Origin of the sequence: Aeromonas sp. S11(2024), assembly GCF_041402345.1 — a bacterium.
Lineage (GTDB): Bacteria > Pseudomonadota > Gammaproteobacteria > Enterobacterales > Aeromonadaceae > Aeromonas > Aeromonas veronii.
The window spans coordinates 1-57671 of the sequence record NZ_JBGLRC010000022.1 but is presented as its reverse complement, the minus strand read 5'-3'; the positions used below and the strand labels follow the sequence as shown (position 1 = coordinate 57671).

General features: G+C 59.1%; 53 protein-coding genes, 1 tRNA gene and 1 riboswitch (1 of these 55 running past the window's edge). Of the genes, 25 read left to right on the top strand and 29 right to left on the bottom strand.

All coding sequences use genetic code 11. The features are described 5' to 3' along the window. On the top strand, nt 1-457 hold the final stretch of the coding sequence (locus tag ACB040_RS16050; RefSeq protein ID WP_338773135.1) for an ABC transporter substrate-binding protein. It extends 782 nt beyond the left edge of the window; 457 of the gene's 1239 nt are visible here — the last part of the coding sequence; its start codon lies off the left edge, out of view; it ends in the stop codon at nt 455-457. A 75-nt stretch (nt 458-532) separates the two neighbouring features. Here ACB040_RS16050 and ACB040_RS16045 read toward each other — a convergent pair whose 3' ends face one another. Then, nucleotides 533-724, bottom strand: a complete 192-nt coding sequence (locus ACB040_RS16045) for a hypothetical protein (protein WP_005339471.1) — start codon at nt 722-724, stop codon at nt 533-535. A 169-nt stretch (nt 725-893) separates the two neighbouring features. Between ACB040_RS16045 and tusA the strand changes: the two genes are divergently transcribed. After that, nucleotides 894-1139, top strand: coding sequence for a sulfurtransferase TusA (gene tusA / locus ACB040_RS16040; RefSeq protein ID WP_274161380.1), 246 nt, complete (start codon nt 894-896; stop codon nt 1137-1139). A gap of 21 nt (nt 1140-1160) precedes the next feature. Beyond that, on the top strand, nt 1161-1508 hold the full coding sequence (locus tag ACB040_RS16035) for a RidA family protein (RefSeq protein WP_252413403.1): 348 nt from the start codon (nt 1161-1163) through the stop codon (nt 1506-1508). Nucleotides 1509-1652: 144 nt separating this feature from the next. On the opposite strand, the gene ACB040_RS16030 is transcribed toward ACB040_RS16035, so the two are convergent. Further along, the gene (locus ACB040_RS16030) at nt 1653-2309 is read right to left on the bottom strand and encodes an OmpA family lipoprotein (RefSeq protein WP_005339468.1); all 657 of its coding nucleotides are present in this window, start codon (nt 2307-2309) and stop codon (nt 1653-1655) included. Nucleotides 2310-2438: 129 nt separating this feature from the next. Next, nucleotides 2439-3011, bottom strand: coding sequence for a DNA-3-methyladenine glycosylase I (locus tag ACB040_RS16025; RefSeq protein WP_338773138.1), 573 nt, complete (start codon nt 3009-3011; stop codon nt 2439-2441). A 222-nt stretch (nt 3012-3233) separates the two neighbouring features. Here ACB040_RS16025 and glyQ point away from each other — a divergent pair, with 222 nt between their 5' ends. Then, nucleotides 3234-4157, top strand: a complete 924-nt coding sequence (gene glyQ, locus ACB040_RS16020; RefSeq protein WP_005339464.1) for a glycine--tRNA ligase subunit alpha — start codon at nt 3234-3236, stop codon at nt 4155-4157. A gap of 9 nt (nt 4158-4166) precedes the next feature. Continuing rightward, nucleotides 4167-6236, top strand: coding sequence for a glycine--tRNA ligase subunit beta (gene glyS / locus ACB040_RS16015; protein WP_021229264.1), 2070 nt, complete (start codon nt 4167-4169; stop codon nt 6234-6236). Nucleotides 6237-6368: 132 nt separating this feature from the next. On the opposite strand, the gene ACB040_RS16010 is transcribed toward glyS, so the two are convergent. Next, nucleotides 6369-6941 (bottom strand): hypothetical protein, encoded by a 573-nt coding sequence (locus tag ACB040_RS16010; RefSeq protein ID WP_371155529.1) that lies wholly within the window; start codon nt 6939-6941, stop codon nt 6369-6371. 266 nt (nt 6942-7207) lie between these two features. On the opposite strand from ACB040_RS16010, the gene ACB040_RS16005 reads away from it, so the two are divergent. Beyond that, nucleotides 7208-7738 (top strand): hypothetical protein, encoded by a 531-nt coding sequence (locus ACB040_RS16005; protein WP_371155531.1) that lies wholly within the window; start codon nt 7208-7210, stop codon nt 7736-7738. 362 nt (nt 7739-8100) lie between these two features. After that, entirely contained in the window at nt 8101-8865 is a 765-nt protein-coding gene (locus tag ACB040_RS16000; protein ID WP_371155533.1) for an EAL domain-containing protein, read from the top strand. Between the two features lie 119 nt (nt 8866-8984). Here ACB040_RS16000 and ACB040_RS15995 read toward each other — a convergent pair whose 3' ends face one another. Both ACB040_RS15995 and ACB040_RS15990 read right to left on the bottom strand, forming a co-directional pair. Further along, nucleotides 8985-10523: an ADP-ribosyltransferase gene (locus ACB040_RS15995; protein WP_371155535.1), complete on the bottom strand. Its 1539-nt coding sequence runs from the start codon at nt 10521-10523 to the stop codon at nt 8985-8987. A 230-nt stretch (nt 10524-10753) separates the two neighbouring features. Continuing rightward, nucleotides 10754-12115: an ADP-ribosyltransferase gene (locus tag ACB040_RS15990; RefSeq protein ID WP_371155537.1), complete on the bottom strand. Its 1362-nt coding sequence runs from the start codon at nt 12113-12115 to the stop codon at nt 10754-10756. A 198-nt stretch (nt 12116-12313) separates the two neighbouring features. On the opposite strand from ACB040_RS15990, the gene ACB040_RS15985 reads away from it, so the two are divergent. Beyond that, the gene (locus ACB040_RS15985) at nt 12314-12691 is read left to right on the top strand and encodes a CesT family type III secretion system chaperone (protein WP_338773143.1); all 378 of its coding nucleotides are present in this window, start codon (nt 12314-12316) and stop codon (nt 12689-12691) included. A 126-nt stretch (nt 12692-12817) separates the two neighbouring features. After that, complete coding sequence (locus ACB040_RS15980; RefSeq protein ID WP_101530631.1) at nt 12818-13312, top strand: DM13 domain-containing protein; 495 nt, start codon at nt 12818-12820, stop codon at nt 13310-13312. Between the two features lie 74 nt (nt 13313-13386). On the opposite strand, the gene ACB040_RS15975 is transcribed toward ACB040_RS15980, so the two are convergent. Further along, complete coding sequence (locus ACB040_RS15975) at nt 13387-15651, bottom strand: methyl-accepting chemotaxis protein (RefSeq protein WP_338773146.1); 2265 nt, start codon at nt 15649-15651, stop codon at nt 13387-13389. A gap of 375 nt (nt 15652-16026) precedes the next feature. On the opposite strand from ACB040_RS15975, the gene ACB040_RS15970 reads away from it, so the two are divergent. From ACB040_RS15970 to ACB040_RS15960, 3 genes are read left to right on the top strand one after another with little or no spacing between them, the layout of a single operon-like run. Beyond that, nucleotides 16027-16698: a CsgG/HfaB family protein gene (locus tag ACB040_RS15970; RefSeq protein ID WP_371155540.1), complete on the top strand. Its 672-nt coding sequence runs from the start codon at nt 16027-16029 to the stop codon at nt 16696-16698. A 10-nt stretch (nt 16699-16708) separates the two neighbouring features. Next, entirely contained in the window at nt 16709-17062 is a 354-nt protein-coding gene (locus ACB040_RS15965; RefSeq protein WP_050498494.1) for a DUF4810 domain-containing protein, read from the top strand. Continuing rightward, a complete protein-coding gene (locus ACB040_RS15960; protein WP_019446311.1) occupies nt 17059-17712 on the top strand; it encodes a DUF799 domain-containing protein in 654 nt (217 codons plus the stop codon). The genes ACB040_RS15965 and ACB040_RS15960 overlap by 4 nt, the downstream gene beginning before the upstream one ends. Before the next feature lie 129 nt (nt 17713-17841). On the opposite strand, the gene ACB040_RS15955 is transcribed toward ACB040_RS15960, so the two are convergent. Then, a complete protein-coding gene (locus ACB040_RS15955; RefSeq protein WP_005357328.1) occupies nt 17842-18846 on the bottom strand; it encodes a substrate-binding domain-containing protein in 1005 nt (334 codons plus the stop codon). Between the two features lie 434 nt (nt 18847-19280). Between ACB040_RS15955 and ACB040_RS15950 the strand changes: the two genes are divergently transcribed. The 8 genes from ACB040_RS15950 to ACB040_RS15915 all read left to right on the top strand — a co-directional run bounded on the left by ACB040_RS15950 (nt 19281) and on the right by ACB040_RS15915 (nt 25820). Further along, a complete protein-coding gene (locus tag ACB040_RS15950; protein WP_076493778.1) occupies nt 19281-20402 on the top strand; it encodes a branched-chain amino acid ABC transporter substrate-binding protein in 1122 nt (373 codons plus the stop codon). Nucleotides 20403-20468: 66 nt separating this feature from the next. Further along, nucleotides 20469-21395, top strand: a complete 927-nt coding sequence (livH, locus tag ACB040_RS15945) for a high-affinity branched-chain amino acid ABC transporter permease LivH (protein ID WP_005339439.1) — start codon at nt 20469-20471, stop codon at nt 21393-21395. After that, the gene (locus ACB040_RS15940) at nt 21395-22663 is read left to right on the top strand and encodes a high-affinity branched-chain amino acid ABC transporter permease LivM (protein WP_005355922.1); all 1269 of its coding nucleotides are present in this window, start codon (nt 21395-21397) and stop codon (nt 22661-22663) included. Before livH ends, ACB040_RS15940 begins: the two co-directional genes overlap by 1 nt. After that, nucleotides 22660-23433 carry a high-affinity branched-chain amino acid ABC transporter ATP-binding protein LivG gene (livG, locus tag ACB040_RS15935; RefSeq protein ID WP_151286466.1) on the top strand — a complete coding sequence of 258 codons (774 nt, stop codon included), beginning with the start codon at nt 22660-22662 and terminating at the stop codon, nt 23431-23433. The genes ACB040_RS15940 and livG overlap by 4 nt, the downstream gene beginning before the upstream one ends. A gap of 10 nt (nt 23434-23443) precedes the next feature. Then, nucleotides 23444-24145: an ABC transporter ATP-binding protein gene (locus tag ACB040_RS15930; protein ID WP_263719010.1), complete on the top strand. Its 702-nt coding sequence runs from the start codon at nt 23444-23446 to the stop codon at nt 24143-24145. A gap of 122 nt (nt 24146-24267) precedes the next feature. Beyond that, nucleotides 24268-24591: a thiosulfate sulfurtransferase GlpE gene (gene glpE, locus ACB040_RS15925; protein WP_005355913.1), complete on the top strand. Its 324-nt coding sequence runs from the start codon at nt 24268-24270 to the stop codon at nt 24589-24591. After that, nucleotides 24588-25421, top strand: a complete 834-nt coding sequence (gene glpG / locus ACB040_RS15920) for a rhomboid family intramembrane serine protease GlpG (RefSeq protein ID WP_338773155.1) — start codon at nt 24588-24590, stop codon at nt 25419-25421. The genes glpE and glpG overlap by 4 nt, the downstream gene beginning before the upstream one ends. A gap of 141 nt (nt 25422-25562) precedes the next feature. Further along, nucleotides 25563-25820: an accessory factor UbiK family protein gene (locus ACB040_RS15915; protein ID WP_106844556.1), complete on the top strand. Its 258-nt coding sequence runs from the start codon at nt 25563-25565 to the stop codon at nt 25818-25820. A gap of 54 nt (nt 25821-25874) precedes the next feature. Here the strand turns inward: ACB040_RS15915 and ACB040_RS15910 are convergent, their stop codons facing one another. From ACB040_RS15910 to trxA, 6 genes are all read right to left on the bottom strand, one after another. Further along, nucleotides 25875-26888, bottom strand: a complete 1014-nt coding sequence (locus ACB040_RS15910) for a sensor domain-containing diguanylate cyclase (RefSeq protein ID WP_106844557.1) — start codon at nt 26886-26888, stop codon at nt 25875-25877. A 217-nt stretch (nt 26889-27105) separates the two neighbouring features. Further along, the gene (gene fre / locus ACB040_RS15905; RefSeq protein WP_005339423.1) at nt 27106-27804 is read right to left on the bottom strand and encodes an NAD(P)H-flavin reductase; all 699 of its coding nucleotides are present in this window, start codon (nt 27802-27804) and stop codon (nt 27106-27108) included. Nucleotides 27805-27950: 146 nt separating this feature from the next. Then, complete coding sequence (gene ubiD / locus ACB040_RS15900; RefSeq protein ID WP_158114355.1) at nt 27951-29420, bottom strand: 4-hydroxy-3-polyprenylbenzoate decarboxylase; 1470 nt, start codon at nt 29418-29420, stop codon at nt 27951-27953. Nucleotides 29421-29453: 33 nt separating this feature from the next. Beyond that, nucleotides 29454-30446 (bottom strand): hypothetical protein, encoded by a 993-nt coding sequence (locus tag ACB040_RS15895; RefSeq protein WP_100647151.1) that lies wholly within the window; start codon nt 30444-30446, stop codon nt 29454-29456. Between the two features lie 108 nt (nt 30447-30554). Continuing rightward, nucleotides 30555-31820, bottom strand: a complete 1266-nt coding sequence (rho, locus tag ACB040_RS15890; RefSeq protein WP_005339417.1) for a transcription termination factor Rho — start codon at nt 31818-31820, stop codon at nt 30555-30557. Between the two features lie 204 nt (nt 31821-32024). Then, nucleotides 32025-32351 (bottom strand): thioredoxin TrxA, encoded by a 327-nt coding sequence (gene trxA, locus ACB040_RS15885; protein ID WP_005339416.1) that lies wholly within the window; start codon nt 32349-32351, stop codon nt 32025-32027. A 113-nt stretch (nt 32352-32464) separates the two neighbouring features. Here trxA and rhlB point away from each other — a divergent pair, with 113 nt between their 5' ends. The 3 genes from rhlB to ACB040_RS15870 are packed head-to-tail and all read left to right on the top strand — an operon-like array spanning nt 32465 to nt 35541. Beyond that, nucleotides 32465-33754, top strand: a complete 1290-nt coding sequence (gene rhlB, locus ACB040_RS15880) for an ATP-dependent RNA helicase RhlB (protein ID WP_005339414.1) — start codon at nt 32465-32467, stop codon at nt 33752-33754. An 11-nt stretch (nt 33755-33765) separates the two neighbouring features. Beyond that, nucleotides 33766-35256: a guanosine-5'-triphosphate,3'-diphosphate diphosphatase gene (gene gppA, locus ACB040_RS15875; RefSeq protein ID WP_236382606.1), complete on the top strand. Its 1491-nt coding sequence runs from the start codon at nt 33766-33768 to the stop codon at nt 35254-35256. Between the two features lie 30 nt (nt 35257-35286). Continuing rightward, a complete protein-coding gene (locus ACB040_RS15870; RefSeq protein ID WP_042054704.1) occupies nt 35287-35541 on the top strand; it encodes a Rho-binding antiterminator in 255 nt (84 codons plus the stop codon). 71 nt (nt 35542-35612) lie between these two features. Here ACB040_RS15870 and ACB040_RS15865 read toward each other — a convergent pair whose 3' ends face one another. The 3 genes from ACB040_RS15865 to prlC form a co-directional block, all read right to left on the bottom strand. Next, the gene (locus ACB040_RS15865) at nt 35613-36374 is read right to left on the bottom strand and encodes a class I SAM-dependent methyltransferase (RefSeq protein ID WP_265344377.1); all 762 of its coding nucleotides are present in this window, start codon (nt 36372-36374) and stop codon (nt 35613-35615) included. A 54-nt stretch (nt 36375-36428) separates the two neighbouring features. After that, nucleotides 36429-38978: a bifunctional diguanylate cyclase/phosphodiesterase gene (locus ACB040_RS15860; protein WP_113740665.1), complete on the bottom strand. Its 2550-nt coding sequence runs from the start codon at nt 38976-38978 to the stop codon at nt 36429-36431. Between the two features lie 207 nt (nt 38979-39185). Further along, nucleotides 39186-41228 carry an oligopeptidase A gene (gene prlC, locus ACB040_RS15855; RefSeq protein WP_270906091.1) on the bottom strand — a complete coding sequence of 681 codons (2043 nt, stop codon included), beginning with the start codon at nt 41226-41228 and terminating at the stop codon, nt 39186-39188. Between the two features lie 436 nt (nt 41229-41664). Continuing rightward, nucleotides 41665-41750, top strand: a riboswitch (cyclic di-GMP riboswitch). Between the two features lie 50 nt (nt 41751-41800). Between prlC and ACB040_RS15850 the strand changes: the two genes are divergently transcribed. Continuing rightward, complete coding sequence (locus tag ACB040_RS15850) at nt 41801-43990, top strand: immunoglobulin-like domain-containing protein (protein ID WP_371155552.1); 2190 nt, start codon at nt 41801-41803, stop codon at nt 43988-43990. Nucleotides 43991-44158: 168 nt separating this feature from the next. Next, entirely contained in the window at nt 44159-47665 is a 3507-nt protein-coding gene (locus ACB040_RS15845; protein WP_371155554.1) for a hypothetical protein, read from the top strand. 83 nt (nt 47666-47748) lie between these two features. On the opposite strand, the gene hemB is transcribed toward ACB040_RS15845, so the two are convergent. The 12 genes from hemB to ACB040_RS15785 all read right to left on the bottom strand — a co-directional run bounded on the left by hemB (nt 47749) and on the right by ACB040_RS15785 (nt 57638). Then, nucleotides 47749-48765, bottom strand: a complete 1017-nt coding sequence (gene hemB, locus ACB040_RS15840) for a porphobilinogen synthase (RefSeq protein WP_005339394.1) — start codon at nt 48763-48765, stop codon at nt 47749-47751. A gap of 3 nt (nt 48766-48768) precedes the next feature. Next, entirely contained in the window at nt 48769-49554 is a 786-nt protein-coding gene (locus ACB040_RS15835) for a TatD family hydrolase (RefSeq protein WP_071914751.1), read from the bottom strand. A gap of 188 nt (nt 49555-49742) precedes the next feature. Next, entirely contained in the window at nt 49743-50498 is a 756-nt protein-coding gene (gene tatC, locus ACB040_RS15830; RefSeq protein WP_040098487.1) for a twin-arginine translocase subunit TatC, read from the bottom strand. Beyond that, a complete protein-coding gene (gene tatB, locus ACB040_RS15825) occupies nt 50495-50959 on the bottom strand; it encodes a Sec-independent protein translocase protein TatB (protein ID WP_252413420.1) in 465 nt (154 codons plus the stop codon). Before tatB ends, tatC begins: the two co-directional genes overlap by 4 nt. A 3-nt stretch (nt 50960-50962) precedes the next feature. Then, a complete protein-coding gene (gene tatA, locus ACB040_RS15820; protein WP_005339385.1) occupies nt 50963-51214 on the bottom strand; it encodes a Sec-independent protein translocase subunit TatA in 252 nt (83 codons plus the stop codon). 42 nt (nt 51215-51256) lie between these two features. Then, nucleotides 51257-52897, bottom strand: coding sequence for a ubiquinone biosynthesis regulatory protein kinase UbiB (gene ubiB / locus ACB040_RS15815; protein WP_139433811.1), 1641 nt, complete (start codon nt 52895-52897; stop codon nt 51257-51259). Continuing rightward, nucleotides 52897-53505: an SCP2 domain-containing protein gene (locus tag ACB040_RS15810; protein ID WP_005339380.1), complete on the bottom strand. Its 609-nt coding sequence runs from the start codon at nt 53503-53505 to the stop codon at nt 52897-52899. Before ACB040_RS15810 ends, ubiB begins: the two co-directional genes overlap by 1 nt. Before the next feature lie 8 nt (nt 53506-53513). Then, on the bottom strand, nt 53514-54266 hold the full coding sequence (ubiE, locus tag ACB040_RS15805; protein ID WP_005342396.1) for a bifunctional demethylmenaquinone methyltransferase/2-methoxy-6-polyprenyl-1,4-benzoquinol methylase UbiE: 753 nt from the start codon (nt 54264-54266) through the stop codon (nt 53514-53516). Nucleotides 54267-54331: 65 nt separating this feature from the next. Beyond that, the gene (crcB, locus tag ACB040_RS15800) at nt 54332-54709 is read right to left on the bottom strand and encodes a fluoride efflux transporter CrcB (RefSeq protein ID WP_005339378.1); all 378 of its coding nucleotides are present in this window, start codon (nt 54707-54709) and stop codon (nt 54332-54334) included. A gap of 95 nt (nt 54710-54804) precedes the next feature. Beyond that, nucleotides 54805-56070 (bottom strand): cytosine deaminase, encoded by a 1266-nt coding sequence (locus ACB040_RS15795; RefSeq protein WP_371155560.1) that lies wholly within the window; start codon nt 56068-56070, stop codon nt 54805-54807. Continuing rightward, nucleotides 56064-57308 (bottom strand): cytosine permease, encoded by a 1245-nt coding sequence (gene codB / locus ACB040_RS15790; RefSeq protein ID WP_069556499.1) that lies wholly within the window; start codon nt 57306-57308, stop codon nt 56064-56066. Before codB ends, ACB040_RS15795 begins: the two co-directional genes overlap by 7 nt. Before the next feature lie 254 nt (nt 57309-57562). Further along, nucleotides 57563-57638, bottom strand: a tRNA-Thr gene (locus ACB040_RS15785). Nucleotides 57639-57671 lie beyond the last annotated feature (33 nt).

Here is a 57671-nt window from a genome sequence, read left to right as displayed (position 1 = left end):
GGTGAAGGGGGAGCTGAGCGCCGGTAACTACCGGCCGGGTGAGGATATCGCCTGCCTGCCGAGCCCGGGCAGCGCCGGACTGTTCAGCTACAACCTCGACTCCATCGCCATGTTCAAACAGCGGGATCCGGCCCAGCTGCAGGCGCAGGGGGATCTGGCCCAGCTGCTGATGACGCCGCAATTCCAGGAGGAGTTCAATCGGGTGAAGGGGTCTATTCCTGCTCTGACCAATCCCGACATGAGCAAGTTCGACCGCTGCGCCGTCCGCTCCTATCAGGATTTCCTGCTGGCGGAAAAGCAGGACAACCTGCTGCCCAGCATGGCGGAAGGGATGGCGACGCCGACCAATATGCGGCAGGCGATCCTCGATGTGCTGAGCAACTTCTTCAACGACCCCAAGGCCAACCCGGAGCTGACGGCGCTGCATCTGGAGCGGGCGATGCGCTCGACCCGCTGATCCGGGCACATTGCCAAACGGCAGAAATGACAAAGGCGGAATTGCTCCGCCTTTGTTGTTGAATCGTCATCCGATTCAGGATTGATCGTTCTCGTCCTCATCCTCGTCATAGTAATCGCTGAGCTCGATCCAGAGCCCCAACCCGACCATCACCATGGAGCCGAACCAGGTACCGGTGTTCCCGATCGGGCTGCCCATCACTATCATGGCGAAGGACAAGAACCCCATGCCTGCATAGGCTTGTAATCTGCCGTAGGAGACCTGCATATTCACCTCCTTGTTGAATATGGTTCAATTTTTATATTACTCGTCCGGCGCAAGCTGGATAGGGCTGAATAACATTTCGGTTACATATGCTGGTTGATGGGGCGTTTGTTTGATTATTTTTTAGCCCTGAGTATCATTGGCAGCCGAATAGGTTGAAGGTTGATAATAGATGAGTGATTTATTCTGCGGCGCAACTCACAAGTTGGACGCAATCGGGCTTCGTTGCCCGGAACCCGTTATGATGGTTCGCAAGAAAGTGCGGCTGATGGCGGATGGCGAGACCCTGCTGGTCAGTGCCGACGATCCTTCAACCACCCGCGACATCCCCAGTTTCTGCCGCTTTATGGATCACACCCTGGTCGCCAGCGAGACAGAGCAGGCCCCCTACCGCTATCTGATCCGCAAGGGTCAATAAGCCCCCGTACCGGAGCACTCCATGACAACCATTACCCGAATCGGCACCACCCAGCGTTGGTCAGACGTGGTCATCCACAATGGCACCCTCTACGTGGTGGAAGTGCCCGTCAGCGAAGAGGCCGACATCCACCAGCAGACCCGCGAAGTGCTGGCAAGCCTGCAGCGCCTGCTGGAAGCCAACGGCTCCGGCGTCGACAAGATCCTGATGGCCAATATCTATCTCAAAGACATTCAGGACATCGCGACCTTCAACGAGCAGTGGGATGCCTGGATCCCGGCTGGCACCGCACCGGTTAGAGCCTGTGTACAGGCCCGCCTGGCCCACGAAGGCTACAAGGTCGAAGTGCAGCTGACAGCGGCGGTCTAAGAGGCGCTTATCCCCCTCATCCCCGCCCCTTCTCCCACGAGGGGAGAAGGGAGCAAACAACAAGGCGTCATTGCTCGCCACGGCGCCAATAGAAAGGCCCCGCCATTACTGGCGGGGCCTTTTCGTTACCGAAACCTGAACGACTTAGGCGGTCGGGGTCAGGGTAATGGTCACGCGGCGGTTCTGGGCTTTGCCAGCGGCGGTGCTGTTGGTAGCAACCGGCTGATCCGGGCCCACGCCGGTGGTGGAGATGCGGCTACCTGCTACGCCCTGACCAATCAGCTGGGCGGCAACGGCATCGGCACGATCGCGGGAGAGCTTCATGTTCAGGTCGCGGGAACCGGTACTGTCGGTGTGACCGACCACGTTCAGGCGGGTCTTGTCGAACTCGGCAACGACCATGGCCACACCGGAGAGGGTGTTGGCACCGGCCGCTTTCAGCTGGGAGCTGGAGCTGTCGAAGGTCACGTTGTTCGGCATGTTGAGGATCAGCTCATTGCCATTGCGGGTCACGCTGACGCCGGTACCCTGCAGCTTCTCGCGCAGCTTGGCTTCCTGCACGTCCATGTAGTAGCCGATACCGCCACCCAGGGCCGCGCCGGCAGCAACGCCGGTCAGGATGCCCTTCTTGCGGTCACCCTTGCTGGAGGAGAGCGCACCTACGGCCGCACCGGCAGCGGCGCCAGCCAGCGCGCCCCAGGCACCTTTGGAGGTCTGGGATTCACCTGTGTAGGGGTTGGTGGTACAGCCGCTCAGGGCAACGGTCAGTGCCAGAGCAGGCACCAGGATCTTGGCTCGCATGAAAAAACCTCTGTGAAAACAATCCGGCACCATGCCGGGGGCCGGATTGTAACGCGCTGGCACGCCATTGTCTGACGCAAGCCTGAACAGATGGCGAGAGCGGTGTTTTTTTGGGCAATCGAAGGGTTGTCAGCGCGGTAACTGACACTCGGCGTAGCAAGGACAGCTGACCAGATGATCGTTCACCATCCCCACCGCCTGCATAAAGGCGTAACAGATGGTGCTGCCGACGAAGTTGAAGCCGAGCTTCTTGAGCGCTTTCGACATGGCATCCGACTCCGGCGAAGTCGCCGGAATGTCGCCATTGCCCTGCCGCTGGTTGACGATGGGGGCGCCGCCAACAAAGCCCCACAGGTAGGCGGCGAAGTCGATCCCCTGCTCCTGCAACGCCAGATAAGCGCGGGCATTTCTGATGATCGACTGCACCTTGAGCCGGTTGCGGATAATGCCGGTGTCCTGCATCAGCCGCTCTACATCCTGCTCGTCGAAGCGGGCAATCTGCACCGGATCAAAGTCCGCATAGGCGCGGTAATAGCTCTCGGTGCGCTTGAGGATGGTGATCCACGACAGCCCCGCCTGCTGGCCGTCGAGGCAGAGCTTGGCAAACAGCTCGCGCGAGTCATAGACCGGCCTGCCCCACTGTTTGTCATGGTATTCAATGTATTCCGGGTCTTTGGTCACCCAGGCGCAGCGCAGTTCCATTTCCTCTCCCTCGTTATTTCAGCGGTTTGCCCGACCCTGCCCACTCTGCAGGCGGCACTGCTCACATCATATACCGGACATCCCGCCCGACCAGCCAGGGCGCAGCACCATCCCGCGAATCCGCTGCAATTTCGCCTATTATCCGACCATGCCAGACGGTATACTCCCCCGGTTCACATTCAGCAAATCTTGCTCTGATTTTCACTTCGCGCGAAAAAAATTATGCAAAAATTCGATGTCAAAACCTTTCAGGGCCTGATCCTGCAGCTGCAGGACTATTGGTCCCGCCAGGGCTGTACCATCATTCAGCCGCTGGATATGGAAGTGGGTGCCGGTACTTCCCACCCCATGACCTGTCTGCGTGCCCTGGGCCCGGAGCCCATCGCCTGCGCTTACGTGCAACCGTCCCGCCGTCCCACTGACGGCCGCTACGGTGAAAACCCGAACCGCCTGCAGCACTACTACCAGTTCCAGGTGATCATCAAGCCTTCCCCCGACAACATTCAGGAACTCTATCTGGGCTCCCTGAAAGAGCTGGGCATGGATCCCGAGATCCACGACATCCGCTTCGTGGAAGACAACTGGGAAAACCCGACTCTGGGTGCCTGGGGTCTGGGTTGGGAAGTGTGGCTGAACGGCATGGAAGTGACCCAGTTCACCTACTTCCAGCAGGTCGGCGGCCTCGAGTGCAAGCCGGTCACCGGCGAGATCACCTACGGTCTCGAGCGTCTGGCCATGTACATTCAGGGCGTGGACAGCGTCTACGATCTGGTCTGGTCTGATGGCCCGCTGGGCAAGACCACCTACGGCGACGTGTTCCACCAGAACGAAGTGGAGCAATCCACCTACAACTTCGAACACGCCGATGTGGAGTTCCTGTTCCACTGCTTCGAGCAGTACGAGAAGGAAGCCCAGAACCTGCTGGCACTGGAAAAACCGCTGCCGCTGCCTGCCTACGAGCGCATCCTCAAAGCCGCTCACTCCTTCAACCTGCTGGATGCCCGCAAGGCCATCTCGGTCACCGAGCGTCAGCGCTACATCCTGCGCATTCGCACCCTGACCAAGGCCGTGGCAGAGGCATACTACGCCTCCCGCGAAGCGCTGGGCTTCCCGATGTGTCAGCGCAGTGAGAACAAGCAAGGTTAAGGAACGGACATGGCACAACATACATTTCTGGTAGAGATCGGTACTGCTGAGCTGCCGCCCAAAGCCCTGCGCTCCCTGGCCGAAGCCTTTGCCGACAACTTCAAAGCCGAACTGACCAAGGCCGATCTGGCCTTCGGCGACGTCGAGTGGTTTGCCTCACCGCGCCGTCTGGCGCTGAAGGTAAGCGAGCTGGCCGGCGAACAGCCGAGCAAGAGCGTCGAAAAGCGCGGCCCGGCCGTGGCGCAGGCGTTCGATGCCGAAGGCAAGCCGACCAAGGCTGCAGAAGGCTGGGCCCGTGGCAACGGCATCACCGTTGAGCAGGCCGAGCGTCTGGTCACCGACAAGGGCGAGTGGCTGGTTCACACCGCCAAGGTCGAAGGCCGTCCGGCCGTCGATCTGCTGGGTGAGCTGGTTAGCCAGGCACTGGCCAAACTGCCCATCCCGAAAATGATGCGCTGGGGTGACAAGACCATCCAGTTCGTGCGTCCGGTCTTCACCGTGACCCTGCTGCTGGATGGCGAGCTGGTGCCCGCCCACATTCTGGGTATCGACTCTGCCCGCACCATCCGCGGTCACCGCTTTATGGGCGAGAGCGAGTTCACCATCGACAACGCCAGCCAGTACCCGCAGATCCTGCAGGAGCGCGGCATGGTGATTGCCGACTTCATGGCGCGCAAGGCCAAGATCAAGGCTGACGTCGAAGCGGCTGCTGCCGCCTTCGGTGGCGTGGCCGATCTGGACGATGCCCTGCTGGAAGAAGTGACCGCACTGGTCGAGTGGCCGGTAGTGCTGACCGCCAACTTCGAAGAGAAGTTCCTGGCCGTTCCGGCTGAGGCGCTGGTGCACACCATGAAGGGTGACCAGAAGTACTTCCCGGTCTACGACAAGAACGGCAAGCTGCTGCCGAAGTTCATCTTTGTCACCAACATCGAGTCCAAAGACCCGAGCCAGATCATCAGCGGCAACGAGAAGGTGGTTCGCCCCCGTCTCTCTGACGCCGAGTTCTTCTTCAAGACCGACCTCAAGCAGACCCTGGCCTCCCGCCTGCCGCGCCTTGAAACCGTGCTGTTCCAGCAACAGCTGGGCACCGTCAAGGCCAAGGTCGAGCGCATCGAGACCGTTGCCGGCTTTATCGCCGAGCGCATCGGTGCCGATGTGGCTCAAGCCAAGCGTGCCGGTCTGCTCTCCAAGTGTGACCTGATGACCAACATGGTCGGCGAGTTCACCGACACCCAGGGTGTCATGGGGATGCACTACGCCCGTCACGATGGCGAAGACGAAGCAGTGGCAGTGGCCCTCAACGAGCAGTACATGCCGCGCTTTGCCGGTGATGCCCTGCCGTCCGGTCTGGTTGCCTGCGCCGTCGCGCTGGCCGACAAGTTCGACACCCTGGCCGGTATCTTCGGCATCGGCATGCTGCCGAAGGGTGACAAGGACCCGTTCGCCCTGCGTCGCGCCGCCATCGGTGCCCTTCGCATCATGACCGAGAAACAGCTGGACTTGGATCTGGTTGAACTGGTTGAAGAAGCGGTACGCGTCTACGGCGACAAGCTGACCAACAAAACCGTCGTTACCGACGTGGTCGACTTTATGCTGGGCCGCTTCCGCGCCGCCTATCAGGACGAAGGCATCGGTGCCGACGTGGTGCTGGCCGTACTGGCCCGCCGCCCGACCCGTCCGCTCGACTTCGATCGTCGCGTCAAGGCCGTCAGCCACTTCCGCACCCTGGATGCCGCCCTGGCACTGGCTGCCGCCAACAAGCGCGTGAGCAACATTCTGGCCAAGGTCGAAGGCGAGTTGCCGACTGCCGTCAAACCGGAACTGCTGGTCGATGCCGCCGAGAAGGCGCTGGCCACCCAGGTTGCCGAACTGCAAGCCGAACTGGCCCCGCTGTTCGCCGCCGGTGACTATCAGGCAGCCCTCACCCGTCTGGCCGCCCTGCGCGAGCCGGTCGACACCTTCTTCAATGAAGTGATGGTGATGGCCGACGACGAAGCCCTCAAGGCCAACCGTCTGGCACTGCTGAACAACCTGCGCAACCTGTTCCTGCAAGTCGCGGATATCTCTCTGCTGCAGTGATTTGAGTTGAGTAAGTGATATTAAAAACGGCACCTCTTGGTGCCGTTTTTATAAAAAACGGAGATGAACAAAAAACATTTTAACTCCATCTACCCCATATGAAGTTAATAATATCCATAAAACTTTATAATACTAGCTATCTATTGGTCGATAAGTACATTGACTGAGATCAGCAAGTTCTTTCTTCGTACTTTGTGGCGTTGGATTAAAACTGGCCATCATTTTGTCATTTACATATATATCGAAGTTACTTGCAGTGTTAATGACATGGATAAATTGCTCCCATGCAATGTCTCCACTTCTGAACCCAACTCCTTCTGGGATAAGGTATGAATCTCCATCAACAACAATCTCCACTTTATTGTTAGATGATGGAGATAAATCATTTCCATTTCCTAGTCTAAAGCTAGCCGATGTTTTTTCACCTGTTTCTGTATAACCAAGATCACACATAATGGTGAACTCATCCCCTGATTCATTATTAATGTTTAGCGCTAAAAAGCCCTGTCCAAATTCGCCTTTCCATATATTAGGAACTGCATATGCAGGGGAAATAATCAAACTTGCGGTCATTAAAAGCACTGAAAACCGAACCATTACATAGCTCCTTCTAAAATGGTTAACTCTAATAGCTGCAGATGAGGTATCATCTATTGCTATTAAACACGGAGAGACAAAAAAATCAATTATATGATTAAAAAACATTGAACTGATCCACACTAACTCGTAGGTTAAATTAGTAACCGAGCGTAATATGACGTTTGCGTTGTCGTAATCATGAAAAAAGTAAATTCTTGATCAAGAACACATTAAAACTATATTAGCCTTCCTTTTTACAAAGCCAGCAGTAAAATGTTTTTCTAGCGACTAAAAATACATGCTGCTTAAATGAAATTAAAAATTAACTAGCAAGGGTTATTTTCATGGCAAGATATTTTGACTTTTCAAATGATTAATATGAATTTTACAGTTTGGGGGAGCTAAGAGAAATCTGGCAAAAACTTCCTAACCAAGATGCAATAAATGCCGTTGCAGAAGCACATCAATACTATGATTTTCTAAATGATATGATCGTTGGAAGAGTTCAAAGTTGGTCACACCCATTAGCCCAAAGAGAAACTTGGTTCACCCCATCTAAACTAGTATTGTCTGCACGAGCAGGAGCCATTTCCAGTTGTATTTCGGTTGGTTCATCAATTATTGAATGCGCAATGAGATCGCATGCTGAGAATAGAAAGATCAGGTCTTTAATGAAAAAAGACCCCAAACATAGAACCTTCGGCACAGTTGTTCACTCGTGGAAAAATCATGGTGTTTTCTCAAATGAAATTTCTGGTGTAGTGGCAGATTTAGACCGTCTCCTAGGAAAAAGAAATAACATTCACCTTTACGCAAGTTTTGGTGAGTCATGGGAAGATAAAGTTAATCAGGAGACCCAAATTCTTGATTCAATTAAAAGGCTATTCAACTTCTTCCAAAATCTGGATCCTGTTAATCCGTAATTATTTATTAGCCGGTAGACGTAATTGGATGTTTGCATAAATTAATTATCCAGCCATAACGACCAGCCGAATTTCCCCTCCGGCTGGCCGCTGGCCGATCCTGCTTCACGGCAACAACCGTAATCAAAGCCTATCGTTCGTCCGATTACGCTGCGCTAATCGAACCTACGGGACGACACGGAGGCCTGCGGAGTATGCTGCTTGGTATTGATCTGTCATTGTCGAATCCATCATGGCCCCGGCTTTCCCGTGCAATCAGCTTCCCACCCCCTGCCCAATCCAAGGAATTACCTCTGCAGGGGGAGATGAGCTGTTATCATTTGAGACAGTCCCCAGCGCCGCCACGCCCCAAGAGGAGAGTCATGGATATACCTGCCGCCCCGTCCCCCGCCACCTGCCAGCTGTGTCAGGAGAAAGCAGAACTCGACTTCGACTTCACCATGGCCTTTCAGCCCATCGTCGATTGCAGCCAGCGTACCGTCTTCGGCTACGAGGCGCTGGTGCGGGGGATCAACAACGAACCCGCGCAGAGCGTGATTGCCCGGGTCAACGACGACAACCGCTACCGTTTCGATCAACTGTGCCGGATCAAGGCCATCGCGCTGGCCGCCCGGCTCGGGATGAAGGGGATGCTGAGCATCAATTTTCTGCCAAACGCGGTCTATCGCCCGGAGCGCTGCATCCGCACCACCCTGCAGGCGGCCCGCGAGCACCACTTCCCCATTGAGCAGATCATGTTCGAGCTGACCGAGGTGGAGCAGGTGCAGGATAGCCAGCATCTTCGCGGTATCGTCGATCACTATCAGGCGCTTGGCTTCAAAACGGCGATCGATGACTTTGGCGCCGGTTACTCGGGCCTCAACCTGCTGGCCGATTTTCACCCCAACATCGTCAAGCTCGATATGCACCTGCTGCGCGGCATCGACCATGACCCGACTCGGCAAGCCATAGTGCGCCACTGTCTGGCCCTGCTTGCCGAGTTGCAGATCACCCCGCTGGCGGAGGGGATCGAAACCCGCGAAGAAATGGCCTGCCTGCGGGAGATGGGCGTCAGCCTGATGCAGGGCTATCTGTTTGCCCACCCCGGCTTTGAAAACCTGCCGGAAGTAGATTTCGCCAGCCTCTAAGCCATGTCGGCATACACTGACCCCCTCAGCCGACTCCCGCCTGAATAAGAGAACGGACACCCGAGGGTGTCCGTTTTTATGTCATATCACCTTGCCCCGAGGGGCTGTGTACTGACGGTTTACAAATAGCTCTCATCGACACCGATATGGGCCAGCGCAGCCAGTTCGAGCGGCGTCAGCTGGCTGGCGGAGTCGATCATGGTCGGCTCGCCACGGGCGGACCCGGGCAGTTGCAGCCGCTCCTTGAGCGCATCGGTCAGGCTGCCCACCAGATTGCCCATGCGGGTCAGGCGGGAGACCAGCACGGCCTCAGGACTGCTTTCGCTATCGGCAAAGCCGGAGACCTGAGCCACCGCGAAGTCGCAGACAGCCCTGGCCCGATCACCAAAAGCCCCTTCCAGCTGTTGCAGCACCTGCCGTGCCTCGCTGTCGCCGAGACGCCCCAGCTCCGCCTGCATATGGCCGGTGTCAAAGCGCAGTCGCGCCCCGGCATCGAGCCGCTCCTCTCGCGGCTTGAGCGCGGTATGGTCCACCCACGCCTGCTCGGTCTGACCGGCAAACTGCATCAGGCCGCCCAGCACCAACCGCTGGTTGGGGCGCGCCGAGGCGAGACTATCGAGGGCATGACCAAGAGAAGAGTCCTTGGCGTCGCTGCCGCTGGCCAGCGAGAGCGCCAGAGTACGCAGGGTTTGCAGATCGCCGCGGGTCTGCAACTTGGCCATGTGGGAACTGTTGATGGAGCCATCGGCAATGTGTTGATGCAGGGCATTGAGATCGCTGCTGCTCAGGGTCACCTCGGTCGAGGTTTGATCCCGCAGCAGGTAGCTGGCCTGATAGCTGATAAGATCCAGCGCCAGCTTGTAGCCGGTGGCCGGGGTCTGCCGCGCCATGGCGACCTGTTCGCGAGCAGCACCTTTGCTTTCACCGCTTTGGACGGGCACCGCATCCGCTGTTGTGGCCGCGCTTTGCGCCGGTTCACCAGCGATTTCAGCCTTGACGGCCCGCTGCAGGTCGGCCACTTCACCCATCGCGGTGTGCAGCTGGCTCATCGCCTCCTGCAGCAGTTCGGAGGTGGCGCTGGCGAGCAGGTCGGTCACCTTGCCCCCAACAGTGCCCCACTGCTGGAGCGGGATACCGGCGATGGGGCGGGCCAGCAGCCCGGCAGCCAACTCCCGGAGTTCAGGCTGCTGGGAGCCGACGACAACAGCCTGCAACGCGGTGCAGAGAGAGCGCAGTGGGCCGTTGCCGGTCGCCAGAGTGGCGTGCTCCTTGCCCAGTTGTTCGGCGGCGATGTTGTTCAATACATCCGCCTTGGCAAAGCCACCCAGCGAGCTACCAAATGCAGCCTGCTTCATCAGGCGCTGAAGATCCTCGGGGGACGTGGCGGTTTGCGCCTTCGGCGCAGCGGCACTCTTGCCGCTCCCCAGCAAGTTGCCAATCCACTCTTTGATGGCCACGAACGGACGGGCCAGTTGGGCCCCCAATCGCGAGAGCAGCCCCTGCCCTTTCTGCGGTTCGCTGCGGTTGCCCAGCAAGATCGCATCTTGTCCGGTGGCAACCTGACGTGCCTCCAGCTGGCCCATCCGGCCAACCCCTGTGGTTGCATCACTGTGGTGAGCGACGGCCTGTGTGCCGACGGTGTTTGCTTGAATCTGCATGATGATTGTCTTCTTGTGATGTTTCGCCGCCAGTCTAGGAGAGGCCATCAACAGGGACTATCGGGATTGGTCGCGATTTTTGTACTGAGCGCGGCGTGCTATCTCGCTGACCAAAAAGCTAAAAAAAGAGAGCCACCAACTTGCACTGAGCCCCCTATAGCCCACTCCCGCCAGAATAAAAAAACGGACACCCGAGGGTGTCCATTGGTATCAGTTCTCGTGCTATCTGGTCACTCCAGATCGAGGCCGCGCATCTTCAGACGGATATCAACCTCTTGCGGCTTGTCGGCACCGCCCGACCCTCTTGCCAGATCCAGCGCATCCAGCAGCCCCTTGCTATGGCCGCTTTGTTCTCCCAACTTGGCCTCTTCCAGTACCCGCCTGGTGACTCCCCGCTCATCTTTGGCACTCAGCAACACCCGCATATCCGTCGCCTTGTTATAGAGGATCTCCTGCTCATCCCCTTCAACGGATATGTCGCTGACATCGATCCCCGAGCGGCCAAATACCGTGGAAATAGTGCCTGAACCACCAAAGCTGGTGGCCACCTTGGGATCCCGGGAGGTGGAGAAATAAGCGGCATCATGACCGACTTGCCCCTCTGCCACCCCGCTGAACGCATCGCCACCGTGGGTACCGCGGAAGGTCTTGACCAACTGCTCGGCGGGAGTGCTTTTTTCAAAAGCAGCAGACATGCCCTGATCGATCAATGCTTGCCCTGCATCCAGCTGCTTTTCCTGACGCAGCGAGCGATTCAGGTGCTGGTATTCGCCATTGGTGTAGAGACCAAGCGCCATGACTTCAGCATCGCTGTAAAAACCGTGGGGCTGTTCACCCAGATATTGTTCAGCCTCCAGGCCAAATTGATTCTGCAAACCCTCAGCCAGCGCCTTGTCGGCAGGCTCACCTTTAACTTCGCTCTCGACGGCATAGCGTAATTGGGCAACCTCATGCATCAGGTCGTTCAATCCGGCTGCAACCTCACCAAGTTGCTCCTGCGTGGCGGAGCTCACCCATTCGCTGGCCTGCCTGCCCGTGGTTCCCCATTGCTGCAGAGCAATCCCGCCCAAATTCAGTTCAAGCAGGCGGGCGGCCTGATGAGTGGTTGCCTCGATTTTTGATCCATCACGAATACCGCTCAGGGCAGTGACCAAGGAACGCAGAGCACCGTTGCCAGTCGCCAGCGTGGTGTGGTCCTTGCGCAGTTGTTCAGCATTGATACTTTTCAGCTCGCTTGTCTTGTCGAGCGCGCTCAGGGTATAGGGCAGTGCCTTTTGCAAAAAAAGACGTTTCTGATCCGCCATGGAGAGGTTTTCTGCTACCTGAGTCTTCGGCGCAGCGGCACTCTTGCCACTCCCCAGCAGGTTGCCAATCCACTCTTTGATGGCCACGAACGGACGGGCCAGTTGGGCCCCCAATCGCGAGAGCAGCCCCTGCCCTTTCTGCGGTTCGCTGCGGTTGCCCAGCAAGATCGCATCTTGTCCGGTGGCGACCTGACGCGCCTCCAGCTGGCCCATCCGGCCAACCCCTGTGGTTGCATCACTGTGGTGAGCGACGGCCTGTGTGCCGACGGTGTTTGCTTGAATCTGCATGATGATTGTCTTCTTGTGATGTTTCGCCGCCAGTCTAGGAGAGGCCATCAACAGGGACTATCGGGATTGGTCGCGATTTTTGTACTGAGCGCGGCGTGCTATCTCGCTGACCGAAAAGCTAAAAAAAGAGAGCCACCATTAACAGTGCCGCTGGCGGTGACCTGCTCTAATGGCGCCATCATCAATCTGGAGCCATCAATGAACTCTCTTTATCACGCCGCCATCCACCAGCTGTTTCTATCCCTCTCCCTGCCTGCGCCGCAACAGGAGGAGAGCGTCACCAGCCTGCAGATCGGCGAACTGACCTGCCATCTGACCGAACACCCGGCCGACTATCTGCTGATGTTTACCCGCCTCGACGCGGCCACCAGTGCTCAGGCGGCCGCCCAGAACCTCTTCAGTCAGGACCCGTGCAAACCGGTACTGGGTTTCGATACCGAGAGCCTGACACCGGTACTGTGGAGTCGTCAGCCCTTGCAGCAACTGGATCGCACCCAGATCCACCACCAGCTGGAACAGCTGGTGCACGCCGCCAGCGAGATCAACAAAAGGCAGGACGGCACCATCCGGCCTTGAGCCATTGGCGTGACCACACCCCACGTCACCATAGATGGATAACTACACCTCTGGCCTGAGCAAACTGGGCAGCGGGCCCCCGGACTGGTATGGTTTTGCCATCAATTCATCAACGACCGAGATATCATGAAACGCAAAACCATGGCCCTGCTGCTGGGCACCCATCTGCTGGTCGCGGCGGCAGGCTTTGCCGCCGGTGTCTACACCCTGCCGATCCTGATCGCGCCACCCGCCCCTGATACCGAGCAGGTAGCGGCCAGCCAGCAGCAAGCGAGATTCCACGGCACCTTTCGCCGGGATCTGAAAGACAGCGATCGGCTGCACTGGGGGGAAGGCAAGGTGAGCATAGGGCCGGACGCCGTCAGTCTGATGGGCAAGCTGGCCCCCGGGCCGGACTACCAGCTCTACCTCTCCCCCGAGTTTGTCGAGACCGAAGCCGATTTTGCCCGCCTCAAGGATCAGATGGTGCGAGTCGGGCCGGTGAAGACCTTCGACAACTTTATCGTGCCGCTGCCCGCCACGATCGATCCGGCCCGCTACAGCAGCGTGATCGTCTGGTGTGAAACCTTCGGCCAGTTCATCACCGCCGCCCGTTATCAGGATGAGAGTCCGGAGCAGTAACCTCGCCCCAGACCCGCACCATGAAAAAGGGCTGACATCGCTGTCAGCCCTTTGGCTATCAGGCCCGCTCGTCATTAACGCTCCGGCTTGGTCATCTCCTGCAGCAACTGATCGATGCAGCCCACTACCTGCTCTGAGTTCTGCTCGATTTCGCGGTAGAGCGCCTCCGCCTCTTCATGCTTGTGTTGGTTTTTCAGCTCGATAATCTGCTGGATCACCTGATGCAATCTGGCGTGGGGGGCGGCCATCGCCCTGAAGGCGGATTGATCGCCGCAGCATGTCTGCCCTTCGCTGAAGTACCAGTGGCCAAGGCGGCACTCCTTGTCACTGACCGCCTCGCTGCGCGACAACCCCTCCTGCCCATCCAGATAGGCGCGCACCCGGGTCTTCCAGCCCATATGAGCGGCGCGGGCACGACTCAGCACCATCCGCACGTTGGAACCATCCTGGAACTGCCCGGCCAGATCCCCCAGCTTGTCCACCAGGGTCGCCACATGGCTGGCGATATGGGCGGTATCCCGCGCCACCAGCGTGGTGGCCTGGGAGATCTCGTGGACGCTGACGATATTGCGGGTGATCTCGTCGCTCACCGAGGATTGCTCCTCCGAAGCGGCGGCGATCTGGGTGTTCATGTCGCGAATGCTGTTGACCGCCCCCTTGATCCGGCCGAGGGCTTCTCCCGCCTGATTGGCCCGCTCCACCGACTCCCCCGCTCGCGAGACGCTGTGTTCGATCATGGTCACCGTGGTGCCCACCGCCCGTTGCAACTGCTCGATGGTGCCGCGGATCTCGGCGGTGGAGTGCTGGGTGCGCCCGGCCAGCGAGCGCACCTCGTCGGCCACCACCGCAAAACCACGCCCCTGTTCACCGGCCCGGGCCGCCTCGATGGCGGCGTTGAGGGCCAGCAGATTGGTCTGCTCGGCGATGGACTGGATCACCGCCAGCACAGAGCCAATCTGCTCGCTGGCCTTGGCGACCTCTTTCACCGTGTTGCCCGCGCTGGCGATCTCCTCCGCCAGCTGTTCGATCATGTTGACGCTCTGCTGCACCACCTCATCACCGGTGACCGCCTGATTGTCCGCTTCGTTGGCCGCTTCGGCCGCCTGTGCCGTGTTGTTGGCCACCTCGTGTACCGTGCTGGTCATCTCGGTCATGGCGGTGGCGAGCTGGGTGGTCTGCTCCTGCTGGCGCGTCATGCTGCCAAGGTTGCCCGCCGCACTGCGCGACAGCCGCTCGCTCTCGCCAGCCAGTTCGCCCAGAGTGGAGGTGAGCTGGCTGATGGTGTCGCGGATCTTGGCAACAAAGCCATTGAACGCCGACCCGAGGCGGCGGATCTCCTCCGGCCCCGCCACCGGCAGCTTGCTGCCGAGATCGCCGGAGCCATTGGCCAGCGCCTCCAGCGCCTTGACGCTGTCGAGCAGAGGACGATTGATGCGATTGAGCGCGAACGCCATCACCATGGCAATCACCAGAGCCCCTACTAGAGAAATGATCGCCATCTGCCAGCCCTGACGAGCCAGATCGGCCGCGACCAGACTGTGATCCCGGGTCAATTCGATGATACCGACTGCCTTGCCGGAGTAATCGCGCAGGGGAGCCGCCATCACCAGCAAATCACTCCCCTGCTGCGTCATATTGACGAAACGTTCCTCACCGGCCAGTACCGGCTGATACCACTCCATCGCCTCACCAAGCCGAGATGTGCCAACCAGCGTCACCAGCTTGCCCTGCTCAAACAGATAGATGGCGAGCTGCACCTGCTTGTCCAGCAGTTGGCCAAACAGCTTTTCATCCAGAGCACGACCGAACTCCACCGAACCGACCGGCTGCCCGTTGAAGGTGACCGGCACGACCCCGCGCAAACCGGTACCCGCCACGCCAATCTCCAGCCCACCAACGGCATGATGCTCGCGATTCACCTCAACCACAGTGGGGCGAATGGCAGAGAGGTCATCACCGTGTTTTTCAGGCTTGTGTACCCGATAGAGGGAAGTGGCTGGCGGCAGGTGGAACTGGAACTGCTCGATCCCCTGCGCCTTGATGGCGGGCCAGAGCGGATCAAACAGATTGGCGAGGGTCTGCCAATCCTTGTCGGCCACCGCCTTTGCTGCATCCGGCCGCTGGGCGATCAGGGTCGCCGCCAGCACGGTTTCATGGCTGGTGTTTTTGATCACCGCTTCCACGTTCTGGAGCTGGCTCCGCAGTGCAGCCTGCTCGGCCGCGAGCGCCCGCTGGCGATTTTCAAACAGATTAAAGGTAAGCAGCACCACGGCGAGCAATACGATGCCGCCAATTGCCAGCAGCGTGATCTGGTGACCCAGCTTGCGAGGGGGGAACATAAGACACCATCCTTGACAGTCATATCCAACCTACAGGATGGAACGGTTAAGTCGGGAGTCCATCAGAACTTAACCCTTTGTTGATATTGATCAAACCATTAACAAGCAAAATGCGAGGTGGGTCAAACGGGGGAAATGTTTATCATATGGGCTGGAATTGGGTCTTGGTGCATACAACTGACAGTTTTCAGTCCAACACAACGATCACACTGCAAAATTTGGAGATCCCCCTTCAATCCCCCACCTTGGTTACCAAAGCACAACAAGGAGTTTTATTAAGGCTTCCAGCTGAAACGGTTCCGTTGGGAGCTTCATTGGTATACGATACAGGCCCCACAAAAAAACATTAATAATCATAAACTTAATAAGGCTGTCATGACAAAGTATCACATTGTTGCTGTGACTATCGCAGCAAGCTTGACACTTGCGGGTTGTGCAAGCGAATCCTCCCGAACACTTGAAGTTGCCAAAGTGACCTCTTACCAGACCCAATACCAAGGCACTCGCAGCCCCATTTCTGTGGGCAAGTTTGATAATCGCTCAAGCTACATGCGCGGTATATTCTCCGATGGTAACGACCGCCTGGGTAGCCAGGCCAAGACAATCCTGATCACCCACCTGCAACAAACTGGCCGTTTCAGTGTTCTGGACAGAGCCAACATGGAAGAGTTGCAAGCGGAAGCAGGGCTCAAGAAAGAGACTCAGACGCTGAAAGGCGCCGATTACGTCGTCACAGGCGATGTCACTGAATTTGGCCGAAAAGCGGTGGGAGATCATCAGCTGTTTGGCATTCTCGGCAGGGGCAAATCGCAGATCGCCTATGCCAAAGTCAACCTCAACATCGTCAATGTCAAAACGTCAGAAGTTGTTTTCTCGTCACAAGGGGCAGGCGAATTCGAGCTTTCCAACCGCGAAGTTATCGGTTTTGGTGGCACGGCCGATTATGACTCCACACTCAATGGCAAGGTGCTCGACCTGGCGATTCGTGAAGCCGTAAACAATCTGGTCTCTGGCATCCAGAACGGTGCCTGGCAACCGGCTCGCTAAGGGGGAATCAATGAACAAAATGCGTCAAGGACTCTGTCTGGCTTTTGCCCTCTTCAGCTACGGTTGTGCGACCCCACCCAAGCCCCTGTACAACTGGGGTGAATATCAGGATTCGGTCTACCAGAACCTTGAAGAAAAAGATAACGGTGAACAGATCGATCGGCTTGAGAAAAACCTGCAAGAAGCCAATGGCAAAGGGGAAAAGGTGCCGCCCGGTTTCCATGCTCATCTGGCCATGCTTTATGCCCAGCAAGGACGTGACAACCTCGCACTGGAACACTTCGAGAAAGAGAAGCAACTCTTCCCAGAATCAACCACTTTCATTAATTTTCTGCTCACCCAGAAGCAAGGAGCAGCCAAATGAAAAAGTTACTGATTTCCATCATGGGCTCACTGCTACTGGCTGGTTGCGCATCCCAACAAGCTGCGTATGACTACACAGCATTTCGGGAAAGTCACCCTACATCGATTCTGGTTTTGCCTCCCGTAAACCACAGTCCAGATGTTAAAGCCGGCAATAGCCTGCTCTCCCAGAGCACCATGCCACTGGCCGAGTCTGGCTATTATGTTTTCCCGGTCTCACTGACCAACGAAACCTTCCGTCAGAACGGCATGACTGTTGCGGAAGATATCCACTCTTTGCCCATCAGCAAACTGCATCAGATTTTTGGTGCTGATACCGCGCTCTATCTGGACATCACCGAATATGGCACCAGCTATATGGTGGTCTCGAGTGAAACAGCCGTGACAGCGAAAGCAAAATTGGTGGACCTGCGTAACGGCAAAACCATATGGGAAGGTACAGCCCGCGCTTCAAGCGCAGAGCAAAAGTCCAATGGTGGTGGTAGCCTGGTTGGCATGCTGGTCGTCGCCGTCGTTGACCAGATCACCAACACTGTGATGGACAAGGGCCATGATATCGCAGGGATAACCAGTTTCAGACTGCTAAGCGCAGGTATGCCTAATGGCATCCTGTATGGCCCCTACTCACCGAAATACAACACACAAAAATAACCATTCCTGCTTCTGACAGAAGTGAGGATAAGCAGAGTTGCTTGGGGAAAATCCTCTTGTACTCCAGCCTGCGAAAACAAAAACCCCCTCGTGACAGAGGGGGTTTTTCGTGTTGGCAACGGGCGCGGATTAACGCAACGGTTTGACCGAGCGACGGACAATCAGCTCGGGCTGTACCGTCATCGATTCCACTTCCAGCTCCTTGTTGCGGATCCGGCTGACCAGATGCTTCACCGCCAGCTGGCCCAGTTCGGCCTTCGGGTGGCGGATGGTGGTCAGCGGCGGGCTGGAGAAGCGCGCCATCTCCACATCGTCGTAGCCGATGATGGAGATATCGTCCGGCACCTTGACTCCCGCTTCCCAAGCAGCGCAAATCGCGCCGATCGCCATGGGATCGTCGAAGGCAAAGACCGCGGTCGGACGAGGCTGCAGGGCCAGGATGCGCTGCATGGCATCGAAGCCGCTCTGGCTCTCGTAATCCCCTTCAAAGACCTGTTCATCTTTGAGGGTCAGACCTTGTTCGCCCAGCGCATCGCGCACCCCGTCCAGCCGCTGCTGGGTGGTCGGCTTGGAGAGCTGGCCAGTGATGCAGACGATGTCGCGGTGCCCCAGCTCCAGCAGATGGCGTACGGCCATGCGGGCGCCGATGCGGGCGTTGTCGTTGATGACGTTGGCGAAATCGCACTCCGTGCCCCAATCCAGTACCACCTGCGGCACGTTCTTGTGGATGCGCAGCATGTCGCGCAACGGGGTGTCGATATCGGTACCCAATACCAGCAGACCATCCACCCGTTTTTCCATCAGCATTCTCAGGTAATGCTGTTGGCGAGGCGGCTGGTTTTCGGTGTTGCAGAGGATCAGGCTGTAGCCCTGTTCGAAGCAGTACGCTTCAACCCCTTGCACCACTTCTGCGAAGAAGGGGTTTACGCTGGTGGTGACCAGCATACCAATGGTCTTGGTCGAATTTATTTTAAGACTGCGCGCTACCGAGTTGGGCGCGTAGTTGAGTTCTGCCACCGCCTCAATCACTTTCTGGGTCGCGTCTTCGCTGACCCGCCGAGTGTGGTTGAGCACATGTGAGACGGTGGAGATGGATACGCCTGCGCGCGAGGCGACATCCTTGATAGTGGCCATCTCTGTCTCCTGACTGTCAAAGGCGGAACATTAGCAGATTTCCCGAATAAAGGCTTGGTTTTAACGAGCTCTGCCACGGAATTGTCAATGCCGGCTAATTTAGGCGCTCATTTCTGTTTGCGCAAATGGATTGTGGTCAAAATGGGAGCGCTGTCAGAGTAAAATATCGCCAGATTAATCCTCTGGCGTTTGTCAGAATCGCATCTCGTTACCAAGATGTTAAGTCAACAAATCAAAATTAAGCTCTAATTAGACGAAAATAACAGGTCATTTATTTCAAAATACACCCATCCAACCCCCTCTGGTTAGTATCTTTAACAGCTTGTTATTGCCCCGTGAGGAATGATAGAACCATACCTATAGCCGGATGCACGGGATGTAGATCCGGAATGGCACACGGAAATGAAACAATCCACTGATTAAGGGACGAATCAATGCATAAGTTGAGCAAAATCACAGTTGGCGCAGCGGTTTCTTTGGCTCTGTTTGGATCGATCTCCATCGCCCACGCGGCAGACACCATCAAGATCGGTATCGCAGGCCCGGTCACCGGCCCGGTAGCCCAGTACGGGGACATGCAGTTCACCGGCGGCAAGATGGCGGTCGAGCAGATCAACAAGGCTGGCGGCATCAATGGCAAGCAGATCGAAGCGGTCGTCTATGACGATGCCTGCGATCCCAAGCAGGCGGTGGCCGTTGCCAACAAGGTGGTGAACGATGGCGTCAAGTTCGTGGTCGGTCACCTCTGCTCCGACAACACCCTGCCCGCCTCCGACATCTATGAAGACGAGGGGATCCTGATGGTCACCCCCGCCTCCACCAACCCCAAGATCACCGAGCGCGGTTACCAGCTGACCCTGCGCACCATCGGCCTGGATAGCGATCAGGGCCCGACTGCCGCCAAGTACATCATCGAGCAGGTCAAACCCCAACGCGTGGCCGTTATCCACGACAAGAAGCAGTACGGTGAAGGGATCGCTTCCAGCGTCAAAGCCGCGCTCGACAAGGCTGACGTGAAAGTGGTGGCCTTTGAAGGGATCACCGCCGGTGACAAGGACTTCTCCGCCCTGATCGCCAAACTGCAGAAAGAGAACGTCGATTTCGTCTACTACGGCGGCTATCACCCGGAGCTGGGTCTGATCCTGCGTCAGGCTGGCGAGAAGGGGCTGAAAGCCAAGTTCATGGGCCCGGAAGGGGTGGGTAACAAGGATATCTCCGCCATCGGCGGCCCGGCTTCCGAAGGCCTGCTGGTGACCCTACCGAACAAGTATGACCTGGTGCCTGCCAACGCCCCGCTGGTGGCGGCGTTCAAGGCCAAGGGTCAGGACTCCTCCGGCCCGTTCGTCTGGACTACCTATGCCGCGGTGCAAACCCTGGCAGCCGGTATCGCCAAGGCGGGTGAAGATGACCCGGCCGCCGTTGCCGCCGCCATCAAGGCTGCGCCGATCGATACCGTGATGGGCCCCCTGACCTGGGCACCGAATGGTGACCTGAAAGGCTTCGAATTCGGTGTGTTCCAGTGGCACGCTGACGGTACTTCCAGCCAAGTCAAATAATCTGCCGATCGGGGGTGAGTACACTCACCCCCTCCTCTCTTTGCGGGCAAGTACAGGGAACGCAGTATGTCCGAACACCTCCTTTATCTCGTTCAGCAACTGCTGAACGGATTAACCATAGGCAGCACCTATGCGTTGATCGCCATTGGCTACACCATGGTCTATGGCATCATCGGCATGATCAACTTCGCCCACGGCGAGGTGTACATGATCGGCTCCTATGTCGCTTTTATGGTGATGGCGGGGCTCATGATGATGGGCATCGACAGCACCTTTCTACTACTGGGAGGCGCCTTCCTGGTCAGTATCATCATCACCGGCACCTATGGCTGGAGCATCGAACGGGTCGCCTACCGGCCGCTGCGCGGTGGCAACCGGCTGATCCCCCTCATCTCCGCCATCGGCATGTCGATCTTCCTGCAGAACATGATGCGGATGGCGCAGGGCTCGCGGGATATCGCCATGCCCAGCCTGATCTCCGGTGGCTGGACCCTGGGGGGTGAGGATGGTTTTCAGGCCAGCCTCTCCTATATGCAGCTGATCATCTTCGTGGTGACTTTCATCACCATGCTGGCGCTGACCCAGTTCATCGGCCGCTCCCGCATGGGCCGCGCCTGCCGCGCCTGTTCGGAAGATATCAAGATGGCCAACCTGTTAGGGATAGACACCCACGTGGTCATCTCCATCACCTTCGTGCTGGGAGCCGCGCTGGCCGCCGTCGCCGGGGTGCTGCTCGGCATGTATTACGGCGTCATCAACCCCTACCTCGGCTTTATGGCCGGTCTGAAGGCCTTCACTGCCGCTGTATTGGGCGGTATCGGCAGCATTCCGGGCGCCGTACTGGGCGGCCTGCTGCTCGGTGTGGTTGAAGCCCTCACCGCCGGTTATCTCAGCACCGAGTACAAGGATGTGATGGCGTTTGCCCTGCTCATTTTTGTGCTGCTCTTTATGCCGACCGGCATTCTGGGCCGTCCGGAAGTGGAGAAAGTGTGATGAAACATCAATTTATCCACGCCTGTATCGCCAGCCTGGTGCTGCTGGTGCTCTCCTTCTGGCTGCTCGGCTTCAAGCTGGAGACCGATGGCTCCAGCCTGCAGGTAGTGAGCCGCCTCGATGTGTCGCTGGCCTGGCTACTGGGGGGCGCCACCCTCGTTTTCTGGTTCCAGATGCTGCGCGGCCAGATCGCCAAGCTGTTTCAGGCCTCCATCAGCGGCTTCTCGGTCGGCTTTACCAAGCTGGTGCTGCCGAGCCCGGAAGAGGCGCCCAAGCTCTATAACCTCACCGCCGTGCTGGTGCTGCTGTTCGCGGTGAGCTGGCCCTTTATGGCTTCTCGCGGCGCCATCGATCTCGCCACCCTCACCCTGATTTACATCATGCTGGGGCTGGGGCTGAACGTGGTGGTCGGCCTCGCCGGTCTGCTCGATCTCGGCTATGTCGGCTTCTACGCGGTCGGCGCCTACAGCTATGCCCTGCTCAACACCTACTTCGGGCTGAGCTTCTGGGAGTGCCTGCCCATCGCCGGGCTGATGGCCGCTACCTTCGGCTTCCTGCTCGGTTTCCCGGTACTGCGGCTGCGGGGGGACTATCTGGCCATCGTCACCCTGGGTTTTGGTGAGATCATCCGCATCCTGCTCAACAACATGACCACCCTGACCGGCGGCCCGAACGGTATATCCGGCATTCCCAAGCCGACGCTGGGGGGTCTGGAGTTCAACCGCACCGTCAAGGATGGGGGCTTTGATACCTTCCACAACTTCTTCGGCATTACCTACAACGCCAACCACAAGGTGATCTTTCTCTACCTGATGGCGCTGGTGCTGGTGGTGGTGACCCTGTTCGTCATCAACCGCCTGCTGCGGATGCCCCTTGGCCGCGCCTGGGAAGCGCTGCGGGAAGACGAGATAGCCTGCAAATCGCTGGGGCTCAACCCCACCATTATCAAGCTGACCGCCTTCACCATAGGCGCTACCTTCGCGGGCTTTGCCGGCAGCTTCTTTGCCTCCCGGCAGGGCTTTATCAGCCCGGAATCCTTCGTCTTTATCGAATCGGCCATCGTGCTGGCGATTGTGGTGCTGGGTGGCATGGGCTCGCAGATCGGGGTGGTGCTGGCTGCCATCGTGATGACGGTGCTGCCGGAGCTGGCCCGCGAATTCAACGAGTACCGCATGCTGATGTTCGGCCTCTTGATGGTGTTCATGATGATCTGGCGGCCACAGGGATTGCTGCCGATGACCCGTCCGCATCTGGAGTTGAAGAAATGAGTACACATCAGAAGTTAATGGAAGTCTCTGATTTGTCGATGCGCTTCGGGGGCCTGCTAGCCGTCAACGGGGTCAAACTGGATATCGACAAGGGCGAGGTGATCTCCATCATCGGCCCCAACGGCGCAGGCAAGACCACCATCTTCAACTGCCTGACCGGTTTCTACTGTCCGAGCGGCGGCACCATCCGCTACAAGGGTGAGGAGATCCAGGGGCTGCCCGGCCACCTCATCGCCCGCAAGGGGATTGTGCGTACCTTTCAGCATGTGCGGCTGTTCAAGGAGATGACGGCGGTGGAGAACCTGCTGGTTGCCCAGCACCAGCACCTCAACACCAGCTTTATCGCCGGTCTGTTCAAGACCCCGGCCTTTCGCCGTGCCGAGCAGGAGGGGCTGGAGCGGGCCGCCTTCTGGCTGGATAAAGTGGGCCTCAAGGATCTTGCCAACCGCGCCGCCGGTAATCTGGCCTACGGTCAGCAGCGCCGGCTCGAGATCGCCCGCTGCATGGCGACCCGTCCCGAGCTGCTGATGCTGGATGAACCGGCCGCTGGCCTCAACCCGAAGGAGACCGACGAGCTGGACGAGCTCATCATGAACCTGCGGGACGAGTTCGGGGTCTCGGTGCTGCTGATCGAGCACGATATGAAGCTGGTGATGGGCATCTCCAACCGCATCTTCGTGGTCAGCCAGGGCACCCCGCTGGCCCACGGCAAGCCGGATGAGATCCGCAACAACCCGGCAGTGATCAAGGCCTATCTGGGCGAGTCGTAAGGACAAAAAGATGTTAGAACTTCGCAACGTATCGACCCACTACGGCAAAATTCAGGCACTGCACGATGTCAGCGTCGAGGTGAAAGAGGGGGAAATCGTCACCCTGATCGGCGCCAACGGCGCAGGCAAGACCACCCTGCTGATGACACTCTGCGGCGAACCCAAGCCCAGCAGCGGCTCCATCTGGTTTGAGGGGGAACAGATCAGCTCCCTCACCACCGCCCGCATTATGCGCAAGGATATCGCCGTGGTGCCGGAGGGGCGCCGCATCTTCGCCCGCCTGACGGTGGAGGAGAACCTGCTGATGGGCGCCTTCTTCGTCGACAAGGCCGAGCAGCATGGCCTGCTGGATCAGGTGTTTACCCTGTTCCCGCGCCTGCACGAGCGGCTGGCACAGCGGGCAGGCACCATGTCCGGCGGCGAGCAGCAGATGCTGGCCATCGGCCGCGCCCTGATGAGCAAACCGCGCCTGCTGCTGCTGGATGAACCCTCGCTGGGGCTGGCCCCCATCGTCATCCAGCAGATCTTCGACACCATCGAACAGTTGCGGCAGAAGGGGATGACCATCTTTCTGGTGGAGCAGAACGCCAACCAGGCGCTCAAGCTGGCCGACCGCGGCTATGTGCTGGAGAACGGCCACGTGGTGCTGCAAGACACAGGAGCCGCCCTGCTGGCCAACCCGGCAGTGCGGCAGGCCTATCTGGGCGGTTAACCCACTGACCCGCATGCCATATCGACAAGGGAGCCGCTGGCTCCCTTATCTTTTGTGGGGTTAGTTTGCGCCCAAGCTTGCGGTACACTGGCCCGTAATCAACCTATTCGCAGGACATCCCGATGGACCAGTTTGCCCATATCAATGCCCATGATGCCCACCAGAAACTGAGCGCGGGTGAAGCCCGTCTGGTGGATATTCGCGACCCGCAATCCTTTGAAGCGGCCCACGCGGTCGGCGCCTTCCACCTCACCAATGGCACCCTGGTGCGCTTTATGAATGAAGTGGATTTCGATACCCCGGTCATCGTGATGTGCTATCACGGCAACAGCAGTCAAGGGGCGGCCCAATACCTGCTGCAACAGGGTTATGACGAGGTCTACAGTCTGGATGGCGGCTTCGAGGCGTGGCGCAGGGAGTTTCCCATCGAGGCAGGCGAGGCATGATCCAGCTGCTGGTGCTCGACAACGCCCGCATGGCGCAGGCGATGGTGGACTATCTGGCGACGCTAGGGATCTCCTGCGAGCTGACCCAGTCCGAGCTGGGGGTCACCATCTGGCTGGCGGACGAGCAACGCCTCGCTCAGGCCCAGCTGGAGGTGAAGCGCTTTCTGGCCGAGCCGGGCCACCCGCGCTATATGGAAGCCTCCTGGCAATCCGGCCGCGCCGATGCCCGCATCGACTACAGCAAGGGGATGACGGACCCTATCACCGACTTCCTCCATCAGGCGGGGCCACTGACGCTGGTGGTGATCATCGCCTGTCTCGCCATCTACGGGATCGAGGCCATCGGCCTGCCCATCTACGATGAACTGGCATTCCACCCGACGCTGGCCCAGTTCACCGACTGGCAGGCGTGGCGCTATTTCACCCCCGCCCTGATCCACTTCTCGGTGCTCCATCTGGTGTTCAACTTGCTGTGGTGGTGGTATCTCGGCGGCCAGATCGAGCAGCGCCTCGGCAGCGGCAAGCTGCTGATCCTGCTGCTGGTGGGCGCCGCCCTGCCCAATATCGCCGAGTTCTTTGTCAGCGGCCCGCTGTTTGGCGGCCTCTCCGGCGTGGTCTATGCCCTGCTCGGCTACTGCTGGCTGCGCAGCAAGCTGCAACCGGCCTGTGGCCTTACTCTGCCACCGGCACTGATGGGCTTTATGCTGTTCTGGATGGTGCTCGGCTTCTTCGACATGCTCGGCACCAGCACGGCCAATATTGCCCACCTGACCGGCCTGCTGGTCGGCCTGCTGCAAGGCTGGCTGGATCGCAACCACCAACCGACCTGATTTTTCAGCAGTTGCAGAAACGAGAACGCCGCCCCGAAGGGCGGCGTTTGCTTGGCAGCACAAATGGTAAAAAGCCGCCGCGATCTCGGCAAAGTGAGGGAATTGTCGGTAGAATGTCCGCCAACGCTTAAGGAGGACATCATGATCGACCCGAAGAAACTGGAAGAGATCGCCAAGCAGGTGCACAACTCCCTGCCGCCCGGCATTCGCAGCATGGGTGAAGAGGCCGAGAAGAAGATGCGTCAGGTACTGCAAGCCCAACTGGGCAAGCTGGATCTGGTCAGCCGCGAAGAGTTCGACGTGCAGACCAAGGTGCTGCTGCGTACCCGTGAAAAACTGGCCGCCCTCGAAAGCAAGCTGGCTCAGCTCGAGCAGCAGATCGGCGCCAAAGGCGAATAACGAAAACCCCAGCTCGGCTGGGGTTTTTGCTTTGTATTGAACCTGTAAAAACCATCACACCTGAAGCAGATACCAGGCTCGCTTGCCGCGTGCCTTGGCCTCATACATGGCCCTGTCGGCCACCTCCAATGCCTGCCGGAAGCTCAATGGCTCCTCCTCCCAAAGGGCGATGCCGATACTCAGCCCCACCCGTTGCGGGCAACCGGGTTTGGGCACATAGCCATGCATCCGGCTGATCAGGGCGTCAGCCAGTTGCGCTAGGCCATGGCTCGACACATCCCGGTGCAGATGCACCACAAACTCGTCGCCGCCGTAACGGCCACATAGCGCCGAGCCAGGCATAATAAGGCGCAGCCAGTCCGCCATCTGCTGCAACACCAGATCGCCGCAGGCGTGCCCCAGCTGGTCGTTGATTCCCTTGAAATCATCCAGATCGATAAAGAGCAGCGCCCCCGCCCCTTGCGGCTGTAGCTGGGCAAACGCCTTGCCAAACCCCTGCCGGTTGAGCAAGCCGGTCAGCGCGTCGCTGTTGGCGCGCTCCGCCAGTCGCTGCTCATAAGCCTTGCGCTGGGTGATATCGATATGGGAGCCCATGATCCGCAGCGGCTTGCCATCGCCATCCCGATCGACGACCCGTCCCCTATCCCACAGCCAAGTGATCTCTCCGGCCGGGCTGATGGTGCGGTATTCGGCTTCATAGAAGGGGGTTTTGCCCTCAAGGTGGGCAAAGTAGCTGCCCATGGCATGGGCGCGATCGTCGGGATGGAGCTTGGCGCTCCACTGATCGAAATGAGGGGCCATGTCACCGGCCTGAAAGTTCTGCAGATTGAAGACCCGCAGCTCGCCGGTGGGAATGGTGCCCTGCCAGAGACAGATGCCGGTGCCATCGAGGGCAGCATTGAGCTTCTCCTGCAACAGGCCGTTTTCATGCTTCAAAGCGGCGATTTCTGCCTGCAAACGGGCCATTTCACCGCCATGAGGGGACGGGATCAGCGTTGCGACCCGCTCGACAGAGCCGGTCTCTCCCCTGTCATCCTCCGCAGATGCCCTGCCCTCTTCACTCAACACTGCGCCTCCTTGTGCTTGCTCTATGGATGATCTTGTCAATCCCTCACAAAGATGCCATCAGCTACGTTTGATTAGTAGCTATTCATAGTCAAAATATTGAAAAATAATGGGATAACGCCGCGATAATCCAACCATTCAGAGCGATCCGATACTGCGGCAGCCACAAAAAAAAGCCCCCGGCAAAACCGGGGGCTGCGTCATCCAGACGGGGATCCCGTCAGATAAATTCGTAGGCATCACCAAAGATGCGCTCCGGCTCGGCGCCGAGGATCTTGAACTCCTCACGCGCGGCACCCGCCATCTCGAAACGGCCGGCGACATAGATGTCGTAGTCGTGGAGGCTGACGAAGTCATCCATGATCGCCTTGTGTACCAGCCCGCTCTTGCCGGTCCAGTCAGCCTCCGGCTCCTGCACCACCGGAATAAAGGTGAGCGGCGCATAGTCACGCTCCCACTGCTGCATCTGCTCCAGTTCGTAGAGCCAGTGAGCCTGACGCACACCCCAGTAGAAGAACACCGGACGCTTGCTGCCAGTGTCGATCAGGTACTCCAGAATGGAGCGGGCGTAAGAGAAACCGGTGCCGCCCGCCATCAGGATCAGCGGACGGGGGGATTCATCGCGCAGGAACGCCTTGCCAGCCGGCAATTCGACCTCGATCTCCCCCTGCTCGCGCATGCGGGCCAGCACCTGACCGGCGTAGGCGTTCTCGGGAGTGGCACCAATTTGCAGCTCCAGCACGCCCGGGCGGGTCGGCGAGTTGGCGATGGAGAAGGGGCGCTTGTCCGAATCGCTCATCACCACCAGCAGATACTGGCCCGGCTTGAAGCTGATCGCTTGCTGCGGCGTCAGGGCCACATGCCAGATGGTGTCGACATATTCGCGCAGTTCCTCTACGCGGCATTTGATACGTTGCATTCTTGTCCTTGTGGCGGGCTCGCTCGGCCCGCTTCGCTCATTGTTTCACTATGGAGTGACGACCAGCAGCCCTGGCCCCGTCAGTCGAGAATACTCAAATCAGTGCGGATCGCATCACTTTTTGCAGCAAAGCTGTCATGTTTGCCTCATCCGAGGATATTGAGCTCATCCCAGATGGCATCAACCTTCTGCTTCACCGCCTCATCCTGAACTATGGGCTGACCCCACTCCCGATTGGTCTCGCCCGGCCACTTGTTGGTGGCATCCAGCCCCATTTTGGAACCGAGGCCAGAGACCGGCGAGGCGAAGTCCAGATAGTCGATCGGCGTATGCTCGATCAAGGTGGTGTCCCGTGCCGGGTCCATCCGGGTGGTGATTGCCCAGATCACATCCTTCCAGTCGCGGGCGTTGACGTCATCGTCACACACCACCACGAACTTGGTGTACATGAACTGGCGCAGGAAGGACCAGACCCCCAGCATCACCCGCTTGGCGTGGCCCGGGTAACGCTTCTTGATGGTCACCACCGCCATCCGGTAGGAGCACCCCTCCGGCGGCAGATAGAAGTCCACAATCTCGGGGAACTGCTTCTGCAGCAGCGGCACGAACACCTCGTTCAGCGCCAGACCCAGCACCGCCGGTTCATCGGGCGGACGGCCGGTGTAGGTGCTGTGATAGATGGCATCGCGCCGCTTGGTGATGTGGGTGATGGTGAAGACCGGGAACTCGTCCACCTCGTTGTAGTAACCGGTGTGGTCGCCATAAGGGCCTTCCGGCGCCATCTCGCCCGGCTCAAGATAGCCTTCCAGCACAATCTCGGCGCTGGCGGGCACCTCCAAATCGCAGCTGATGGCCTTGATCACCTCGGTACGGCTGCCGCGCAGCAGACCGGCAAAGGCATATTCGGAGAGAGTATCCGGCACAGGCGTCACCGCGCCGAGAATGGTCGCGGGATCGGCACCGAGCGCCACCACCACCGGGAATCGCTCACCGGGATGGGCCTCCTGCCACTCGCGAAAATCGATGGCACCGCCACGATGATCGAGCCAGCGCATGATCAGCTTGTTCTTGCCGATCTTCTGCTGGCGATAGATGCCGAGGTTCTGGCGTTTCTTGTAGGGGCCACGGGTGATGGTGAGGCCCCAGGTGACCAGCGGCGCCACATCGCCGGGCCAGCAGTGCTGGATCGGGATCTGGTCGAGATCGACCGCATCTCCCTCCTGCACCACCTGCTGACAGGGGGCGGAAGAGAGGCGCTTGGTCGGCATGTTGAGCACCTGCTTGAAGATCGGCAGCTTCTCCATCAGCTCCTTGAATCCCTTGGGCGGCTCGGGCTCCTTGAGATAGGAGAGCCAGACCCCGACCTGACGCAGGGCGCCCACATCGGGCTGCCCCATGCCCATGGCAACCCGATCAGGGGTACCAAACAGGTTGGTCAGCACCGGCATGGTGTAGCCTTTGGGATTTTCGAACAGCAGAGCCGGGCCACCTGCACGCAGGGTGCGATCGCTGATCTCGGTCATCTCCAGATAGGGATCTATCTCGCGGGTGATGCGCTTGAGTTGTCCGTTTTGTTCCAGCTGCGCGATGAAATCACGCAAATCCTTGTATTTCATGCAAGTTCCCAACCGGGTTCAGGAGGTCACGCATTATAACCCTGGCTGCCCATCGGGTGTACCCGAATCGGGCAGCAGACTCGGTGCAATGGGTGGCATGTCACGCTGGCCGAGGCGTCTGGCCAGCGCAGAGAGCAGCTGGGGCTCATCCACCTCCATCAACAGACCGGCCACCAGCGCCCCGTATTGACGGTTGGAAAGTTCCGCCAGCAGGTATTTCTGGGCTTGCGGCGGCAAGGGGGAGAGTGCGCTCAGCTGCCGCAAGGCGGCTCCCTTCAATCCCTCATTGCCACTGGCGGCAATCAGCAAATCGCTGGCAGCACTGCCGTGATGGAAGCGGTTGATGGTCGAGAGTGCACGCAGCGCATCCTGATCTGCCGGCCGCCGCCACAGCATGCCATAGAGCGCCGGTTCCCCGGTGCGCTGCAACAGATGGAACAACAGATGATTGTCGGGCAGATAGATATTCTGGCTGGCCAGCGCTTGCGCCTCCCGCATCCAGATCGGTTGCGGCAAGGTGTCGAGAGCCAGCAACAGGGCTTGCTGCTGCATGGCGAGATCGGGGTTACTGCTGTAGTAGATGGACTTTAGCTGGAAGCTGCCCTGGGCAAGCTGCTGCCGATAGCGCTGCATCAGTGATTGCAGCTGCCACTCCCCCAGCAGCTGACGGGCCTGTGCGGCAAAATCATAGACAGGTTGCTGCACCAGAAAACCGTCGACCTGCTGCTCCATGAGCCACTCGGGTGCCTTGTCGGCCTGAGCCTCGACCCACTGTTGCAACGCAGGGGATGCAGGGGAGGTAGCGGGAATATCCCGCAGCAGCTGCAACAGCAGGAACTCCCGCCGCTCGCGACTCAGGGTCGCCAGCAGAGAGTCGATGGCTGCAAATTGCCCCTCCTGCAGACGGCCCGCCAGATAGCGCTGGTGACTCTGCAACGTCTCGGCTGTCACCCCGACCGGTGCACTTTGCGCGAAGGCTGGCATTGCACTCAGCAACCCCAGCAATAACCAGAAAACAGGCTTCATGACGTCTCCATCCATGTGACATCGGGATCTCATACTACTAGGGCGACCGGAAAACAGATAAACAAAAACCGCGACCAAGGCCGCGGTTTCGTCATTTTTTGACCGAACTTACTTCTGCTGGCGCCGCATGGCGTCGAAGAACTCGTCGTTGGTCTTGGTCATCGCCAGCTTGTCGATGAGGAATTCGATACCGTCGATCTCGCCCATCGGGTGGACAATCTTGCGCAGGATCCACATCTTCTGCAGCTCGTCACCTGAGGTGAGCAGCTCTTCTTTACGGGTGCCTGAGCGGGTGATGTCGATGGCCGGGTAGACACGCTTCTCGGCAATCTTGCGCGAGAGATGCAGTTCCATGTTGCCGGTACCCTTGAACTCTTCGTAGATAACCTCGTCCATCTTGGAGCCGGTATCGATCAGCGCGGTGGCGATGATGGTCAGGCTGCCGCCCTCTTCAACATTACGCGCGGCACCGAAGAAGCGCTTGGGACGGTGCAGGGCGTTGGCATCCACACCACCGGTCAGTACCTTGCCGGATGACGGGATGACGGTGTTGTAGGCACGGGCCAGACGGGTGATGGAGTCCAGCAGGATCACCACATCTTTCTTGTGCTCGACCAGGCGTTTGGCCTTCTCGATCACCATTTCGGCAACCTGAACGTGACGGGAAGCAGGTTCGTCAAAGGTGGAAGCGATCACTTCACCTTTCACCATCCGCTGCATCTCGGTCACCTCTTCCGGACGCTCGTCGATCAGCAGAACGATCAGTTCACAGTCCGGGTGGTTGTAGGCGATGCTCTGGGCGATGTTCTGCAGCAGCATGGTCTTACCGGCCTTGGGCGGCGCCACGATCAGGCCACGCTGGCCTTTACCGATGGGGGAAGCCAGGTCCAGTACACGGGCGGTGATATCTTCGGTAGAGCCATTACCCCGTTCCATACGCAAACGTTCGTTGGCATGCAGGGGGGTAAGGTTTTCAAACAGGATCTTGTTGCGGGAGTTTTCCGGACGGTCGTAGTTGACCTCATTGACCTTGAGCAGTGCGAAGTAGCGTTCGCCCTCTTTCGGTGGCCGGATCTTGCCGGAGATGGTATCGCCGGTACGCAGGTTGAAGCGGCGGATCTGGCTCGGGGAGACGTAGATATCGTCAGGGCCTGCCAGATAGGAGCCGTCTGCACTGCGCAAGAAGCCGAAACCATCGGTCAGGATTTCCAGCACACCGTCGCCAAAGATATCTTCACCACCCTTGGCGTGCGCCTTGAGGATTGCAAAAATAATATCTTTCTTGTGCGCCCGAGCCAGATTTTCCAACCCCATGGATTCGCCAAGCTTGACCAGCTCGGACACAGGAGTGTTCTTTAATTCAGTCAGATTCATAGTGGTGAAAGTCTGTAAGCAAGGATTGAAATGAGGAGACAGTCTGCTGGATTGATGCTGATCGGATTTGATTGCCAGGCTGTGGTTAGCAAAGAGTCAGGCAAAAAGGTTAGCAAACGAGCGATAAACTAGCACCAATCGGGATGAGCGTCTAGGTGATAAAACACAAGGAGCGCATTATTGCAATGCGCTCCTCTTTAATTATTACAGGTTGCCGTCCAGGAACTCTTTCAGCTGAGTCTTGGACAGTGCACCGACCTTGGTCGCTGCCACTTCGCCATTCTTGAACAGCAAGAGGGTCGGGATACCACGAATGCCGTACTTGGGCGGAGTATCAGAGTTATGGTCGATGTTCAGTTTGGCTACGGTCACGCGACCTTCGTACTCTTGGGCAACTTCTTCCAGGATCGGGGCAATCATCTTGCACGGACCACACCACTCGGCCCAGAAGTCGACCAGAACGGCGCCATCGGCTTTGATTACATCTGCCTCGAAGCTGGCATCGCTCAGCTGAACAATCTTGTCACTCATCTCCAACTCCAGTCAGTAATTAAGGCTTTATTGACATATCAACAAAGGCAATAGTTGCCCTATTTGAAATGATCCTGTTTATTATTGCAAGCCTAACCTGATAACCTACCGCCATGAGCAAAACACACTTAACGACCGACAAATTCGCCCAAATGGGCCTCGAACCCGAAGTTCTGGCTGGTCTGGAATCAAAGGGATTTCACTATTGCACGCCCATCCAGGCACTGTCTCTGCCACTGCTGGTAGAAGGTCATGACCTCGCCGGTCAGGCCCAGACAGGAACCGGCAAGACCATTGCCTTCCTGGCCGCGACATTCAACTATTTGCTGACTCACCCGCTGACCAAGCCCCGTCTGGTTAACCAACCCAGAGCCATCATCATGGCACCCACCCGGGAACTGGCAGTACAGATCTATAACGATGCCGACAGCATCGCCGCCTCTACCGGCCTGAAACTCGGCCTCGCCTACGGTGGCGAAGGTTACGACAAGCAGCTGGCTGTGCTGGAGCAGGGCGTCGACATCCTGATCGGCACCACTGGCCGCATCATCGACTACTTCAAGTCCAAGGTGATCGATCTGAGCAACATTCAGGTCGTGGTACTGGACGAAGCTGATCGCATGTTCGATCTGGGCTTCATCAAGGACATCCGCTTCCTGTTCCGCCGCATGCCGCCCGCGACCGAGCGTCTGAGCATGCTGTTCTCCGCCACCCTCTCCCTGCGCGTGCAGGAGCTGGCCTACGAACACATGAACCACCCGGAACATGTGCAGGTCGAGCCGGAGCAGATGACCGGTGTGCGGATCAAGGAGGAGCTGTTCTACCCCTCCAATGAAGACAAGATGTTGCTGCTGCTCTCCCTGATGGAAGAGGAGTGGCCGGAAAAAGCGATCGTCTTCGCCAACACCAAGCACGTCTGTGAAGACGTCCATGCCTGGCTGGAAAACGACGGCCATCGCGTCGGTCTGCTGACCGGTGATGTGCCGCAGAAAAAGCGGATGAAGATCCTCGAGGATTTCACCAAGGGTGCGCTCGATATTCTGGTCGCCACCGACGTGGCCGCCCGTGGTCTGCACATCCCTGACGTGACCCACGTCTTCAACTATGACCTGCCCGACGACGCCGAAGACTATGTACACCGTATCGGTCGTACCGGTCGTGCCGGCAAGAGCGGTCACTCCATCAGCCTGGCCTGTGAAGACTATGCCTTCAACCTGCCGGCCATCGAGGAGTACATCCACCACGCCATTCCGGTCAGCAAATATGATCGCGAAGCGCTGCTGGATGACGTGACCCCGCCGAAACGGGTGTTCCGCAACCGTCAGCCGGTGAACCGCAACATGCGGGATCGTCAGGGCGGTGGCAACAGCAACAACCGTCGTCGTCCGCCGCGCAAGAGCTAAGGACAGGCCCGTTGCACAACTCGCCTCTCTATGCCGCCATCGACCTCGGCTCCAACAGCTTTCATATGCTGGTGGTGCGCGAGGTCGCCGGTGCCCTGCGCACCGTCGCCAAGGTCAAGCGCAAGGTTCGCCTCGCAGCAGGGCTTGATCCGGAATTTCGTCTCAGCCGTGCCGCCATGGAGCGGGGCTGGGACTGTTTGCGTCTCTTCTCCGAACAGTTGCAGGACATTCCGGCCGACAACATCCGGGTGGTGGGCACCGCCACCTTGCGGCTTGCCACCAACGTCGACGAGTTCCTCAGCGAAGCGGAACGGGTACTCAACCACAGCATCGAGATCATCTCGGGCGAGGAAGAGGCCAAGACCATCTATGAAGGGGTCTCCTGGACCTCTGCCGGGGAAGGCAACCGGCTGGTGATCGACATCGGCGGTGCCAGTACCGAACTGGTGATTGGCGAACATAGCGAAGCAAAACTGCTCAACAGCCTGCACATGGGCTGCGTCACTTGGCTCAACAATCACTTTGGTGATGGCGAGCTCTCTGAAGCCCGTTTCGAGCAGGCGATTGCTGCCGCCAAGGCGGTGCTGGAGAAGGTGGCGGACGATTACCGCGCCCTCGGCTGGCGCACCTGCGTCGGCGCCTCCGGCACGGTACAGGCGCTGCAAGAGATCATGCTGGCGCAAGGGAAGAGCGAACGGGTCACTCTGCCGAAGTTGCAGGAGCTGATGGGTCAGGCCATCGCCTGCGGCAAGCTAGACCGGCTGCAACTGGAAGGGCTGGCAGCCGAGCGGCTGACCGTGTTCCCCTCCGGCCTCGCCATCCTGATCGCCATCTTCGAAACCCTCGATATCGAGAGCATGACCCTCGCGGGTGGCGCCCTGCGTGAAGGACTGATCTACGGTCTGCTTGGCAACAATCACGACTGTGATGCCCGGGATCGTACCGCCGACAGCCTGATCAGCCGCTATCAGCTGGATAAAGAGCACGCCGAACGGGTGCGCGATACCGCCATCGAGGCGTTCAACCAGCTGCAACCGGCCTGGCGACTCTCCAAACGCTACGGTCGTCCGATCTTGCGTTATGCCGCCCTGCTGCACGAGATCGGCCTCTGTATCGAATACAAGAAGGCGCCGCAACACGCTGCCTACATCATCGACAACATCGACATGCCGGGCTTTACCCCTGCGCAAAAGAAGCTGTTGTCGGCCCTGCTGTTCAACCAGCGGGACGAATTCAAGCTGGAACCACTGGAGAAACAGGGTGCAGTCACCGGTCGTCAGGCGATCCGGCTGGCCCGTATCCTGCGCATCGCGCTGATCCTCTGCATGCGCCGTACTCAGGGCACAGTGCCCAGCTTCACCCTGCAGGCAGAAGAGGAGTCACTGACCCTGACCCTGCCCAAGGGCTGGATGGATGAACACTACCTGCGCGCCAGCGAGCTGCGCTTTGAAGTGGAACGCCAGCAGAAGATGGGCTGGCCGACCCGCGTACAGGAAGCCTGACTCAGCAACCTGCCTGTTTTGGAGCCGATCATGCCGGATTATCAACCCATCAGCTGCGATCTCTACGACTGGCTCGAAATTGCTGCCAGCTGGCAACTGCCGGTGACCCTCACCAGCCGCGATGATCGCCAATGGGATGACAAGATCCGCACTATCGAAGCCAGCGAAGGGGTCGAGTATCTGCTGCTGCACAGTGGCGAGCGGCTCAGTCTGGCAGAACTGGCGACCCTGCGCCTGAACTGGCAAGGGGAAGAAAAGCTGATCCGCTTCGCGCCAACCAACTGAATCCAATACGAAAAAGGAGGGCCAACATGACGTTGGCCCTCCTTTTTTGCATCCGCAACTCGCACCGACCGTTAACTCGCCGCCAGCGCCGCCATCACATAGACATCGAAGCGGTTGCTCTTGGTTTCGATGGCCATGCTGGGCTTCTGTTCATTGAGCCAGCCGGCGTAGTCGGGGCGTTTCACCACCACCCGCTTGTTCGCCATCTTGAGCGCGGCAGGCAGCAGGGCATCCGCATCGAGATCCGGCCCCACCAGCGACTGGAACACCCGCATCTCTTTTTTTACCAGCGCCGACTTCTGCTTGTGCGGGAACATGGGGTCGAGGTAGATCACCTCGGGCCGCTCCGGCAGCGCCAGCAAGTTGTCCACCGCCGGGCCGTGCAGCAGGTGCATCCGCTCGCTGACCCAGGGGCCAATCTCGGGATCCTGTGCCGCCCGCGCCAACCCGTCCTGCAACAGAGCAGCCACCACGGGGCTGCGTTCGATCAGGGTCACCTTGCAACCAAGGGAGGCGAGCACGAAGGCATCGCGCCCCAGACCGGCAGTGGCATCCACCACGGTCGGTGTGGCACCGGCCTTGAGCCCCACCGCCTTGGCGATGGACTGGCCGCGACCACCGCCAAACTTGCGACGATGCGCCACCGCCCCTTCCACGAAGTCCACATAGACGGCTCCCAGCTTGGGCTCGTCCAGCTTGCGCAGTTCCAGTCTCTCTTCAGTCAGTACCAGCGCAAACGGAGCCAGAAACTCCACGTCGGCAAGGCGTAAACGCAGGGCGTCGAGCTCGCCATCACGGGCGGGGACTTCACTGAAAACCTGAATATGGGGCATAGGAGACAGACTCATGGCACGTACAGAAGCGGCCATGATAACAGAAGCGGTGGATCAGCTCACGACAGTGAGGTTCATCCCCTGACGGTTGAGAGCGAGGTAATCAATAAGATCGTCATAGGCCAGCGGGCGGCTAAGCAGATAACCCTGAGTGAAGGCGCACCCTTTCTGGCAGAGGAAGTTGAGCTGCTCGCGGGTCTCAACCCCCTCGATCACCACCTGCATGCCCAGGTTGTGCACTATGTTGATGATGCCGTCGAGCAGCATCCTATCCTGCTCGTTGAAGGGGATATGGCGCACGAAGGAGCGGTCGATCTTGACCAGATCTACCGGGAAGGTGCGCAGATAGTTGAGGGCCGAGTAGCCGGTACCGAAATCGTCGATGGCCAGCTTGCACCCCGCCTCGCGCAGGGCATCGATTCGCACCCTGTGCTGATCACTGCTCTCCATCAGCAGAGATTCGGTGATTTCGATGACGATGTCGGCAGGATCGAGCCCGAAATGCTGGATCACCTTGAGCCACTCGCTCGCCTCGGGGTCAATGGTCTGGAACTCCATGGTGGAACGGTTGATCGACATCTGCAGATCAGGGAAACCGGACTGCTGTAATCGCGCCAGATCCCGGCACGATTGCCACAATACCAGCGCACCCAGCCCCTGAATCAATCCCGCCTCTTCCGCCAGCGGAATAAACTCGGCAGGGGATACCTGCCCCCAGTGGGGGTGATACCAGCGCACCAGCGCCTCCAGCTTGGCGACCCGTCCGCTGCGATTGTCCCAGATCGGCTGGTAGGCCATGGTCAGCTGCTCCAGCTTGATCGCTTCGGCCAGATCCTGCTGCATCTGGTGGCGCTGGCGCACCTCTTCCCGCATGGATGAGCAGTAGGCACCGAGCAACCGTCCCTGCCGCTTGGCCGCAAACAGCGCCTGTTCGGCGTTGCGCAGCAGCTCGTCGCTCTCGCTGCCATCAACCGGGCAGAGAGTCATGCCGATGGTCGCGGTCACATAGAGATGCTGGTTGGCCAGCATAAAGGGACGGGCAAAGCTGCCGATCACCTGCTTGGCAAACACCTCGGCCTGACGGCGGGTGACGATGCCGGGCACCAGGAACGCGAACTCATCGCCACCAATGCGGGCCACCAAATCTTCGGTGCGCACCCGGCTCACCAGTCGATCCGAGACCTCCCGCAGCAGGGCATCGCCAGCATGGTGATCCATGCTGTTGTTGACCGCCTTGAAGTTGTTGAGGTCGAGCACCATGAGCGCGAAGCGCTCGCCCCGCTCGCAGAAGCGGGTGAGGCAGCGGCCAAACAACCAGCGGTTGGGCAGGCTGGTAAGGTTGTCGTAGTTGGCCTGGGTCGCGATCTTCTGCTCTGCCACCTTGGTCTGGGAAAGATCGCTGAAAATGGCGATATATTGCTGGATTTTGCCAGCTTCACGCAGGGTGCTGATCATCAGCTGCTGCGGATAGAGCTTGCCGTTCTTGCGCTTGTTCCACACCTCGCCACGCCACACCCCCACCCGCTCCAGCGCGTGGTACATGTCGGCATAGAAGGTCTGATCGTGCAGCCCGGACTTGAGCATGCTGGGACGCTGGCCCCGCACCTCGTCGCTGCTGTAGCCGGTGATCTGCTCGAAGGCCGGGTTGACCGAGATGATGCGGCTGTCGGCATCGCACACCAGAATGGCCTCGGAGAGGTTGTCGTAGACCCGGTGGGAGAGTTTGAGCTGCTCCGCATGGCGCTTGAGGGGATCGATATTCTCCAGCAGCACCATCAGGTAGTCCGGCTGCTGCTGCTCGTCGCGGATCAGGGTGACCGTTACCCGCCCCCACAGGATCTCGCCCCCCTTGCAGAAGTAGCGCTTCTCCTGGGTGAAACTGCTGCGCTCGCCGCGCCGGATCTCTTCGTAGCACTCAAGGCTGCGCTGCCAATCCTCCGGGTGATTGATGTCGGAGATGGAGCGATGAAGCAGCTCGTCGAGGGGATAGCCCAACATCTTCTCGATAGCCGGATTGGCCCAGAGAATGCGGCCGGTGAGATCGAGCTTGCCGATCCCCACCGGGGCCTGAAACAGCATGCTCTGCAACACATGAGGGGTATCAGGCAAGAGTTGCGGCAGCTGGCGCTGCAGCATCAACGCCAGTTCGCGACCGGCCAGCGGCCCCAGCAACCGGAGCAGCCCCATCACCTTCGTCATATTGGCCTGCGGCTGACGATAGAGCAGGCAGCAGATACCTATGGTTTCGCCATCCGCATCCTTGAGGGCGATCCCGGCGTAGGCCTGGGCTTGCCACGCATCGGCAAGCGGCATCGCGGGGAACAGCTGCAACAGACGATCGCTGAACCAGGCTTCCCCCTCCTGCCAGGTAATGGCATCAGGAGAGTCAGTCAGTGGCAGCGTCAGGGTATCGGGGTCAAGAGAGGAGGGATGGGCAGCCTGAACCGTCAGGTGGGTAGCATTTGATTCCCTGCTGGCGATAAGGACGACATCAGCCATCACAGCAGCGGCGATTTCACTCACAAAGGTATCGAAATATCCCTGGCCGCTCGAATGAGCCAGACTGGAGATGATTTGATAGACGGAATCGAGTGCTCGCCTCATGGCAAGTGGCTTTCTCTCCTTGAAGGTTAGAACACGACTCTACTGAAGAGCCGTGGGCAGTGCAAATATGCAATCAGCAAGATATTAAAAAGCCTTGAAAAAAGGGACCAAAAGGTCCCTTTTTGTCGCAGAAATCACGACTCGATCCCACTATGCCGCAAAACAGTGTACCTGGTTGAAGCTCACACAGGCGGCGGGTCAGGAATCTCAGGCGGCGATCCCGCTGTGTCGCAGCAGTGCATCCACCTTGGGCTCACGGCCTCGGAAGGCTCGGAACAGCTCCATCGGCTCCTTCGAGCCACCCTTCTCCAGAATATTCTTCAGGAAGGATTGGCCGGTCGCCGGGTTGAAGATCCCCTCCTCCTCGAAGCGGGAGAAGGCATCGGCAGAGAGCACCTCGGCCCACTTGTAGCTGTAGTAGCCCGCCGCATAGCCACCCGCGAAGATGTGGGAGAAGCTGTGCTGGAAGCGATTGAACGCCGGTGGCGTCATCACTGCTACCTGACTACGCACCTCATCCAGCAGCGCCGGGAGCTGTGCCGGATTGGCCGGATCAAACTCCTGATGGAGACGGAAGTCGAACAGGGCGAACTCCAGCTGACGCAGCATCTGCATGGCCGCCTGGAAGTTGCGGGCGGTCAGCATCTTCTCCAGCAGATCGGCAGGCAGCGGCTCGCCTGTCTCGTAATGGCCGGAGATAAAGGCCAGCGCCTCGGACTCCCAGCACCAGTTCTCGAGGAACTGGCTCGGCAGCTCCACCGCATCCCAGGCCACGCCGTTGATACCGGCGACACCGGCCACGTCGATGCGGGTCAGCATGTGGTGGATGCCGTGACCAAACTCATGGAACAGGGTGACCACTTCGTTATGGGTGAATAGTGCTGGCTTGCCATCCACCGGGCCGTTGAAGTTGCAGGTCAGGTAGGCCACCGGCTTTTGCAGCGAGCCATCCTGACGGTAGCGACGACCCAGACAGACATCCATCCAGGCCCCGCCCTGCTTGTGCTCACGGGCGTAGAGGTCGAGGTAGAAGCTGCCGCGCAGCTCGTCGTCGGCATCGAAGATATCGTAGAAGCGCACGTCCGGGTGCCAGGTGTCGATGCCGAGACGCTCGCGCACCTTCATGCCAAACACCCGCTTCACCACCTCGAACAGCCCCTTCACCACCTTGCTGGCGGGGAAGTAGGGGCGCAGCTGCTCATCGGAGATGGAGAACTTGTGCTGCTTGAGCTTCTCGGCGTAGTAGGCGAGATCCCAGGCGGCCAACTCGCTCTGACCATGCTGCTCGGCGGCGAAGGCACGGATCTCCTCCAGCTCGGCCTTGCCTTGTGGCAGGGATTTGGCCGCCAGATCGGTGAGGAAGCTCACCACCTGTTCGGTCTTGTCCGCCATCTTGGTGGCCAGGGAGAGCTCGGCATAGTTGGCAAAGCCCAGCAGCTGGGCCAGTTCGCGGCGCAGGGTGAGCAGCTCGCTCATGATGGCGGAGTTGTCCCACTTGCCCGCATTGGGGCCCTGATCGGAAGCGCGAGTGGTGAAGGCTTCGTACATCTCGGCGCGCAGCTCGCGGTTGTCGGCATACATCATCACCGGCAGGTAGGAAGGGATATCCAGCGTGAACAGCCACCCCTCTTTGCCTTTAAGTTCAGCCATCTGACGGGCAGCGGCACGCACGCTGTCGGGCAGACCGGCCAATTCGGCTTCATCGCCCACCAGCTTGTGCCAGCCCTGGGTCGCATCCAGCACGTTGTTGCTGAAACGGGAGGCCAACTCGGAGAGGCGGGCCTGAATTTCGCCGTAACGCTGCTGCGCCTCGGCAGGCAGACCGATGCCAGAGAGGCGGAAGTCACGCAGGGTATTCTGGATCTCCTTGCGCTGGGCGCCGCTCAGCAGCGGGAAATCATCGCTCTGGGAGAGGGCCAGATAGGCCTGATAGAGCCCTTCATGCTGACCAACATAGGTCTGGAATTCGGAGAGCAGCGGCAGGCAGGCGTCATGGGCCTCGCGCAGCGCTTCGCTATTGAGTACGGAGTTGAGGTGGCTGACCGGTGACCAGATCCGTGACAGGCGGTCATTTACCTCTTCCAGCGGGGCAATCAGGCTATCCCAGGTATGGGGATCACGCTGGGCCAGCACATCGCTGATCTTCTGCTTGCAGTCAGCAATCGCCTGAATCACGGCAGGCTGAACCTGCTCCGGCTTGATCTGGCTGAAAGGGGGCAGAGAATCCATTGTCAGCAAAGGGTTATTCATCCCGGTTACCTCTTGTTTGGTCTTGAACAGACCGCTTTAGCAGCTCTGTATGGCTTTCTAACATGTGGCCAAGCCACGCAATAATCAAGCGGGAATCCGCCACAACCCTGTACTTTTCCAGCCATTGCGACCCGGATCTCTGCCATTGCCGCTGTTTTGTCATCAACAGTCAGTAACAGGATGAATCTGTGAGCTTTTTTGGCTCTTACCGCTACTTTAAAGGGGCAACAAGTCGCCATTTACCGACGCCACCGCTGCTTGCCAGGCACTGTAATGGTCAATCAGGGGTACTGACTGAATGTGGGCGGCGTAACAAATTATCAATATATTTCAGTTAATTAGAATCAAAACCAACTATTGATTAATTTATTTTCAAGCATCTATCATAGGCAGCCTGCCATGCAGGTCACTTGATTCTCTGTGCTGCACAGAAATCGGGTGAAAAAGGCAAAGTGACCCGAAAGGGCGCGACGCAAAGCCACCGGTCTAAGGGAAAACACCTATGACAGCGGGGCTGCCCCCGGGGACGTCCGGTCACAACCGACGCCCTATTTGCACCGTACGGAGAGACAATGAACAAACTCAAATTATCCCTGCTTGGCTGCCTGCTCGGCATGGGCACCCCCATGGCATATGCCGCCAGTGCCGGTCAGGCGATGGTCAACCCCCAGTCCGGCGTAGTGGTCGGCTACTGGCACAACTGGTGTGACGGCTCGGGCTACAAGGGCGGTATCGCCCCCTGCGTCAAGCTCGATCAGGTCAACCCGCAATACAACGTGGTCGATGTCTCCTTCATGAAGGTCTATGGCAGCGATCCCATCCCCACCTTCAAACTCGACCCGGCCATCGGCATGAGCGAAAGCCAGTTTATCGAGCAGATCGCCGAGCTGAACCGTCAGGGCCGTGCCGTGCTGCTGGCGCTGGGCGGTGCCGATGCACACATCGAGCTGCGCAAGGGTCAGGAGCAGGCCTTTGCCGACGAGATCATCCGTCTGGTGGAGACCTACGGCTTCGACGGGCTGGATATCGATCTGGAGCAGTCCGCCATCACCGCCGCCGACAACCAGACCGTGATCCCGGCAGCCCTGCGTCTGGTCAAGGATCACTACCGCGCCCAGGGGAAAAACTTCCTCATCACCATGGCGCCGGAGTTCCCCTATCTGACCCAGACTGGCGCCTACATCCCCTATATCCGCAATCTGGAAGGGTACTACGACTGGATCAACCCCCAGTTCTACAACCAGGGTGGCGACGGTATCTACATCGATGGCATCGGCTGGATTGCCCAGAACAACGATGCCCTGAAAGAAGAGTTCATCTACTACATGGCGGATTCGCTGAGCAACGGTACCCGCGGCTTCTACAAGATCCCCCATGACAAGCTGGTGTTCGGTATTCCGACCAACATTGACGCCGCAGCCACTGGCTATGTGCAGGATCCGCAGAAGCTCTACAACGCCTTCAACCGCCTGAAGAGCGAGGGGCAACCGCTGCGTGGCGTGATGACCTGGTCCATCAACTGGGACATGGGCCGCAACGCCGCCGGTCAGTCCTACAACGAATCCTTCATAAAGAGCTACGGCCCCTTCATCCACGATCAGGAGATCACGCCCCCGGTCGACAACGGCAAGCCGGTGTTCAGCGGCCTGAGCGATACCCGCATCAAGCAGGGTACTGCCTTTGATCCGCTGGCCGGGGTCAGCGCCAACGACAAGGAAGATGGCGACCTGACTGGCCAGATCCAGGTGGAAGGATCGGTAGACAGCCAGCGCATCGGCCTCTACCCCCTCACCTACAAGGTGAGCGATCGCGACAACAACGTCACCGAGCAGGTACGCACCATCGAGGTCTACAGCATGAAGCCGGTGTTCAGCGGTGTCACCGACACCACGCTGGAACTGGGTACCGCTTTCGATCCGATGACCGGCGTCAGCGCCCATGATGAAGAAGATGGCGACCTGACCGCCCAAATCAAGGTCAGCGGCAACGTCGACAGCAGCAAGGTCGGCCGCTACACCCTCACCTATCAGGTGAGCGACAGCGCCGGTCAGCAGGTAACCCAGCAGCGCAACGTGACCGTCAGGGAGCAGGGCGCCGTCTGTGAAAACAGTTGGGATGCCAAGAAGGTCTACGTGGGCGGCGACATCGTCAGCCACAACGGCAAGAACTGGCTGGCTGGCTGGTGGACCCAGAACGAAGAGCCGGGCACCACGGGTGACTGGGGCGTCTGGCGCGTACAGGGCGACAGCGACTGCGGCGGCACAACGCCACCCGCCGAAGGCAGCAGCGACTTCACCGTCAGCGCCATGGCGAGCGAGTACACCATAGTCAACGGTCAGGTCAGCATCCGTTTCAACGTGACCACCGCCAACCCGGTACAGATCACCGCAACTCTGGAGCAGAGCGGACTCAGCCACGGTACCACCAGCAGCCAGGTGAACGGCACCAGCACCCTGGTGCTGCAGGGCAGCAATGTCACCGATGGCAGCTACGAAGTGGTGATCACCGGTCTGGCTGACGGCCAGCAGCCGGTGGTGCAGCGCTTCCCGGTTGCGCTGACCGAAGAAAGCAGCAGCGGTGGCGAAGGTGACTACCCGGCCTACGCCCCCAACACCGGCTATCAGGCCGGTGATCGGGTCAGCAATGCCGGTGGCAACTACGAGTGCAAACCCTGGCCCTACAGCGGCTGGTGTGGCGGCTCGACCAGCCACTATGCGCCGGGTACCGGCTCTGCCTGGAGCGATGCCTGGATCAAGCTCTGACCTTGCCCCAACCACTAACGGGGGCCGACAGGCCCCCGCCCATATCCTGCCCGTCGGCCACGCTGCCGATGGGCAGGATGCACTGACCCGGACGGGTTAGCCCCTCTCTTTTACATGCTTGCCAACCACCCAAAAACATCCAACAACAACCAAGATAAGGAAATCACCATGCCAAGAACCACCAAGCTTGCCACCCTGCTCGGTTTGCTGCTGTCGGCCCATGTCGTGGCCGATGAGCGCGAACAAGCCTATTTCAAACAAACCTATCAGGAGCACTACGAACAGATGACGGCACGTCTCGCCGCGCTGCATCAGAGTGCGGCTGACGAGCAGAACGTGATCATCAAGGATGGCAAGCGCCACCTTGCCATCAACGGCCTGCTCTACCCGCTGACGGCGGATAACCACATCCTGTTCGATCTGCCCAAACCCCACTTTTTCGACGAAACAGCCATTCGTAACGTCTTTGATTTCTTCGATGAGGAGTGGGAGCTGACCTGGTACGACGGTGGGGTCGTAGCGGTCAACAAACGCTTTGGCAACTATGACTACGGCAACGGCTGTCTGCTGGAGTACTTCCCCCACGGCCAGATCCAGAATGGCGAACGCACCCGGGTGGTGATGGAGACCAGCTCCTGCAGCGTCAACTCGTTTGCCACCTCGCTGCAATATCTGGACAAAGGCGAGGAGCTGGCGGCCGACCAGCTGGGGCTGGACGCCAGCCTGATTACGGCGGTCGAGCGCTATCAGGATCGGCTCTATGTCAGCCAGAACGGCAATCCGGGCCATGTGGCCATTATCGATATCCCGAGCCGCCAGCAGATTGGCGAGATCCGCGGCACCGCAACCGGCAGTGCCACGGCCTACAGCCAGGTCAGTGAACTGTTTGTCCGCAACAACCTGCTCTACGTGGTCTCGCGCTACTCGCACCGGGTCGATATCTTCGATCTGGCCGATGAACATCGCCATGTCACCACCCTGGGAACCGGTCGGGATTCCGGCAGCAACAGCCTGCACCGCGCCCAGGCCGTCTTTGCCAACCAGGATTACGTGCTGGTGGCCGATGCGCTGAGCGAGATCAAGGTCTACCGCCAGCAGGATGTGACGCCGGAGAACAGCCTCAAGACCCCCATCGCCGGTCGGCTCGCCTTTGAAGGAAAATACAGCCACCGTCTGGTGCAACTCCATCAGGTGGGTGACTATCTGCTGGCCCACACCGCAGGCAAAAACTACTACATCTATGACCTGCGCAAACTGGCTGATGCCATCGCCAGCAACACACCGCTGGCGCCTGAGCAGGTGATCGCAGACAGCAATCTGCAAAAAATCGACATGGATGGCGATCGACTGGTGGTGAACTTCAAGGACCGCATCGAATGGCATGATGTCGATACCCTGATCGCCAACGACTTTCAGTTCAAGAACCCGACCTTTACTGTTCGGGAGATCAACCAGCAGCCCGTGGCGGCGCTGAAAGATCTCCAGCTGGCGGGCTCGGCACTTGTCACCGCCAACGAACGCGGCCTGGGTTTCAACCAGCTGCTGAGCAAGGAGATCAGCTTCACGGCCGACGAGCAGTTGCCGGCTCGCCCGCTGATCTTCGATCAGCTGATGCCGACCGCAGTCAGCTACATACTGCGCAATGACGAACCCTACGAGGTGCTGATCGATCGCGCCCAGCGTTCGGTCAACATCAATTCGCTGGTCAAGACCGAGCTGCTTGATAACGACACGGTGCGCATCACCAACTATGCCGCCAGAGAGCTGCATGACATCAATATCGAGTCACGCCTGAACGGTATCAACAAGTGGCTGATCCTGGGCCAGCTCGATCGCCTGCCCGCCTATGCCCAAATCACCCTGCCACTGAGCGCCTTTGGCGAACAGGGACGCTTCAACAGCGCCAGCCGCGATGGTGTGTTTGATCTCAACAACCTGCTCGACAACAGCATCAATCTGCCTGCCCAGTTCGAGCACAGGTTCAGCTCCAACTCGGATCCGTTTGCCCAGAAGCTGGCACGCCTCAAGCCAAGCTGGAACGTGCGCTTCGCCACCAACACCAGCGGCTCCTGGCGCCCCATCAATGCCCTCTACGCCCGCGAGTGGCTGATCATCGCCACCAACCTGGCCTACATGGTCTCGACCGAGGAGTTCAAACAAGTCTGGTACAACTTCAAGACGGTGAACGGCTACGAGATGTTCGGCAATGGCGGCAACAGCTATGTGCCGAGCGGGATCTTTACGGCAGCCGATTATGACTACTACTACCACAGCCTGATGAAGCGCCCCTACCTCAATCTGGGGATCACCGCCATGGGGGGCGGGCTGGGGAGTGGTGGCATCACCGGGGTCGATACCTTTAACTTTGTCAGCCACTACTACGGCAGCTGGGGCATCATTGCCCACGAATTTGGCCACGGCTTCGATGGGAAGTCCTACAGCCATGAGAGCGCGTTTGCCCGTGGCAGCCACGGCTGGCATCCGCTAATGACGGGCATGGCCAACTACCATATCCGCAAGGGCGACCTGCCTTATCTGGACGATGATCTCAACGGCTTCCACAAGCCGGAAAACGACATCTATCGCTACAACTCGGTCAGCCAGGGGGCTCGCAAGCATCGCGCTGATAGCCACATGTACTATACCGACCACTACTTCATGCAATTCTCTACCATGCCGCAAGGCTGGGTAGCCAACGGCAGCGACTTCAGTGCCGGGCAGCTGGCGGCCCTGAACAATCAGGAGCGACTGCTGATGGGCTGGATCCCCAAGGAGTCGGAGAAAAGCAATCTCTGCCGATTCACCTTCCAGGATGGCGAGCAGTACTACGGCTACGTCGAACAGCAGGCAGATGGTCTGCTCTGTGATGCCGGATCCCTGATCCGCTATCGTCAGCCCGATGGCCAGTTTGTGCCGCTGGTCTCGGCCATCAACCAGTTTGACTGGCTGTCACTCCACCACAAGGGCAAGCTGGACCAGCCAGTGCTGCACCAGAATGGTCGCCAGCTCTGCTACAAGAATGTGGCGGGCTTTTACGGTATCGGCTTCGTCAATGACAACAAACAGTGCACCCAGTTGCCCAACGTCTATCAGACCAATGGCAAGCACTGGCTGACCAGCTCCGGCTGGACCGGTCTGACCTACCTGAGCGGAGACTTCATTCTGCCCACTACCGGTAGCAGCAGTGACTTCACCGTCACCGACCTAGCGTCTGAATATTCCATCGTTAACGGCGCGCTCGACTTCAGCCTGACGCTGACCACCGCCAACCCGGTGACCGTCACAGCGACCCTGTTGCAGGATGGCAATCCGGTCGCCACCGGCAGCGCTCTGATCGATGGTCAGGGTTCCCTGCAGCTGACGCAGTCGGGCCTAACGGCCGGCAGTTACGAGCTGCTGCTGGCGGGCATGGCTGAGGGGAGCAAGCAGGGCTTCGAGCGCCGCTTCACCCTGGCATTGGTGGAACAGGCTCCGGGTGGTGACAGTAACGATGGTAACGGCAGCTACCCGGCCTATGTTGCGGGCACCGCTTATCAGAGTGGCGAACGGGTCAGCAATGCCGGTGGCGACTACGAGTGCAAACCCTGGCCCTATAGTGGCTGGTGTGGCGGCTCGACCAGCCACTATGCGCCGGGTACCGGCAGCGCCTGGAGCGATGCCTGGACCAAGCTGTAATCATCCGCTCGTGACCAAAAGAGAGCCATAACGACAGAGGGGGAGCCATCGGCTCCCCCTCTCGTTTATCTCTTCAACCCGGCTTAACGGGCATCTTCCTTCAACCACTGCGCCACGCGCTTGGCGAAGTAGGTGAGGATGCCATCGGCACCGGCCCGCTTGAAGCAAAGCAGAGACTCCATGATGGTCTCCTTCTCTTTCAGCCAGCCATTCTGGATCGCCGCCATGTGCATGGCGTACTCGCCGCTGACCTGATAGGCGAAAGTCGGCACGCCGAACTGATCCTTCACCTGACGAACCACGTCCAGATAGGGCATACCCGGCTTGACCATCACGCTGTCGGCCCCTTCCTGAATATCCAGCGCCACTTCGTGCAGGGCTTCGTTACTATTGGCTGGATCCATCTGATAGGTGGCCTTGTTGCTCTTGCCGAGGTTGCCGGCAGAGCCAACCGCATCGCGGAATGGGCCGTAGTAGCAGGAGGCGTACTTGGCGGAGTAGGCCATGATCTGGGTGTTGATGAAGCCGTTCTCTTCCAGCGCGGCACGGATGGCGCCGATGCGACCATCCATCATATCGGACGGCGCCACGATATCGACCCCGGCCTCGGCATGGGAGAGCGCCTGCTTGATCAGGATCTCGGTGGTGATGTCGTTCAGCACATAGCCTTCGTCATCTATGATGCCGTCCTGCCCGTGGGTGGTGAACGGATCGAGCGCCACGTCGGTGATCACCCCGAGCTCCGGGAAGCGAGCCTTGAGAGCGCGCACGGTGCGCTGGGCCAGCCCGTTCGGGTTGTAGGCCTCTTCCGCCATCAGGCTCTTGCTCTCCAGCGGAGTCACCGGGAACAGGGCAATGGCAGGCACGCCCAGCTCCACCAGCTCGGCAGCCTCGATCAGCAGCAGATCGATGGAGAGACGCTCTACCCCCGGCATGGAGGGAACGGCTTCCCGACGGTTCTCCCCCTCCAGCACGAACACCGGATAGATGAGATCGTTGACGGTCAGTACGTTCTCGCGCACCAGACGACGGCTGAAATCATGTTTGCGCAGACGGCGCAGGCGGCGACCCGGAAAGGCGCCCGGAAGAGTTGTAGCCATGAATCACTCCTGGAGAGGAAGTTGGAAGAACGCGGCGGAGGTGGCCCGGGTATGGGCCAGCAAGGCCTCGGGCGCTTCACCACGACAGGCCGCCACCACCTGGGCGATGTGCGGCAAAAATGCAGGTTCGTTGCGCTTCGGACGCGGTTTCAGATCCCGCGGCACCAGATAGGGGGCGTCGGTCTCGATCATCAGGCGGCCAGCTGGAATACGGGCCACCTGCTCGCGCAGCAGCTGGCCGCGGCGTTCGTCGCAGAGCCAGCCAGTCACCCCTATATGCAGCCCCAGCGCCAGACACTCGTCCAGCTCCTCATCGGAGCCGGTGAAGCAGTGCAGCACGGCTCCCGGTAGTTTCGGCAACCAGGGACGGAGGATCTCGATAAAACGGGCGTGGGCATCGCGACAGTGAAGGAACACCGGCATCCCAAGCTCGGCGGCCAGTGCCAGCTGGGCGTCGAATACCGCATCCTGCACCGGACGGGGGGAGAAGTCGCGGTTGTAGTCGAGACCGCACTCGCCGATAGCCACCACCTGCGGCAAGGCTGCCAGCTCGCGCAAGGCGGGCAGGGTCGCCTCATCGACACTCTTGGCATCGTGAGGGTGTACCCCGGCAGTGGAGAAGCAGTAGCCCGGCCAACGGGCGGCCAACCCGGCGCTCTCGCGGCTGCCAGCCAGATCGGTACCGGTGAGGATCAGCGCTTCCACTCCGGCGGCGCGGGCACGGGCCACCAGCTCAGCCTGCTCGCCGGCGAACTGGCTGCTGGTCAGGTTTAAACCGATATCGATCATGGAATGAGACGTTCCGAACAAAAGGAATACATATCAGGTATTTGAAAACCATCTACCGAATGGGGTCTTACCATACGCCTCGAATGGGAGCATGAAAAGAGGAAGGGAGCCTAAGCTCCCCTCGTTCTGCTATTCCTGCGGACTTAGTCATCCTCTCGCCGTCCGGCAAACAGGTGACGAACAGAGCCTCAGCTCTCCACATCCGGTTGTTCCTGTTGCTCTTCATCCTCTTTCTTCACGTAGAAGCGGGCGAAGAACAGACCTATCTCCCACAGCGCCCACATCGGAATGGCGAGCAGGGTCTGGGAGAAGACATCAGGCGGCGTCAGCAGCATGCCGACCACAAACACCCCGACGATGACGTAGGGACGTTTCTCCTTCAGGTTTTGCGGTGTGGTCACGCCGGTCCAGCAGAGCAGTATGGTGGCCACCGGAATTTCGAACGCCACCCCGAACGCGAAGAACAGGGTCAGTACGAAGTCCAGATAGCTGGCGATGTCGGTCGCCACCGTCACCCCGGCAGGGGCGGTACTGGTGAAGAAACCGAACACCAACGGGAACACCACGTAATAGGCGAACGCCATCCCCGCATAGAACAGCAGGGCACTGGAGACCACCAACGGCATGATCAGGCGCCGCTCATGCTGGTACAGACCGGGGGCGATAAAGGCCCAGGCCTGATAGAGCAGATAGGGGATCGCCACGAAGAAGGAGACCACCAGGGTCAGCTTGATCGGCGTCAGGAAGGGGGTCGCCACATCCGTCGCTATCATGCTGGTCCCTTCCGGCAGCTGGCTGAGCAGCGGCTGGGCCACGAAGTCGTAGATGTTGTTGGAGAAGTAGATCAGCGCCAGAAACACCACCAGAATGGCGGTAATGGAGCGCAGCAAGCGGGTTCTCAGCTCAACCAGATGGCTGATCAGGGGTTGTTCGGCCTGACTCATGGCTTCACCTCCCCTTTTACTGCGGAATCGCTGACCGGCACCGGCTCACTCTCTCGCTGGCTATTGACCGGCGGCACGTCGTGGCTCAGCTGCACCGCAGGCTCCACCGGCGTGGCAGGCTCAGCCTGGGCGACCGGATCGGGGCGCGGCGGACGGATCTCGTTCTCCACCTGATAGGGGCGATTGACCGACAGGGCCGCCGCCTTGAGCTGTTCGATGGACTCCTGCAGCTCGGGGCTCAGGTTGCTCATCTGCAACTGTTCCGCCTTCTTGAGGTCGTTATGCAGCTCTTGCAACTTGAGCTCCTGCTCCAGCTCGGACTTGACCGAGTTCGCGGTCGAACGAATGAGGCGGATCCAGTGGGTAGCCGTGCGGATGGCAACCGGCAGCCGCTCGGGCCCCAGTACCACCAGTGCTACCACACCGATAACGACCAGCTCCCAAAAACCGATATCGAACATGGCTTAGGCCTGGTCTTTGTCTTTCTGTTTGGCGGTCTCACTGCTCTGAGTGGCCGCTTCGTTCAGCTGTTTCGGGGGAAACTCGGCATCTTTCTGCTCGGCCTTGGCATCAGCCGGCTCGTCGGAGAGGGCTTTCTTGAACCCTTTGACAGCCGCGCCCAGATCTCCGCCAATGCCGCGCAGTTTCTTGGTACCGAACAGCAGCACGACGATGACTGCAATGATCAACAATTGCCAAATACTGATACCACCCATGATTTTCTCTCCAGAACAGGCGCCTGACGGCGCGGTTGTTGATTAATGGGAACGGGTTCGCAACCAGCCGACCAGCCAGCAGAAGGCTGCACCGGCGAGACTGGCTTGTCCCCACTCAATGTGTTGTTTTTGGGTCAGCAAGAATACACCCGCCAATAGCAGGCTGGCTCCAACCCCTAAGAGGTAGCGGGCCTGCCCCTGCCGACGGCTGTGACGGCGGAACTCGGCAAACATCTGGTCGAAATGACGCTGCTGATGACGGGTCTGGCGCAGAGTCTCATAGACCAGCTCCGGCAGCTCCGGCAGCTTCTCCGCCCAGAATGGCGCCTTCTCCTTGATGGCGTTCAATACCGACTTGGGCCCGACCTGTTCGTGCATCCAGTTCTCGAGGAACGGCTTGGCGGTCTGCCACAAATCGAGCTGCGGGTAGAGCTGACGCCCCAACCCTTCCACATAGAGCAGGGTCTTTTGCAGCAGCACCAGCTGCGGCTGCACCGTCATATGGAAGCGACGCGCGGTGTTGAACAGGTTGAGCAGCACGTGACCAAACGAGATCTCGGAGAGCGGCTTCTCGAAGATGGGCTCCAGCACGGTGCGAATGGCGAACTCGAACTCGTCCACCTTGGTGTCTGCCGGTACCCAGCCCGACTCCACGTGCAGCTCCGCCACCCTACGATAGTCTCGGTTGAAGAAGGCGAGGAAGTTCTCCGCCAGATAGCGTTTGTCTTCCCGATTGAGGGTACCGACGATGCCGCAGTCGATGCCGATCCAGAGCGGGTTTTCCGGATGTTCGTAAGAGACGAAGATGTTGCCCGGGTGCATATCGGCGTGGAAGAAGCTGTCGCGGAACACCTGGGTGAAGAAGACCTCCACCCCGCGCTCGGCCAGCAGCTTCATATTGGTGCCGTTGGCTTCCAGCGCCGGTATATCGGAGACCGGAATACCGTAGATCCGCTCCATCACCAGCACCTGCTCGCGGCAGAGGTCGGTAATGATTTCAGGCACATAGAGCGCCTCGGAGCCGGTGAAGTTGCGGCGCAGCTGGATAGCGTTGGCCGCTTCGCGCATCAGATTGAGCTCGTCGAGGATGGTCTTGCGATACTCCTCCACCACCTCGATGGGTCGCAGCCGCGCGCTCTGGGGCACAAAACGGGCCACCAGACGGGCCAGCGCCTGCATCAGTCGCAGGTCGGCTTCGATGACAGGCTCGATGTCGGGACGGATCACCTTGATGACGATCTCGCGGCCACTCTCCTTCAAGCGGGCGGTATGCACCTGCGCGATGGAAGCCGACGCCAGCGGCGTCTCGTCGAAGTCGTCAAACAGGGTCTCGATGGGACAACCCAGGCTCAGCTCGATCTGCTGGCGCGCCGCCTGACCACAGAAGGGGGGCACCCTGTCCTGCAGCAGAGCCAGCTCCTCGGCGATATCCGGCGGCAGCAGGTCGCGGCGGGTCGAGAGCATCTGGCCAAACTTGATGAAGATGGGACCAAGTGCCTCGAAGGCGAGGCGGATGCGGGCACCGCGGCTGAGATCCGGTTGTTTGTTCTTGAGCCAGAACAGGGAGCGACGGGCCAGACGACCCGGCCAGGGTTGATAGCGGGCGGGCACCAGTTCGTCGATGCCCTGCTCCAGCAGGATGGTGATGATGCGATAGAGGCGTTTGAACTCCTTCGGGGTCATCAGGTCACCTGCTGTTCGAAGCGGGCCAGCCGCAGTTCGACGGCCTTGAGCTGCTGGGCCAGCACCTCGACGTCATCGTTGAAACTCGCCACTTCCAGCGGGCCGGGGGCGAGGCGGGCCTCTTCGGTCAGATATTCCGCCAGCTGGCTGCGGGTGCGGCACAGCTCGCGACCGACCAGACGACGCGCCTGACGGGCACCACTGAACAGGGTGTGGGCCAGCACGTCGCCGGTATAGCGCGACAGCTCCTCCTCCCAGTCGATATCCAGCTCACCCAGCAGTACGCTGAATGCCTGCACCAGCTGGGGATCACCGCTCAGATCCAGTTTCTCCTCGCGGATATAACGGGTCAGGGCGGAAGGGTCTTTCAGCAGACCGAGGGCGGTCAGCGACAGACTGAGCACCGCATCGGCCTCCCCTTCATGCTGGGCCAGCACATCCAGCCGACGCTCGGAGAAGACGAACCAGAGCGGCTTGAGTTCACGCAGCTCCAGCTTTAGCACCTTGCCCACCAGTTTGCGCAGCCGCTCCGGACTCTGTTTGTCCAGCGCCAGCAACTGGTTGAGGCTGGTTTCGATCACCGCGGTGACCATGGCATCCATCGGCATAGGCAACCTTAAAACTTGTAACCGCGGTGCAGGGCGACCACACCCTGAGTCAGATTGAAGTACTCCACCTGCTCGAACCCGACATTTTCCATCATGCCGGCCAGGGTCTGCTGATCCGGGTGCATGCGGATGGACTCTGCCAGATATTTGTAGCTTTCACTGTCGTTCGCGACGATTTCGCCCATTTTCGGCAGCAGTTTGAAGGAGTAGAGGTCATAGAGCTTGGCGATCACTTCGCTGACCGGCTTGGAGAACTCCAGCACCAGCAGACGGCCACCCGGCTTGAGCACCCGGAACATGGAGGCGAGCGCCTTGTCCTTGTCGGTGACGTTGCGCAGGCCGAAGCCGATGGTGATGACGTCGAAGTGGTTATCCGGGAAGGGGAGCGCCTCGGCATTGGCCTGCACGTAGGAGACGTTGTTGGCGACCCCCAGATTACGCAGCTTGTCGCGGCCCACTTTCAGCATGGAATCGTTGATATCCGCCAGCACCACCTGACCGGTCTCGCCGACGATGCGGGAGAACTTGGCGGTCAAGTCACCGGTACCACCGGCCAGATCCAGCACCTTCTGGCCCTTGCGCACACCGGAACAGTCGATGGTGAAGCGCTTCCACAGGCGGTGGATGCCGAACGACATCAGATCGTTCATCAGATCATACTTGGCTGCCACCGAATGGAAGACACCTGCTACCAGAGTTTCCTTCTCGGTCGCGGCCACGGTTTTAAAGCCAAAATGCGTTGTCGTTGCTTGTTCTGACATCCCTTAAACACCCATAGAGCAAAGAATGGCCGCCAGTTTACCAGAGCCACTGGCGTCCGGACACCTTAAACCCGGCTCGCAACCAACTGCATGCCCAGCACCACCATGGCCAGACAGAGGAAGAGATTGAGACCGATATTGAGCAGCGCTTTCAGATAGGCCCCATGTTGAGCCAGCACCACCGTATCGAGGGCAAAGGAAGAGAAAGTAGTCAGGGCACCGAGGATCCCCACCATCAGCAGCGGCTTCATCGGATGTTCTACCACATGACCGTGACTGATGAGGGCGAACGCTACCCCCATGATGAAAGAGCCCACCACGTTGACCACCAGAGTCCCGTAAGGAAAGTGGCGCCCCAGCAGCAAGGCCATCAGTTCGGCAATCCCAAAACGAAGGCAGGCGCCGATGGCGCCCCCTGCAGCAACATAGAACCAGGTTTGCATGGTGTCACTCCCTCAGGGTCAGGCCGCCATTATGTCGCAATGGCGGCCCTTGTGCCCAGAGGCGGAACTAATCGTCATCCAGCCTGATTGAAATCTCAGCGGCGAAAATCGATGGGCTCTGGCTCACCCAGCACGATCTCGGTCTGGGCCGGGCGGGTCTGGGCAATCACCTTGCCGTGGCGGATCGAGTAACGCACCGGCACCTGACGGCGCACCGCATCGAAGCCGTTGTCGGCAGGCAGGATCAACAGGTTGGCCGGTTTGCCCACCTCTATGCCATAACGATCCTGCACGTTCAGGGTGCGGGCGCTGTGGCTGCTGATCAGCTTCAGACCGTCGTTGATCTGCTCGTAACCCATGATCTGGCAGACATGCAGCCCCATGTGCAGCACCTGCAACATGTTGGCGGTGCCCATGGGGTACCAGGGATCGAACACGTCATCGTGACCGAAGCAGACGTTGATGTTCGCCTCCAGCATCTCCTTCACCCGGGTAATGCCGCGACGTTTGGGATAGGTATCGAACCGTCCCTGCAGGTGAATGTTCACCAGCGGATTGGCCACAAAGTTGATGTCCGCCATCTTCAGCAGCCGGAACAGGCGGGAAGCATAAGCGCCGTTGTAGGAGTGCATGGCGGTGGTGTGGCTGGCGGTGACTCTATGACCGATACCCCGCTCGTAGGCCAGGGTCGCCAGCGTCTCGATAAAGCGGGACTGCTCGTCATCGATCTCGTCGCAGTGCACATCGACCAGAACCTGATACTTCTCGGCAAGATCGAAGATGTAGTGCAGACTTTCGACCCCATACTCCCGGGTAAACTCGAAGTGGGGGATCGCGCCAATCACGTCGGCACCCAGCTTGAGCGCCTCCTCCAGCAGTGCCTTGCCATTCGGGTAGGAGAGGATCCCCTCCTGCGGGAAGGCAACGATCTGCAGCTCCACCCACTCCTTCATCTCCTCCCGCACCTCCAGCATCGCCTTGAGCGCCACCAGATTGAGATCGGAGACATCGACGTGAGTACGCACAAACTGGATGCCGTTGGCGATCTGCCACTTCAGCGTCTGGATGGCGCGCTGTTTCACATCCTCATGGGTCAGCAGCGCCTTGCGCTCGGCCCAGCGCTCGATCCCCTCGAACAGGGTGCCGGAGAGGTTCCAGCTCGGCTCACCGGCCGTCTGGGTGGTATCGAGGTGAATGTGGGGTTCGATAAAGGGGGAAATCGCCAGACCGCCCTCCCCGTCCAGCACCCGACCGGCGACGGCATGTTCGTCATGGGGTTCGATGGCTGTGATGACCCCATCCTGACAGCGGATCTGCCAAAACCCTTCCCGATCGGCCAAACGAATATGTTGAATCAGCATTTGTTAGCTTCCTGTACCAGAACCGGCCGCTGGGTGAGGCGAACCAGAATGAAATAGGTGAAGGCGGCGCCCAATACCGCGTTGAGTGGCACTATGCCCGGCAGCCACTTGCCGACAGCCACCCCGACTGCCGTGGCAACCAGCGCCTGCCAGCGGACCGTCTCGAACTGCTGATCGGCAAATTGACGGTAACGCTCACGATTGAGCAGGAAATCCATGATGATAATGCCACCGATCGGCGGAATTGCCGTACTCAAAAAGGCCAGCCAGCCGACAAAATTGTTGTAAAGCCAGAGGGCGCAAGCCGTACCGATAAGGCCGTTGATCACGCTGAGCGGCTTGCTCTTGAGGCCGGTAATGTTGGCAAAACCGAGGCCGGAGGCATAGAGCGCGTTGTCGTTGGTGGTCCAGATATTGAGGCCCAACACCAGGATGGCGGGGATCAGCAGTCCCTGCATCAGCATCACTTCCGAGATATCGGCCTGACCGGTCACGGCCGCACCGGCTGCGCCGAAGACGAACATTAGCGTGTTGCCCAAAAAAAACGCCACCATGGTAATCATGACGGCGCCCCAGGGTTTGCGACCAAATCGGACAAAGTCGGCGGTCAGGGTTCCTGCACTGATAAAGGAACCGACCACCATGGTCAGCGCCGTGGTGAACTCGATGGGATTGCTTGGTTGTACCTGCTGCAGTGCAGCCATGCCACCGGTCGAGGTCACCGCCAGCCAGACCGAGTAGCCACCGAGCAGTGCAATGGCCGGTACGGCCACAAAGCTCAGCACCATCAGGGCAGAGATCCCGAAGTAGACGGTCACCGTCATCAAAATGCCCGAAATGGCGATCAGCCAGTTCACATCTATGCCGGTCGCCTTCTGCACCGGCAGGGCAAACATCGCCACGCCCACGCCAAACCAGCCGACCTGAGTACCGCCCAGCAGCAGGGATGGCAGCCAGGAACCTTTCACCCCAAACGAGTAGCGCGCCAACAGATGGGTAGAGAGACCGGTTGAGGCACCGATATAACCGAGACAGGCTGTGTAGATACCCAGCAGCAAGTTGCCGAGCAGTACCGCCTTGATGAAGTCATCAAACACCAGCCCGGTGCCCAGCGCACCACCGGTCCACATGCTGGCAGAGAAGAAGGTCAGGCCGAGCATCACCAGCATCAGCGACAGCACACCTTTACGCCCTTTGGCGGGTACCGCCCCCAAACAGTATTCGTTATCCTGCGCCATGCTCGCTCTCCACGTAATAGGCAAAACGCGCCGGATTTTACATGTAAAACGTTTTACGTCAATCAATCATGGTTAAATATCTGGATAAAACCATCAATAGCAGTCAAATGAGTAACACATTAGGACTCAAACCAGCAGATAAACAGTGTCGGCTGCAAGCAGAGGGGGGTTGCGGAAATAGGGAATCTAGGGGGACATAAGAAAACTGACAGATGCAAAAAAGCCTCCCTTTTTCAGGGAGGCTTTCTATTTAATGGTGCTGATACCCAGAATCGAACTGGGGACCTCATCCTTACCAAGGATGCGCTCTACCGACTGAGCCATATCAGCACACTAACCGGTAAAGACCACGCTGGGCGTAAT

Coding starts and splice junctions, on each gene's coding strand:
- glpG (WP_338773155.1), top strand. CDS start 24,588: ATGATCCAGCTGCTGGTGCTCGACAACGCCCGCATGGCGCAGGCGATG.
- crcB (WP_005339378.1), bottom strand. CDS start 54,709: ATGCAAACCTGGTTCTATGTTGCTGCAGGGGGCGCCATCGGCGCCTGC.
- livH (WP_005339439.1), top strand. CDS start 20,469: ATGTCCGAACACCTCCTTTATCTCGTTCAGCAACTGCTGAACGGATTA.
- ubiB (WP_139433811.1), bottom strand. CDS start 52,897: ATGACCCCGAAGGAGTTCAAACGCCTCTATCGCATCATCACCATCCTG.
- livG (WP_151286466.1), top strand. CDS start 22,660: ATGAGTACACATCAGAAGTTAATGGAAGTCTCTGATTTGTCGATGCGC.
- ACB040_RS15835 (WP_071914751.1), bottom strand. CDS start 49,554: ATGATCGATATCGGTTTAAACCTGACCAGCAGCCAGTTCGCCGGCGAG.
- codB (WP_069556499.1), bottom strand. CDS start 57,308: ATGGCGCAGGATAACGAATACTGTTTGGGGGCGGTACCCGCCAAAGGG.
- glpE (WP_005355913.1), top strand. CDS start 24,268: ATGGACCAGTTTGCCCATATCAATGCCCATGATGCCCACCAGAAACTG.
- ACB040_RS15860 (WP_113740665.1), bottom strand. CDS start 38,978: ATGAGGCGAGCACTCGATTCCGTCTATCAAATCATCTCCAGTCTGGCT.
- prlC (WP_270906091.1), bottom strand. CDS start 41,228: ATGAATAACCCTTTGCTGACAATGGATTCTCTGCCCCCTTTCAGCCAG.
- tatA (WP_005339385.1), bottom strand. CDS start 51,214: ATGGGTGGTATCAGTATTTGGCAATTGTTGATCATTGCAGTCATCGTC.
- ACB040_RS15960 (WP_019446311.1), top strand. CDS start 17,059: ATGAAAAAGTTACTGATTTCCATCATGGGCTCACTGCTACTGGCTGGT.
- ACB040_RS15950 (WP_076493778.1), top strand. CDS start 19,281: ATGCATAAGTTGAGCAAAATCACAGTTGGCGCAGCGGTTTCTTTGGCT.
- ACB040_RS15975 (WP_338773146.1), bottom strand. CDS start 15,651: ATGTTCCCCCCTCGCAAGCTGGGTCACCAGATCACGCTGCTGGCAATT.
- ubiE (WP_005342396.1), bottom strand. CDS start 54,266: ATGTCAGAACAAGCAACGACAACGCATTTTGGCTTTAAAACCGTGGCC.
- ACB040_RS16045 (WP_005339471.1), bottom strand. CDS start 724: ATGCAGGTCTCCTACGGCAGATTACAAGCCTATGCAGGCATGGGGTTC.
- ACB040_RS15850 (WP_371155552.1), top strand. CDS start 41,801: ATGAACAAACTCAAATTATCCCTGCTTGGCTGCCTGCTCGGCATGGGC.
- ubiD (WP_158114355.1), bottom strand. CDS start 29,420: ATGAAATACAAGGATTTGCGTGATTTCATCGCGCAGCTGGAACAAAAC.
- tusA (WP_274161380.1), top strand. CDS start 894: ATGAGTGATTTATTCTGCGGCGCAACTCACAAGTTGGACGCAATCGGG.
- ACB040_RS15845 (WP_371155554.1), top strand. CDS start 44,159: ATGCCAAGAACCACCAAGCTTGCCACCCTGCTCGGTTTGCTGCTGTCG.
- ACB040_RS15990 (WP_371155537.1), bottom strand. CDS start 12,115: ATGCAGATTCAAGCAAACACCGTCGGCACACAGGCCGTCGCTCACCAC.
- tatC (WP_040098487.1), bottom strand. CDS start 50,498: ATGAGTCAGGCCGAACAACCCCTGATCAGCCATCTGGTTGAGCTGAGA.
- ACB040_RS15985 (WP_338773143.1), top strand. CDS start 12,314: ATGAACTCTCTTTATCACGCCGCCATCCACCAGCTGTTTCTATCCCTC.
- trxA (WP_005339416.1), bottom strand. CDS start 32,351: ATGAGTGACAAGATTGTTCAGCTGAGCGATGCCAGCTTCGAGGCAGAT.
- ACB040_RS15915 (WP_106844556.1), top strand. CDS start 25,563: ATGATCGACCCGAAGAAACTGGAAGAGATCGCCAAGCAGGTGCACAAC.
- ACB040_RS15965 (WP_050498494.1), top strand. CDS start 16,709: ATGAACAAAATGCGTCAAGGACTCTGTCTGGCTTTTGCCCTCTTCAGC.
- ACB040_RS15940 (WP_005355922.1), top strand. CDS start 21,395: ATGAAACATCAATTTATCCACGCCTGTATCGCCAGCCTGGTGCTGCTG.
- ACB040_RS15970 (WP_371155540.1), top strand. CDS start 16,027: ATGACAAAGTATCACATTGTTGCTGTGACTATCGCAGCAAGCTTGACA.
- ACB040_RS16030 (WP_005339468.1), bottom strand. CDS start 2,309: ATGCGAGCCAAGATCCTGGTGCCTGCTCTGGCACTGACCGTTGCCCTG.
- ACB040_RS15870 (WP_042054704.1), top strand. CDS start 35,287: ATGCCGGATTATCAACCCATCAGCTGCGATCTCTACGACTGGCTCGAA.
- ACB040_RS15980 (WP_101530631.1), top strand. CDS start 12,818: ATGAAACGCAAAACCATGGCCCTGCTGCTGGGCACCCATCTGCTGGTC.
- ACB040_RS16035 (WP_252413403.1), top strand. CDS start 1,161: ATGACAACCATTACCCGAATCGGCACCACCCAGCGTTGGTCAGACGTG.
- fre (WP_005339423.1), bottom strand. CDS start 27,804: ATGCAACGTATCAAATGCCGCGTAGAGGAACTGCGCGAATATGTCGAC.
- glyQ (WP_005339464.1), top strand. CDS start 3,234: ATGCAAAAATTCGATGTCAAAACCTTTCAGGGCCTGATCCTGCAGCTG.
- rhlB (WP_005339414.1), top strand. CDS start 32,465: ATGAGCAAAACACACTTAACGACCGACAAATTCGCCCAAATGGGCCTC.
- ACB040_RS15895 (WP_100647151.1), bottom strand. CDS start 30,446: ATGAAGCCTGTTTTCTGGTTATTGCTGGGGTTGCTGAGTGCAATGCCA.
- ACB040_RS16025 (WP_338773138.1), bottom strand. CDS start 3,011: ATGGAACTGCGCTGCGCCTGGGTGACCAAAGACCCGGAATACATTGAA.
- ACB040_RS16000 (WP_371155533.1), top strand. CDS start 8,101: ATGGATATACCTGCCGCCCCGTCCCCCGCCACCTGCCAGCTGTGTCAG.
- ACB040_RS15865 (WP_265344377.1), bottom strand. CDS start 36,374: ATGCCCCATATTCAGGTTTTCAGTGAAGTCCCCGCCCGTGATGGCGAG.
- ACB040_RS15795 (WP_371155560.1), bottom strand. CDS start 56,070: ATGCTGATTCAACATATTCGTTTGGCCGATCGGGAAGGGTTTTGGCAG.
- ACB040_RS15810 (WP_005339380.1), bottom strand. CDS start 53,505: ATGCCGATGGATGCCATGGTCACCGCGGTGATCGAAACCAGCCTCAAC.
- hemB (WP_005339394.1), bottom strand. CDS start 48,765: ATGGCTACAACTCTTCCGGGCGCCTTTCCGGGTCGCCGCCTGCGCCGT.
- ACB040_RS16010 (WP_371155529.1), bottom strand. CDS start 6,941: ATGTTTTTTAATCATATAATTGATTTTTTTGTCTCTCCGTGTTTAATA.
- tatB (WP_252413420.1), bottom strand. CDS start 50,959: ATGTTCGATATCGGTTTTTGGGAGCTGGTCGTTATCGGTGTGGTAGCA.
- ACB040_RS15930 (WP_263719010.1), top strand. CDS start 23,444: ATGTTAGAACTTCGCAACGTATCGACCCACTACGGCAAAATTCAGGCA.
- ACB040_RS15995 (WP_371155535.1), bottom strand. CDS start 10,523: ATGCAGATTCAAGCAAACACCGTCGGCACACAGGCCGTCGCTCACCAC.
- glyS (WP_021229264.1), top strand. CDS start 4,167: ATGGCACAACATACATTTCTGGTAGAGATCGGTACTGCTGAGCTGCCG.
- rho (WP_005339417.1), bottom strand. CDS start 31,820: ATGAATCTGACTGAATTAAAGAACACTCCTGTGTCCGAGCTGGTCAAG.
- ACB040_RS15955 (WP_005357328.1), bottom strand. CDS start 18,846: ATGGCCACTATCAAGGATGTCGCCTCGCGCGCAGGCGTATCCATCTCC.